Origin of the sequence: Herbaspirillum sp. 1130 (assembly GCF_017833835.1) — a bacterium.
In the GTDB taxonomy this organism is placed as follows: Bacteria; Pseudomonadota; Gammaproteobacteria; order Burkholderiales; family Burkholderiaceae_D; genus Herbaspirillum; species Herbaspirillum huttiense.
On sequence record NZ_JAFICQ010000007.1, the window covers coordinates 227,698 to 272,607 of the forward strand.

Consider the following 44,910-nt stretch of genomic DNA (forward strand, 5'->3'; position numbering starts at 1 on the left):
GGATCCGCGTTTTCCCGGACAAGCCAATTTCCCAGAAGCCCGCAGAAGTGCGTATGGGTAACGGCAAGGGTAATCCGGAGTACTACGTGGCTGAAATCCAGCCGGGTAAGGTACTGTACGAGATGGACGGTGTGGACGAAGCCCTGGCGCGCGAGGCGTTCCGTTTGGCTGCTGCCAAATTGCCGCTGTCGACGACTTTCGTTGTTCGCCAAGTCGGTCAATAATTAGGAGCGGAACATGAAAGCATCTGAACTCCGCGGTAAGGACAAGGCAGGACTGGAAAAGGAACTGGGCGAGCTGTTGAAAGCTCAGTTCAGCCTGCGCATGCAAATTGCGACCCAGCAACTGAACAATACCGCACAGCTGAAGAAGGTACGTCGCGACATCGCACGTGTGAAAACTGTGATCAACTCGAAGGATGGCCAACAATGAACGATCAAGTGAAACAAGCGCTCAAGCGCACGCTGATTGGCAAAGTTGTGTCGGACAAGATGGATAAGACCGTCACTGTCGAAATCGAGCGTCAAATGAAGCACCCGCTGTACGGCAAGATCATCAAGCGCACCAAGAAGTACCACGCGCATGATGAGCAAAACACGGCGAAGGCCGGCGATGTGGTGGAAATCACCGAAAGCCGTCCGATCTCCAAGACGAAGGCGTGGACTGTGACCCGTGTGGTACAGGAAGCACAAATCGTTTAAGTAGCAAAGGTAGTACTTGCGTGCTCGATATTATGGTGCCATAATATCGAGCTCATTCTTTGCAAAGTAAAGTTTGCAAAGAGAGGCTCAAGAGTAGCTCTATTCGTCCCCTAACTAGCGAGTTCGCTTGCTAACAGGACCAAGACTGACCGCCAGCGCATCCTGCGAAGCGGATTAAGTTGGGAAAGAAAATATCATGATTCAAACTGAAAGCCGGCTCGAAGTGGCCGACAACACTGGTGCGCGCGAAGTTCTGTGCATCAAGGTCTTGGGTGGTTCCAAGCGCCGCTATGCGGGCATTGGCGATGTGATCAAGGTTACTGTCAAGAGCGCAGCACCGCGTGGTCGCGTCAAGAAGGGTGAAATTTATAACGCTGTCGTCGTTCGCACCGCCAAGGGCGTGCGTCGTCAGGATGGTTCGCTGGTCAAGTTCGATGGTAATGCTGCCGTCCTGCTGAACGCCAAGCTGGAGCCCATCGGCACCCGTATCTTTGGGCCGGTGACTCGTGAGCTGCGTACAGAGCGCTTCATGAAGATCGTCTCCCTGGCGCCTGAAGTTCTGTAAGGAGTAGTCATGGCAAAGATTCGTAAAAACGATGAAGTCATCGTGTTGACCGGCAAAGACAAGGGCAAGCGCGGTGTCGTGACTGCTCGTGTGGACGCCGATTATGTCATCGTGGAAGGCGTGAACGTCGCAAAGAAGGCGACCCGTCCGAACCCGATGACGGGTGCAACTGGCGGCATCGTCGATAAGCTGATGCCAATTCATGTGTCGAACGTCGCGTTGTTCAACGCTGCGACCGGCAAGGCAGATCGTGTGGCTTACAAGGAAGTGGACGGCAAGAAGGTCCGCGCTTACAAGTCCAACGGCGAAGTCGTTAAGGTTTAAACATCATGGCACGTCTTCAACAGTTTTATAAAGATAAGGTCGTCGCCGATCTGACTACGAAGTATTCGTACAAGTCGGTGATGGAAGTTCCGCGCATCCTGAAGATCACCCTGAACATGGGTCTGTCCGAAGCAGTTGCGGACAAGAAGATCATCGAGCACGCCGTTGGCGATCTGACCAAGATCGCTGGCCAGAAGCCGGTGGTGACCAAGGCTCGCAAGGCTATCGCAGGTTTCAAGATCCGCGAAGGCTACCCGATCGGTTGCATGGTGACCCTGCGTGGCGCCCGCATGTACGAATTCCTGGATCGTCTGATCACCGTGGCCCTGCCGCGCGTGCGTGACTTCCGTGGCGTGTCCGGTCGTGCGTTCGATGGTCGTGGCAACTACAACATCGGTGTGAAAGAGCAGATCATCTTCCCCGAAATTGAGTACGACAAGATCGATGCACTGCGTGGCATGAACATCAGCATCACCACGACTGCAAAGACCGACGACGAAGCGAAGGCGCTTCTCGCCGCATTTAAATTCCCGTTCAGAAACTGAGGATGCCATGGCAAAACTGGCACTGATTAACCGTGAACAGAAGCGCGCAGAAATGGTGAAGAAGTATGCTGCCAAGCGCGCCGAGTTGAAGGCTATTATCGACGACCAATCGAAGTCGGAAGAAGAGCGTTACGAAGCCCGCCTGAAGCTGCAGGCTCTGCCGCGTAACTCTGCTCCGACCCGCCAGCGCAACCGTTGCGCGCTGACTGGCCGTCCCCGTGGTACTTTCCGCAAGTTCGGATTGGGCCGTATCAAGGTCCGTGAAATCGCCATGCGCGGCGAAATCCCGGGTTTGACCAAAGCTAGCTGGTAATAGGAGAAGAAGCAATGAGTATGAGCGATCCTATCGCCGATATGCTGACCCGTATCCGCAATGCGCAAGGCGTGAACAAGACTACCGTCGTCATGCCGTCTTCCAAAGTGAAGGTCGCCATTGCCAACGTCCTCAAGGACGAGGGCTATATCGAAGATTTCGCCGTGGTTGCCGCTGATGGCAAGGCTGAATTGAAAATCGGTTTGAAGTATTACGCTGGCCGTCCGGTCATCGAGCGCCTGGAGCGCGTGTCCCGTCCGGGTCTGCGCATCTACAAGGGCAAGGACGATATACCCAACGTCATGAATGGCCTGGGTGTGGCAATCGTGTCCACGCCGCGCGGCGTGATGACTGATCGCAAAGCACGCGCAACCGGTGTCGGTGGCGAAGTGATTTGCTACGTGGCCTAAGGAGTGCAAGATGTCTCGTGTAGGTAAAATGCCTGTTGCACTGCCGAATGGCGCGGAAGCGACCATCACTGCAGAGCAAATCACCGTCAAGGGCCCGCTGGGCTCCTTGACCCAACCGCTGACCAAGAAGGTCAAGGTGGTCAACAACAATGGCTCGCTGAGCTTCGAAGTGGCTGATGACAGCCGCGAAGCCAACGCGATGTCGGGCACCCTGCGTGCTCTGGTCAACAACATGGTCAACGGCGTCACCAAGGGCTTCGAAAAGAAGCTGAACCTGGTTGGCGTGGGTTTCCGTGCACAAGCACAAGGCGACAAGCTGAACCTGTCGCTGGGCTTCTCGCACCCCATCGTTCACCAGATGCCCGCCGGCATCAAGGTTGAGACCCCGACCCAGACCGAAATCCTGATCAAGGGTATCGATCGCCAGGTGGTTGGCCAGGTCGCCGCTGAAATTCGCGCGTACCGCGAACCCGAGCCCTACAAGGGCAAGGGTGTGCGCTACGCTGACGAAGTGGTGACGCTCAAAGAAACCAAGAAGAAGTAATAGGGGTTGACGATGGACAAGAAACAATCTCGCCTGCGCCGTGCGACTCAGACTCGCGCCAAGATCGCAGAACTGAAGGTGAATCGTCTGGCTGTGCACCGTACCAACACGCACATCTACGCCAGCGTCATCGGCCCCGACGCCAACGTGCTGGCTTCCGCTTCCACCCTGGAAGCAGAAGTCCGCGCCCAGCTGGCAGGTCAGACCGGCAAGGGCGGCAATGCTGCCGCTGCTGCCCTGATCGGCAAGCGCGTGGCGGAGAAGGCTCTGAAGGCCGGTGTGACTGAAGTCGCATTCGACCGCTCCGGTTTCCGTTATCACGGTCGCGTCAAGGCGCTGGCTGAGGCTGCGCGTGAAGCCGGCCTGAAGTTCTAAGGATTATCGATCATGGCAAAAATGCAATCGAAAACGCAAAGCGACAAGCCAGATGACGGCATGCGCGAAAAAATGATCGCGGTCAACCGCGTCACCAAGGTGGTGAAGGGCGGCCGCATCATGGGTTTCGCAGCGCTGGCAGTGGTCGGTGACGGCGATGGCCGTATCGGCATGGGCAAGGGCAAGTCGAAGGAAGTGCCCGTTGCCGTGCAGAAGGCGATGGAAGAAGCTCGTCGCAAGCTGATCAAGGTGACCCTGAAGAACGGTACCGTGCAACACACCGTCATCGGCAAGCACGGCGCTTCGTCGGTGATGATCTCGCCGGCCAAGGACGGTACTGGCGTCATCGCCGGTGGTCCGATGCGCGCGATCTTCGAGGTGATGGGCGTGACCAACGTGGTGGCCAAGTCGACTGGTTCGACCAACCCCTACAACATGGTCCGTGCCACCCTGGACGGTCTGTCGAAGATGAACACTCCGGCTGAAATTGCTGCCAAGCGCGGCAAGTCGGTCGAAGAAATCCTGGGCTAAGGTGATCGAGATGGCTAACACAATCAAAGTCAAACTGGTCAAGGGTCTGATCGGTACTCGTCAGGACCACCGCGCTACCGTGCGCGGTCTGGGTCTGCGTCGTGTCAACTCGGTGTCCGAACTGGAAGACACCCCGTCGGTGCGCGGCATGATCAACAAAGTGTCCTATCTTGTGAAAGTTGTGTCGTAAGCCGCGGCTTGCGAACGGAGCGAATCATGCAATTAAACACTATCCAACCCGCAGACGGCGCCAAGCACGCTAAGCGTCGCGTCGGTCGTGGTATCGGCTCTGGCCTGGGCAAGACCGCTGGTCGTGGCCACAAGGGTCAGAAGTCGCGTTCGGGCGGTTTCCACAAGGTCGGCTTTGAAGGCGGCCAGATGCCCCTGCAACGTCGTCTGCCCAAGCGCGGTTTCAAGTCGCTGGCAACGCCTTACAAGGCTGAAGTACGCCTGTCCGACCTGGAAAAGCTGCCCGTCGCCGAGATCGACGTGCTGGCACTGAAGCAAGCCGGCCTCGTGTCGGAACTGGCTCGTGTCGTGCGTATCATCAAGGCTGGCGAACTGACCAAGAAGGTAACCGTCAAGGGTCTGATCGCAACCGCTGGTGCCAAGGCCGCTATCGAAGCTGCCGGTGGTTCCATCGCTGAGTGATCCGGTCCCGGAGCATTAATTGGCAACTACTCCTCAATTAGCAAAAGGTGCCGCAAAAGGATTCCCCTGGGGTCGTTTGTGGTTCCTGCTGGGGGCGTTGATCGTTTATCGCATCGGTGCACATATCCCGGTTCCGGGTATTGATCCGACGCAGTTGGCGCAGCTGTTCAAGCAGAATCAGGGCGGCATTCTGGGCATGTTCAACATGTTCTCCGGTGGTGCCCTGTCGCGCTTCACGATCTTCGCACTGGGGATCATGCCGTATATCTCGGCATCGATCATCATGCAGCTGCTGTCGGTGGTCTCGCCGCAGCTGGAAGCATTGAAGAAAGAGGGTGAAGCCGGTCGTCGCAAGATCACGCAGTACACCCGTTACGGCACCCTGGTGCTGGCGACCTTCCAGGCGCTGGGCATCGCGGTGGCGCTGGAATCGCAAGCCGGCCTGGTGCTGGATCCGGGTCTGGCCTTCCGTCTGACCACGGTGGTGACCTTGATTACCGGTACGATGTTCCTGATGTGGCTGGGTGAACAGATCACTGAACGTGGTCTGGGCAATGGCATCTCGATCATCATCTTCGCCGGTATTGCGGCAGGTCTGCCGAATGCTCTGGGTGGCTTGTTCGAGCTGGTCCGTACCGGTTCGATGAACGCCCTGTCGGCAATCCTGATCTGCGTGATCGTGGCTCTGGTGACGTTCCTGGTGGTCTTCATCGAACGTGGCCAGCGCAAGATCCTGGTGAACTATGCGAAGCGTCAGGTCGGCAACAAGATCTACGGTGGCCAGAGCAGCCACTTGCCGCTGAAGCTGAACATGGCTGGCGTGATTCCGCCGATCTTTGCATCGTCGATCATTCTGTTCCCGGCCACGATCACCAGCTGGTTCACCTCCGGTGATACGTCGAATCCCTTCATTCGTTTCCTGAAGGATCTGGCGGCATCGATGGCACCAGGCGAACCGATCCATGCCTTGCTGTATGCGGTGGCTATCGTCTTCTTCTGCTTCTTCTACACCGCACTGGTGTTCAACAGCAAGGAAACGGCAGACAACCTGAAGAAGAGTGGTGCTTTTGTTCCGGGTATCCGTCCGGGTGACCAGACAGCGCGTTATATCGACAAGATCCTGATGCGCCTGACCCTGGCCGGCGCCGTGTACATCACCTTGGTGTGCCTGCTGCCAGAGTTCCTGATCGCACGCTGGAAGGTACCGTTCTACTTCGGTGGCACATCGCTGCTGATCATTGTGGTCGTGACGATGGATTTCATGGCCCAAGTGCAGAACTATGTGATGTCTCAGCAGTATGAATCGTTGCTCCGCAAAGCTAATTTCAAGGGTGGCATGACACCGCGATAAGCGGGCTCATGCTCCAGGGAAGAAGACACGGAATGGCAAAAGACGACGTTATTCAGATGCAGGGCGAGATTCTTGAAAATCTGCCCAACGCGACATTCAGGGTTAAGTTGGAAAACGGTCACGTTGTACTCGGCCATATTTCCGGCAAGATGCGCATGAATTACATCCGTATCCTGCCCGGCGATAAGGTAACGGTGGAACTGACGCCTTACGATTTGAGCCGGGCACGTATCGTGTTCCGAACCAAGTAACAGTGAAACATTGAAAGAAAGAGGGCCACAATGAAAGTGCTCGCATCAGTCAAGCGGATCTGCCGCAACTGCAAAATCATCAAGCGCAATGGTATCGTTCGTGTGATCTGCACCGAACCTCGCCATAAGCAGCGCCAGGGTTAACTTAACGTTATTGATCGAGGAATAACGAATGGCACGTATTGCAGGGGTCAACATCCCCAACCATCAGCACACCGTAATCGGCCTGACCGCCATCTATGGTATTGGCCGTCCGCGCGCACAAGACATTTGCGCTGCTACCGGCGTTCCGAGCAACAAGAAGGTCAAGGACCTGGACGATAACGAGCTGGAAAAGCTGCGTGACGAAATCGCCAAGTTCGTCGTGGAAGGCGATCTGCGCCGTGAGTTGTCCATGAACATCAAGCGTTTGATGGACCTGGGTTGCTACCGCGGTCTGCGTCACCGTCGTGGCCTGCCGGTTCGTGGTCAACGCACCCGCACCAACGCCCGTACTCGCAAGGGTCCGCGCAAGGCCGCTCAATCGCTGAAGAAATAATCCCGGCAGGCGCAAGCACTGGTCGGATTCAAGGAAGAAATTATGGCAAAGTCCCCCAACAACGCAGCAGCATCGCGTGTTCGTAAGAAAGTCAAGAAGAACGTTGCTGAAGGCATCGCGCACGTTCACGCTTCGTTCAACAACACCATCATCACGATCACCGACCGTCAGGGCAACGCTCTGTCGTGGGCAACTTCGGGTGGTGCTGGCTTCAAGGGTTCGCGCAAGTCGACTCCGTTCGCAGCCCAGGTCGCCGCTGAAAGCGCCGGCAAGGTTGCCATCGAATGCGGCATCAAGAACCTGGAAGTGCGTATCAAGGGCCCCGGCCCGGGCCGTGAATCCGCAGTGCGCGCTCTGAACAACCTGGGCATCAAGATCACCCAGATCCAGGACGTGACTCCGGTCCCGCACAACGGCTGCCGTCCGCCGAAGCGCCGTCGCATCTAAGTTGTAGTATAATCTTGCGCTTTCGCCTGTTCGTCAGGCAAAAGCGCAGGCAAATCACCCGCCAATCACCTTGGCGGGTTTTGTTCTTAAGACCACTGTCTGGCCGCATGCAGGTCAGACTAGCGTCCGGCAACATGGGACGTCATTGATAAAGGAAATACCGTGGCACGTTATATCGGACCGAAAGCAAAACTCTCCCGCCGCGAAGGCACCGACCTGTTCCTGAAGAGCGCACGCCGCTCGCTGGATTCCAAGTGCAAGCTGGATTCCAAGCCGGGTCAGCACGGCCGCACTTCGGGCGCCCGCACCTCCGACTACGGCAACCAGCTGCGTGAAAAGCAGAAGGTCAAGCGCATGTACGGCGTCCTCGAGCGCCAGTTCCGCCGCTACTTCGCTGAAGCCGACCGCCGCAAGGGCAACACCGGCGAAACCCTGCTGAAGCTGCTGGAATCGCGCCTGGACAACGTCGTCTACCGCATGGGCTTCGGCTCGACCCGCGCTGAAGCGCGTCAGCTGGTGTCCCACAAGGCCCTGACCGTGAACGGTCAAGTCGTGAACATCGCTTCGTACTCCGTCAAGGCTGGCGACGTCATCGCCATCCGTGAAAAGGCCAAGAAGCAAGTGCGTATCGCCGAAGCCCTGTCGCTGGCCGAGTCGAACGGTTTCCCGCAGTGGGTTTCCGTGGATTCGAAGAAGCTGGAAGGCACCTTCAAGTCGTCGCCGGACCGTACCGAAATCGCTGCCGACGTCAACGAATCGCTGATCGTCGAACTGTACTCGCGTTAATTCGTAGTACCGCCGTACCCCTGTGCCCACCTCATGGTGGGCATTTTTCCGAACTGCCATCAGCCTTATCGGTGTAACGAGCCGAGGGTATTGAAAAGGACAATTCATGCAAAACAGTTTGTTGAAGCCCCGCATCATCGAAGTGGAAACCCTGGCCCCCGGTCACGCAAAGGTCGTGATGGAGCCGTTCGAGCGTGGTTACGGTCACACCCTGGGCAACGCGCTGCGTCGCGTCCTGCTGTCGACCATGAGCGGTTACGCTCCCACCGAAGTCACCATCGCTGGCGTCGTGCACGAGTACTCCTCGCTGGACGGTGTGCAGGAAGACGTGGTCGACATTCTGCTGAACCTGAAGGGCGTGGTCTTCAAGCTGCACAACCGTGACGAAGTCACCCTGACCCTGAAGAAGGAAGGCGAAGGCGCTGTCCTGGCTTCCGATATCGATCTGCCGCACGACGTCGAACTGATCAACCCCGATCACGTCATCGCCAACCTGACCGGTGGCGGCAAGCTGGACATGCAGATCAAGGTCGAGAAAGGCCGTGGCTACGTGCCGGGCAACGTGCGTCGCCTGTCCGAAGACACCAACAAGACCATTGGCCGCATCATTCTGGATGCGTCGTTCTCGCCGGTTCGCCGCGTGTCTTATGCCGTCGAATCCGCTCGTGTGGAACAGCGTACCGACCTGGACAAGCTGGTCATGAACATCGAGACCAACGGCGTCATCACCCCGGAAGAAGCGATCCGCCAATCGGCGCGCGTGCTGGTTGATCAACTGAACGTGTTCGCTGCCCTGGAAGGCACCGAAGCGACTGCAGAAGCACCGTCGCGCGCACCGCAGGTCGATCCTATCCTGCTGCGTCCGGTCGACGACCTGGAACTGACCGTCCGTTCGGCAAACTGCCTGAAGGCCGAGAACATCTACTACATCGGCGACCTGATCCAGCGCAGCGAAAACGAACTGCTGAAGACCCCGAACCTGGGTCGCAAGTCGCTGAACGAAATCAAGGAAGTCCTGGCTTCGCGTGGCCTGACCCTGGGCATGAAGCTGGAAAACTGGCCGCCGGCTGGTCTGGAAAAGTAATTCACGTCACCTGGCGGGCTGCGGTGCGAGCCGCGCCGCCAGTCTGACTTGAGGCCGTACCTGAAGTATTCGTCGTATCCGTAGCAAAGAACTTTTATCCGATATTTACCGGTCCGCGGTCAGGACAGCCCAGCTGGCCTGCCGATAGAAGAACTGGATCAAAACTGTAACCTGAAAGGAAATTACCATGCGTCACCGTCACGGTCTCCGCAAACTGAATCGTACTTCGTCCCACCGTCTGGCCATGCTGCGCAACATGACTGTCTCGCTGCTGCGTCATGAAGCCATCAAGACCACCCTGCCGAAGGCCAAGGAACTGCGCCGCGTCGTCGAGCCGATCCTGACCCTGGGCAAGACCGACACCCTGGCCAACAAGCGCCTGGCCTTCAACCGCCTGCGCGATCGCGAAATCGTCGGCAAGCTGTTCTCCGAACTGGGCCCGCGCTACGCTGCCCGTAACGGCGGCTACCTGCGCATCCTGAAGATGGGCTTCCGCCAAGGCGACAACGCACCGATGGCCTTCGTTGAGCTGGTCGATCGTCCGGAAGTCACCGACGCTGCTGACGCACCGACCGCTGAATAATTCACCGGACGTTGCTTCACAAAGAAAAAGCCAGGCTCTGCCTGGCTTTTTTGTTTTGCGCGGCTGCATTTTCTTTCATCCGGCTGATGTGCGCCGTCACGCCTGGCCTCCGGATGTGGTTGAATACGGACTCTGCAAGGAGTCCTTTCATGTCCGCATCCCTGTTGAACCAGCCTTTGCTGGTACTGGCCAACCTGCCCGACCAGGCCTTGGCTGAACGCTTGTCCAATACCCTCGTGGAACAAGGTCTGGCCGCCTGCGTCAACATTCTGTCGCCTGTGCAGTCGGTCTATCGCTGGCAGGGCAAGGTCCAGCGCGATAGCGAGATCCCCTTGCTGATCAAGACCACCCAGGGCCGCTACCAGGAACTGCAGCAGGCCATTGTCCACGCCCATCCCTACGACGTGCCCGAGATCATCGCCTTGCCCATCACGGCGGGTCTGCCGGCTTATCTGGCGTGGATGCAGGATGAGACCGCACGTCCTCTGCGCGTATAAGCTCAGAGCATTCCCATCGAACGAGGAACACCGTTGAACCGCATCAACCGGCGCACGCGCCTGACAAGATATCCCCTGCTGATCGTATTGGCGCTGCTGGCCCTGCTCGGCCTGCTGGTGGCCAAGGCTGCCAAGGCGGCTGAGGATTACCTGCCGCCCGAACAAGCGTTCCAGCTCACCGGCCGCATGGTTGACGCCCAGACGCTGGAGCTGAGCTATCGGATTGCAGATGGCTACTACATGTATCGCGACCGCTTCCACTTCAGCGCCGAAGGCGCGACGCTGGGCGAGCCGCAATTCCCGGCGGGTAAACGCAAGTATGACGAAAACTTCCAGAAGGAAGTTGAAACCTACCATCAGTCGGTGACTGCCCGGATTCCGGTCAGCGGGGCAGTGAAGGATTTTGTCATTTCGGCAGTATCGCAAGGCTGTGCCGACAAGGGATTGTGTTATCCACCGATGACCTTGAAGCTGGCGATGTCGGCCCAGGATATTGGCAAGAACGTCACTCCGGCGGGCGTCAATGCGGATGCGCCCAGCACGGGCGGCAGCGATATCGATGGTATTGCCGCCGTGCTCAAGGGCGGCAAGCTGTGGAGCATCCTCTCGCTGTTCTTCCTGCTGGGCATCGGGCTGTCCTTTACGCCCTGCGTGCTGCCGATGCTGCCCATCCTGTCCTCCATCATCGTCGGACAGCAGCCGAGCGCCGGCGGCGGACGCGGGCGCAGCTTCCTGCTCTCGGTGGATTATTCGCTGGGCATGGCCCTGGTCTACACGGCATTGGGCGTAGCCGCCGGGATGCTGGGAGAGGGCTTGTCTGCTTATCTGCAGAACCCTTGGGTGCTGGGCGCGTTTGCCTTGCTGATGGCCGGCCTCGCATTGTCGATGTTCGACCTCTACACTCTGCAAGTCCCCGCCTCGATGCAATCCAGATTATCCACAGCCTCCGGTGGAGGCAGTGGCAAATGGGTCGGTGTCTTCCTGATGGGCGCGATTTCGGCGCTGATCGTTGGTCCCTGCGTGGCAGCGCCCCTGGCCGGGGCCTTGCTGTACATCAGCCAGACCGGCAACGTGGTACTGGGCGGTAGCGCCCTGTTTTCCATGGCACTGGGCATGAGCGTGCCGCTGCTGCTGGTCGGCGCCTCGGCCGGTGCCCTGCTGCCGCGCGCCGGCGCCTGGATGGATGCGGTCAAGCGCTTCTTTGGCGTATTGATGCTGGGCACGGCCTTGTGGATGGTCTCGCCGGTGATCCCTTCATGGTTGCAGGTGGCTGGCTGGGCGGCGCTGGGGGTCGGCTATGGCGCTTTCCTGCTGTGGACGCGCCCGGCTGGATGGATATCCCGGGCACTCGGCCTGGTGGTGGTCACGCTGGGCTTGCTGCAACTGGTTAGCGTGGCCACCGGCGGCCGAGATCCGCTGGCGCCGCTCTCGCATCTGCGCGGCCAGTCAGCCGCCGCGCAGGCCACCGACTTCGTGCGCGTCCGCTCCAGCGCCGAGCTGGATGCAGCCCTGAAGGAAAACGCCGCCGGCCAGCGTCGCCCGGTCATGCTGGATTTCTATGCCGACTGGTGCGTTTCCTGCAAGGAAATGGAACGTTTCACTTTCACTGATCCGCGTGTGAAGGAACGCTTCGGCCAGATGCTGCTGCTGCAGATCGACGTCACCGCCAACAATGCCGACGACCGCGCCATGCTGAAGCGCTTCAATCTGTTCGGTCCGCCCGGCATCATGTTTTTCGATGCCGATGGCCGGGAACTGGCACAGCGCCGCGTGATCGGTTATCAGGATGCCGACAGGTTCATCTCTACGCTGCAAAATCTGTAGTTCCACATGTCGCAATGTAATTTGAAAAGCACTTTATAGTCGTAGGCCTGAGGCTGGCCTCGCGTTATAGTCAGCCTTCTGTTTTCATTCTGTCCACCAAGGAGACCACCATGACGCTGCGCCTGGGCGATACCGCACCGGATTTCGAGCAAGAATCCTCGATCGGCAAGATCAAATTCCACGACTGGGCGGGTGACTCCTGGGTCGTGCTGTTCTCGCACCCGGCCGACTTCACGCCGGTCTGCACCACCGAGCTGGGCCTGACTGCCAAGCTCAAGCCCGAATTCGACAAGCGCAACGTCAAGGCCATCGCGCTGTCCGTGGATGGTGCCGAGGCCCACAACCAGTGGATCAAGGACATCGAGGAAACCCAGCAGACCGTGGTCGGCTTCCCGATCGTGGCCGACGTCGACAAGAAGGTCGCGGGCCTGTACGACATGATCCATCCGAACCAGTCCGAAACGGCGACCGTGCGTTCGCTCTTCGTGATTGACCCGAAGAAGAAGGTTCGCCTCATCATCACCTACCCGATGAGCACCGGCCGCAACTTCGACGAGGTGCTGCGCGTCATCGATGCGCTGCAACTGACCGACGGTTACACCGTGGCCACCCCGGGCAACTGGAAGGATGGCGACGACGTCATCATCCCGTTGTCGGTCAAGGATGAGGAAGTCATCAAGCAGAAATATCCGAAGGGCTACAAGTCGCCGCGTCCGTACCTGCGCATTACGCCGCAGCCGAACAAGTAATTGCTGCGTTCGCCGCGTCAATAAAGCGAAAGCGCTCCTCCGGGAGCGCTTTTTGTTTGGCCCCTGCTCAGGCGGCCGAGGCCACCCCGCGTGCAAATCCATCCACGAACAGCCGCGCCACCGGCGACAGGAGCGTACCGCGCCGCGTCACCAGCTGATAGGGCTCGCTGCGCGTATGCAGCTTCAGCGGCAGGATGCGCGTCATGCCGAAGCGCGTGCAGAACTGCGCCACATCCACCGACAGCAGCGCCACGAAGTGCGGATTCTTCTGCAGCAGCGACAAGGTGGTGAAGGCCGAGGTGGTTTCCATCAGGTGCAGCGGGAAGCGCAGGTCGGCATCGTGGAATTCGCGCTCCAGCGTCAGCCGCATCGGCATGTTGGCCGAATAGACCACCCAGCGCGAATCGGCCAGGTCCGCCAGTTGCAGGCTGCTCGCTTCAGCCAGCGGATGCTGCACGCTGGCCACCACGGCCAGCTCTTCCTCGTGGATGTTGAACGCGTCATACAGGTCCGGGCGCTGGCTGATGCTGGTGCGGCAGATCGCCAGGTCCAGCCGCCCCTGGTCCAGCAGGCGCAGCAGGCGGGCGCTGGTGTCTTCCACGATCTCCACGGACAGGGTCGGATGCGCCTCCAGCAATTGCGTGAGCGCATCGGTCAAGAGCGGCACCGCGCCCATGATGGTGCCCACCGCCAGCCGTCCACCATGGCCTTGCATGATGGATAACATTTCTTCACGCAGGTGGGTCAGGTCGGTCTGGATCAGCCGCGCATAGCGGATCACGCAATGGCCCAGCTCGGTGGCCTCCAGCCCGCGATTGGTGCGGGTGAACAATTGCGCACCAAGCGTACTCTCGATCTCCTGCAAGGCCTTGCTCGCCCCCGGCTGGGTCAGCGCCACCTGCTCGGCCGCCTTGAGCAGGGAACCATGGTCGGACAGCGCGATGAGCAGCCGCAACTGCCGCAGGTGCAGGCGCGAAGTGATGGAGGCCAGCGAGGGCAAGGTGGTGTGCATGGAAAATCCTCTTCAAAGAAGTCGTTAGTATGAGTGTTGGTTATACCCATATCAACAGGTCTCATTAGCCAAGCGCCCCTTGATGGCTTAGAGTCTGGCTTTCCAAAGCGGGACCCCATTGGGAAGCACCGGCTTTGAAGGTTTCGGAGCAAGCCCGCCGATGGCGGACCCGGTGGAGACATCTATAAATCAAGGCTATGTAATGGCACTCATCAACTACATTACCCAAGTCCAGTTTGACTACGGCGCGCTGGCGCTGCTGCAGCAGGAATGCGACCGCCTGGGCATCAAGAAGCCGCTGGTGGTGACCGACCCGGGCATTCGCAACGCCGGCTTGCTGGACAAGGTCCTGGGCCAGTTGAAGGACGGGGCCGGCACCGTGGTCTATGACCAGACCCCGCCCAACCCCAATGAGGGTGCCGTGCGCGCTGCCGTGGGATTGTTCCGCGAGCATGGCTGCGATGGCATCGTGGCTGTTGGCGGCGGTTCCTCCATCGACCTGGCCAAGGGCGTGGCCGTCTGCGGCACCCACGAAGGCCCGCTGAAATCCTTTGCGCTCATCGAAGGCGGCCTGGCCAACATCACCGCCAAGACCGCACCGGTGATCGCCATCCCGACCACCGCCGGCACCGGCAGCGAAGTCGGCCGGGGCGCCATCCTGATCCTTGACGATGGACGCAAGGTCGGCATCATCTCGCCGCACCTGGTGCCCAAGCTGGCCCTCTGCGACCCCGAACTGACCCTGGGCCTGCCGCCGCTGATGACCGCTGCCACCGGCATGGATGCCATCGCGCACTGTCTGGAAACCTTCATGGCCCCCGCCTTCAACCCGCCCGCCGACGGCATCGCGCTGGATGGCCTGTGGCGCGCCTGGGCGCACATCGAACGCGCCACGCGCGAACCGGGTGACCGCGAAGCGCGGCTGAACATGATGAGCGCCTCCATGCAGGGCGCCATGGCCTTCCAGAAGGGGCTGGGTTGCGTGCACAGCCTGTCGCACTCGCTGGGCGGCATCAATCCCAAGCTGCACCATGGGACCCTGAACGCGATCTTCCTGCCGGCCATCATCGCCTTCAACGAAAGCGCGCCCAGCATGGTCAAGGACAACAAGATGGCGCGCATGGCCCACGCCATGGGCTTGGCCAGCGGTGCCGGGATCGGCCCGGCCATCCGCGACATGAGCCGCCGCCTTGGCTTGCCGGCCGGGCTGCGCGAGCTGGGCGTGAGCGAATCCCTGTTCCCGCAGATCATCAAGGGTGCCCTGGCCGACCACAGCCACAAGACCAATCCGCGCGAAGCCTCGGAACAGGATTACCTGAACATGCTGCAGCAATCCATGTGATGGCCGACAATGAACAGCGCGTGCAGGCCACCAAGGGCCTGCTGCGCATTTCCCCCTCAGCTGCTCCTGCCTCGCGCGGGCGCAGCTTTCTTGCCTGACCCGGCCCCGGGCGGCATCAACGACACCAGCAGGAGCACAACGTGAGCGACAAGATCCTAGGACACAACTACATCGGCGGCCAGCGCAGCGGCCAGGGCGACGTCGCCCTGCACAGCGTGGACGCGGCCACCGGTGCCCTCTTCGAAACCCCTTTCCTGACTGCCACCGAGCACGAAGTCGCCGCCGCCGTGGATGCGGCCGAGAAGGCCTATCCGCTGTACCGCGCCGTTCCGGCTGAACAGCGCGCGCTGTTCCTGGAAGCCATCGCCGACGAGATCGATGCCCTGGGCGACGATTTCCTGGCCGCCGTGGCCCGTGAAACCGCCCTGCCGGCCACCCCGCGCCTGGCCGGCGAGCGCGCCCGCACCAGCGGCCAGATGCGCCTGTTCGCCAAGGTCCTGCGCCGCGGCGACTTCTACGGTGCCCGCATCGATACCGCCCTGCCGCAACGCCAGCCGCTGCCGCGCCCGGACATCCGCCAGTACAAGATCGGCGTGGGTCCGGTGGCCGTGTTCGGTGCCAGCAACTTCCCGCTGGCCTTCTCGGTGGCCGGTGGCGATACCGCTGCCGCCCTGGCTGCCGGCTGCCCGGTAGTGTTCAAGGCCCACAGCGGCCACCTGGTCACTTCCGAACTGGTGGCCAACGCCATCGAGCGCGCCGTCAAGAAGACCGGCATGCCGGCCGGTACCTTCAACATGATCTACGGCGACCGCGTCGGTGCCCAACTGGTCAAGAGCGCCGGCATCCAGGCCGTCGGCTTCACCGGCTCGCTGCGCGGTGGCCGCGCCCTGTGCGACATGGCCGCCGCCCGTCCGCAGCCGATCCCGGTGTTTGCCGAGATGTCCAGCATCAATCCCATCATCCTGATGTCCGAAGCCCTGAAGCTGCGCGGTGACGCCATCGCCAAGGACCTGGCCGGTTCCGTCACGGTCGGCGTGGGCCAGCTGTGCACCAGTCCCGGCCTGCTGCTGGGCGTGCGTTCGCCGGAACTGACCGCCTTCATCGAGAAGCTGTCGGCCGCCTTCGGTGGCACCAACCCGGCTACCATGCTCAACAGCGGCGGCCTGACCCATTACAACGGCGGCGTAGCGCGCCTGACCCAGCTGCCGGGCGTGAAGGTCATCGCCACCGGCGGCACCAGCTATACCCAGGCCGTGCCGCACCTGTTCAAGGCCGACGCTGCCCTGCTGTTCTCCAAGGAAGCGCCGCTGGAAGAAGAAGTCTTCGGCCCCGCCACCGTGATCGTCGAGCTGGAAAGCCGTGAGCAACTGCTGGACTTCGCCGCCAAGATGAATGGCCAGCTGACTGCCACCCTGCAAGCCGAAATCGGTGACCTGCAAGGCAACCAGGACCTCATCGCGATCCTTGAGCAGAAGGCCGGCCGCTTGCTGTTGAATGGCTTCCCGACCGGCGTCGAGGTGTGCGATGCGATGGTCCACGGCGGTCCCTATCCGGCCACCTCGGATGCCCGCGGCACTTCGGTGGGCACGCTGGCCATCGAGCGCTTCCTGCGCCCGGTGTGCTACCAGAACTATCCGGACGCGATGCTGCCGGCCGCGCTGCAGAACGCCAACCCGCTGGGCCTGCTGCGCCTGGTCGATGGCGAACAGACGCGCGCTACCGTCGGCTGATCATCCACACGCAGGATCGGACCGGCGAGGCACTGCCGGTCCCGCAAGACCTTCCCCGCACTCGATTGCGGGGTCGCAACAAGAATCACATTCCAGGACCCCCAAAGGAGGAGACCCCATGACCGCATTCATCCGGCGCGCCGCGCTGTCGGCCGCCTGTGCCCTGCTGGGCGCAGCCACCCTGCCATCCGCCCAGGCGAAGGGCGACACCATCAAGATCGGCTTCATCACTGACATGTCCGGCACCTATGCCGACTTCGACGGCCAGGGCGGCGTCGAAGCCATCCGCATGGCCATTGCCGATGCCGGCGGCACCATCAACGGCAAGAAAGTGGAACTGGTCTTTGCCGACCACCAGAACAAGGCCGACATCGCCGCCAACAAGGCTCGCGAGTGGTTCGACCGCGATGGCGTGGACATGCTGGTCGGCGGCGTGAACTCGGCCGCCAGCCTGGCCATGGGCAAGGTGGCGGGCGAGAAGAAGAAGGTCTTCATCTCGGTCGGTGCCGGCACCACCCGCCAGACCAATGAGGAGTGCAATGCCTACACCGTCCAGTACGCCTACGACACCACGGCCCTGGCGCGCGGCACGGGCGCGGCCATCACGCGCCAGGGCGGCAAGTCCTGGTATTTCCTGACGGCGGACTATGCCTTCGGTACTTCGCTGGAGAAGGACACCAGCGAGGTCGTCAAGAGCAATGGCGGCAATGTCATCGGCGCGACTCGCGTGCCGCTGGCGACTTCGGATTTCTCGTCCTTCCTGTTGCAGGCGCAGTCCTCCAAGGCGCAGATCCTGGGGCTGGCCGTGGCCGGGGGCGATGTCATCAATGCCATCAAGGCCGCCAATGAATTCGGCGTGAACAAGACCATGAAGCTGGCCGGCCTGCTGATCTTCATCAACGATACCCATTCGCTGGGTCTGCAGATGACGCAAGGGATGTACCTCACCGATGGCTGGTACTGGGACTTGAACGATGAGAGCCGTGCCTGGGCCAATCGCTACTTCCTGAAAATGAAGAAGATGCCGTCCATGTTCCAGGCCGGTGACGCGTCGGCCGTGGGCCAGTACCTGAAGGCGGTCAAGGCCGTGGGCAGCACCGATGCCGACCAGGTCATGGACTACCTGCGCAAGAACCGCATCAAGGATTTCTTCACCAGCAATGGTGTGGTGCGCCCGGACGGCCGCATGGTGCATGACATGTACCTGATGGAGGTGAAGAAACCTTCCGAATCCAAGCGCCCATGGGATTACTACAAGCTGGTGCAGACCATCCCCGGCGAGCAAGCCTACATGACCAAGGCGGAATCCAAGTGCGCACTGTGGAAGTGAACGCAGCGGCGCCATGAAGCATCAAGCCGGGTGGCGCTGGTGAAGCCGCCGCCCGCCAGGTTTTGAGCAAGAAGTCTGATGTGGATCGGACCATGTTCAACGCATCCCGGGTGACCGGGGTGCGTTTTTTTTCACCTGCCTGATCTGTCTGATCTGCCGATGGGCCGATCAGCCCTGCTTGAGCTTGCGTGCGATGTCCAGCGCGAAGTAGGTCAGCACGCCATCGGCGCCGGCGCGCTTGAAGGCCATCATGGCTTCCATCATGGTCTTGTCGTGGTCCAGCCAGCCGTTCTGGGCGGCGGCCTTGATCATGGCGTATTCGCCGCTGACCTGGTAGGCGAAGGTGGGCACGCGGAATTCATCCTTCACGCGGCGCACGATGTCCAGGTAGGGCATGCCGGGCTTGACCATGACCATGTCGGCACCTTCCTGCAGGTCCAGCGCCACTTCGCGCAGGGCTTCGTCGCTGTTGGCCGGATCCATCTGGTAGGTGGCCTTGCTGCCCTTGCCCAGGTTGGCGGCCGAGCCGACGGCGTCGCGGAAGGGGCCGTAGAAGGCCGAGGCGTACTTGGCGGAGTAGGCCATGATGCGGGTGTAAATATGGCCTTGGGCTTCCAGCATGGCGCGGATGGCGGCGATGCGGCCGTCCATCATGTCCGAGGGGGCCACCACGTCCACGCCGGCATCGGCCTGGGTTTGCGCCTGCTTGACCAGCAGCGCGATGGTTTCATCGTTGAGGATGTAGCCGGTTTCGTCCAGCACGCCGTCCTGGCCGTGGCTGGTGTAGGGGTCGAGCGCCACGTCGCACAGCACGCCCAGTTCGGGGAAGCGGTCCTTCAGGGCGCGCACCACGCGCGGCACCAGGCCGTCGGGGTTGGTGGCTTCGATGCCGTCGGGCGTCTTCAGGGCCGGATCGATCACCGGGAACAGCGCCAGCACCGGCACGCCCAGCTTCACGCATTCCTCGGCCACCGGCAGCAGCGTGTCCAGCGAGAGGCGCTCCACGCCCGGCAGCGAGGCCACGGGCGTGCGCAGATTCTGGCCCTCCTGCACGAACACGGGGTAGATCAGGTCGGCGCTGGTGATGACGTTTTCGGCCATCAGGGCGCGAGAAAAGGCGTCGCGGCGCATGCGGCGCATGCGCAGGGCAGGGTAGCCGGCGTTGGAACTGAAATCGGTCAAGGACATAGGTCAGCTTTCAAAAATTAGATGTTATTTGAGGCTATCTTGGAATTATTTCGAGGCAAATATCGCTATCTTCGGAGATTTGATTCCTTTGATTACAGATCTGCTCCAATTTCCGAGACTTGCATTATCTTGGCGGCAGGTGATTTTTTCACCTCCCGCTTCCCCTTCCCTCCCTGAGCGGGGCTGATCGCGCAAGCGAAAGGCGTTCTTCCCCGGAGAATTTCCCTGTTCTCCGGGGTTTTTTTATTCATGCGTTGTACTCCGTCTGGAAAGATCTTGCCTTGTCGGCGATCAGGCTTGCCGGGTGTTGCTGTCGGCGCTGCCAGCAGCTTCATTGGCCAGCGCAGCCGGGGCCACCGGTTCGGCCGTCTCAACTGGCTTGTTCAGGCCGGCCAGTTCCAGGATCTTGTCGTTGGCTTCGTCCAGACCGATGCGCTTCAGCGCCGAGAACAGTTGGGCCGTGAACGGGAAGGGCTGGCCATCCGCATCCACATAGCTTTGCAGGAAGGTCTGGGCCTGGCGCAGGGCATTGGTGGATTCGTTGCGGTTGAGCTTGTCGGCCTTGCTCAGGATGCAATGGATGGGTTTGCCGGTGGGGGCGAACCACTCGATCATCTGGATATCCAGGTCGGTGAAGGGACGGCGCGAATCGACGATCATCACCAGCGCCGCCAGTTGCTCGCGCTGGCGCACGTAATCACCCAGCAGGGCTTGCCAGTGATGCTTGGCCGAGCCGGAGACCTCGGCGTAGCCATAGCCGGGCAAGTCCACCAGCATGGCGCGGATCTCGTCGGGGCGCGCCTCGTCATTGCGGTGCTGGCCGACGTGGGCGCCGCCCAGCGAGAAATAGTTGATGTGCTGGGTGCGTCCCGGTGTCTTGGAGGCGAAGGCCAGGCGCTTCTGATTGCACAGCACGTTGATGGCACTGGATTTGCCGGCGTTGGAACGGCCGGCGAAGGCGATTTCCGGCACACTGGTCTTGGGCAGGTCCCGCAGGTGATTGACGGTGGTGAAGAAACGGGCTTGCCAAAGTTGCGACATGGTGGGGGGAAATCCGAAAGAGGAGGGAAAAACGCGGAGAAGCTATTGTACAATGGCCCGAAACCCAGCGCCTCGTTGACGCCAAGCAAGCAAAAAATATGGCGGCCATTGGAGACAGGTCAAACAACAGGCATTTGGGCAGGGGGCAGCCAGCCGCCGAACGGGCAAAATCTCTCAATTCCACAATAAGTATTAGGGTGACGAATGAACCGTGCCTTTTCCCCACTGTTGTATACCGTTCTTGCTGCCGTGCTGGCAGTGTCCTCGGCGGCCCATGCGGCCGATGACAAGAAAGCCCCGATCAAGGCCGATCCGGCCAAGGGGGAAGCCCTCTACACCAATGGCGACAATGCCCGCAACATCGTGGCCTGCATGTCCTGCCACGGCGCAGCCGGCAATTCGACCATCACCCAGAATCCCAAGCTGTCCGGCCAGCATGAGGCCTACATCGCCAAGCAGCTGCTCAACTTTCGTACCCCTGACCGCAACAACCCGGTGATGTCGCCGCTGGCCAAGGCGCTCTCGGATGAAGACATCCACAACGTCGCGGCCTACCTGGCTGCCCAGGCGCCCAAGCCGGGTGCCGCCAAGAACAAGGACACCATCGAGCTGGGCAAGCACATCTGGCGCGGCGGCATCGCCTCCAAGAACGTGCCGGCCTGCGCTGGCTGCCATAGCCCCAATGGGGCCGGCATCCCGGCCCAGTATCCGCGCCTGGCCGGCCAGCACCAGGATTACACGGTGGCCCAGCTGACCAACTTCCGTGGCGGAGCGCGCACCAACAGCGCCCAGATGACCGCCATCGCCGACCGCCTTTCGGACAAGGAAATCAAAGCCGTGGCCGACTACATCGCCGGCCTGAAGTAATCAGCCTGCCGCCACACGGCGCGGGCAGGAAAGAGGCGGCCGGCGTGCCGCCTTTTTTCATGCAGCTTGACGCACGTCGTGGTGAAACATCGTCCAACACGGCATGATCCCTCCCCGCCGGACCAGATAATCGCCCCGGCATACCCGGGCTACGCAGGCGCGTATCACGGACTTTCCCCCGGAGCGGTAAAATCCGGGTTCGCATCGCTTTGCCGACCGGCAAGGAGATCCCCCCAGGTAAGCGGAACCGGCAGGCCCGGTCCGGTAAGGCAGGAATATGACGACGGGCAGCAGTACCCAAGGAATCCAGATCAGGACTCGCCAGCGCTGGCTCGGCGAGGCCGTCGAAGTGGTCTCATCGATGCGCTTTGCGATCAGCCTGCTGACGCTGATTGCCATCGCCTCGGTGATCGGCACGGTGATGAAGCAGAACGAACCGATGCCCAACTACGTGAACCAGTTCGGTCCGTTCTGGTTCGAGATCTTCGGCAAGGCCGGTTTGTATGCGGTGTATTCGGCCTGGTGGTTCCTGCTGATCATGGGCTTCTTGGTGCTGTCGACCTCGCTGTGCATCGCCCGCAATGCGCCGAAGATGTTGCGCGATGTGAAGAGCTGGCGCGACAACGTGCGCGAGCAGTCGCTGCGCAATTTCCATCACAAGCATGAATGGACGACTGCCGAAGCCCCGGCCGAGGCTGCGGCGCGGCTGCAGCGCCAGGTCGGCGCGCGCGGCTACAAGACCAGGCTGGCCGACAAGGAAGGCGGCACGCTGCTGGCGGCCAAGCAGGGGGCGGCCAACAAGTGGGGCTACATTTTCGCGCACGCGGCCATCGTTATCATCTGCCTGGGCGGCCTGCTCGATTCGGATCTGCCGATCCGCTTCCAGCAATGGTTCTATGGCAAGTCGGCCTTTGCCGGCAATGGCATCATTTCCGAGATCCCCGAACGCTATCGCCTGGGCCTGAACAACCCGACCTTCCGCGGCAACACGCTCATTCCTGAAGGCTCCAGCAGCAGCACCGCCATCATCCCGCAGAAGGATGGCGTGATGATCCAGGACTTGCCCTTCACCATCCAGTTGAAGCGTTTCATCATCGACTTCTACTCGACCGGCATGCCCAAGCTCTTCGCCAGCGAAGTGGTGGTGCGCGACCATGAAACCGGCAAGGAAACCGCCGCCACCATCAAGGTCAACGAACCGCTGATCTACAAGGGCGTGGCGATCTATCAGTCCAGCTTCGAGGACGGCGGCAGCAAGCTCAAGCTGGTCGCCTATCCGATGCGCGGCGGCAGCAACAGCCACTTCGACCTGGCCGGCGAGGTCAACGGCACCACGCCGCTGTCCTCCAGCAGCGGTGACTACACCATCGAGTGGAGCGGCTTCCGTCCCTTCAACGTCGAGAACATGCAGGCCGCCGCCTCCGGCCAGGCCTCCGGCTCGACCTCGGGCGATGCGCGCGCGGTCAACGTGGGCAAGAATGTCAATCGCGGCTTCATGGACGGCCTGGACAAGCACCTCGGCTCCAGTGCCAAGAATGCCAACAGCAAGGACTTCAAGAATGTCGGCCCGAGCGTGCAGTACAAGCTGCGCGACAAGACCGGGCAGGCGCGCGAATACTTCAACTACATGCAGTCGCTGCCCATCGATGGTGCCGATGTCTTCCTGGCCGGCATGCGCGAGCAGCCCGACCAGCCCTTCCGTTACCTGCGCATTCCCGCCGATGACAACGACAGCGTCGCCGAGTGGATGCGCCTGCGCGCGGCCTTGGCCAATCCGGCTTTGCGCCAGGAAGCCGCACGCCGCTATGCGCGGCAGGCCATCAGCAGCGGGCGCGAAGCCTCGCCCGTGTTGCGGGAGCAACTGGAACAATCGGCCCTGCGCGGGCTGACCATTTTTGCCGGCGACGGCAAGGTCTCCGGCTACATCGCCGTGACGCGCTTCCTGGAGCAACTGCCCGCGGCCGAACAGGAAAAGGCCGCCGACATCTTCATGAAGATCCTCAACGGCAGCATGTGGGAGCTGTGGCAAGCCGCGCGCGCCCAAGAGGGTCTCGCTCCGGTAGCCAGCGACGAGAAGCATGGCCGCTACCTGCAACTGGCCATCAATGCCCTGGCCGATGCGGCCTTCTATCCGGCACCGGTGTTCCTGCAGCTCACGAGTTTCCAGGAGATCAAGGCCTCGGTGCTGCAGGTGACGCGTTCACCGGGCAAGAAGGTGGTCTACCTGGGTTGCCTGTTCCTGGTACTGGGCGTGTTCGCGATGCTGTACATTCGTGAACGGCGCCTGTGGATCTGGATCAAGCCCGGTCCCGATGGCCAGGGCAGCCAGGCCCTGCTGGCCATGAGCACGCAGCGCCGCACGCTGGACTTCGACAAGGAATTCGAACAGATGAAAGACCGTCTGACCGGCGCGGGCCAGCCCGCCCCCGGTCCCTCGGCCTGAACCCTTCATGCCGCCGGTAATGGCGGCGATCTCCCGGCACATGGGGCAGGCTTGGCTTGCGCATGTGCCGGGACAGCAGCAGTGGAGAACGCAATGCAACTGACCCAAGCAAACCAGGCCTACGAGCAAGAGCAAGGCTTTTTCCGGCGGCTCAGTCTCGTCGACTGGATCTACGCCGCCGCACTGGTGGCCGGATCGCTGTACGCCTTCGGGCGCTTCGGCAGCTATATGGATTACTACGAGAAGGGCGTGCTGCTGCTGGCCGCACCGACTTTCGCCTGGCTGGGCTGGCACTGGAAGCCGGTTCGCCTGCTGATGCTGGTGATCGCCGTGCTCTCTCTGGGGGCCATCGCCATGTATGGCGGCGCGCTGGAACTGGCGGACAAGAAATTCTTCCTCAAGTACATGCTCTCCAGCCAGTCCGCGATCCTGTGGATGAGCGCGCTGTTCTGCCTCTCCACGCTGTTCTACTGGGGCGGCCTGGCCACCACCGCCGGCACCGGCAGCGCGATCGGCTCGCGCCTGTGCTGGGCGGCCGTGGTGCTGGGCTTCACCGGCATGATGGTGCGCTGGTACGAGTCCTACCTGATCGGCCCGGATGTGGGCCACATCCCCATTTCCAATTTATATGAAGTTTTCGTCCTGTTCTGCCTGATTACGGCCCTTTTCTACCTGTACTACGAAGAACGTTACGCCACGCGCCAGCTGGGTGCTTTTGTGCTGACCGTCATCACGGCGGCGGTCGCTTTCCTGATGTGGTATACCGTCTCGCGGGATGCGGCCGAGATCCAGCCGCTGGTGCCGGCGCTGCAGAGCTGGTGGATGAAGATCCACGTGCCGGCCAACTTCATCGGCTACGGCACCTTCGCCCTGGCGGCGATGGTGGCGGTGGCCTACCTGCTGCGCGAGCGCGGCATCCTGGCCGATCGCCTGCCCACGCTGGAAGTGCTGGATGACGTGATGTACAAGGCCATCGCCGTCGGCTTTGCCTTCTTCACCATCGCCACCATCCTGGGCGCGCTGTGGGCCGCTGAAGCCTGGGGCGGTTACTGGTCGTGGGATCCCAAGGAAACCTGGGCCCTGATCGTCTGGCTCAACTATGCCGCCTGGCTGCACATGCGCCTCATGAAGGGCCTGCGTGGCCGCACCGCCGCCTGGTGGGCGCTGGTGGGCCTGCTGGTGACGACGTTTGCCTTCCTGGGAGTGAACATGTTCCTCTCGGGCCTGCATTCCTACGGCGAACTTTGATGGGTTTGGCGGCTCCTTGAAGAGGGCGGCCAACGCCCCCGAACAACAAGGAGCAATGATGAAGCAGCCCCCTGCCGCGCCCGAACTGGTCATCTTCGACTGTGACGGCACCCTGGTCGACAGCGAAGTGGTGGCCGCCCGGGCCTGGTCCGAGTACGTGGCCACTTACGGCGTCACCCTCAGCCCCGACGAGGCGTTGGCGCGTTTTCGCGGCGTGAGCATGAAGTGGTGCATCTCGCACATCGAGCAATTGCATGGCCAGACCCTGCCTGACCACTTCGAGCAAGAGCTGCGCGCCCTCATGGGCGGCATGCTGGAGCAGCACCTGCAACCCATCAACGGTGCCGTCGAGATGGTGGAGCAGCTGCACCTGCCCTTTGCCCTGGCGTCCAACGCCCCGCATCACAAGATCGAGCTGTGCCTGCGCGTGACCGGACTGCTGCCGCATTTTGCCGGCCGCATCTTCAGCGCCTACGACGTGCAACGCTGGAAACCCGATCCCGCGCTGTTCCTGTTCGCCGCAGAACGCCTGGGCGTCCCGCCCCGGCGCTGCGCCGTGGTGGAAGACAGCCTGCCGGGCGTGCAAGCCGGGCTGGCAGCGGGCATGCGTGTGATCGCCTTGCAGGAGCATGGCGTGCATCCGGAGCTGCCCCCGGAAGTGGCGGTCATCACCCATCTGACGCAATTGCGGGCGCAACTGGGCTGACCGCAGGGACAGTTCCGGCACCGTCCAATTTCGGTAAGATCTGCAAGAAACTTCATCCACGGATCCCATGCTCCGCTCCATCGACCGCGAACGGCAAATCATCTACTGCGACCGCGCCATCGAAGTGCGCCCGCTCGGCCTGCGCGAGGCCCCGGCGCTGTATGACGCGGTGCGCCAGTCGCGCGATGCCATCGGCCAGTGGGAAGCCTGGTGTACGCCCGACTACGGCCTGCTGGACGCCAAGCTGTTCCTGCAGCGCTCCATCGAGCAATGGCATGTGCACGCGGCTTACGATTTCAACATCATCGATCGCAGCAACGGCCTGGTGATCGGCTCGGTGGCCATCAATCAGGTCAGCCAGCTGAACCAGATGGCCAACCTGGGCTACTGGGTGCGTGAGGGCTACACCGGCCGCGGCATCGCCGCCCTTGCCGCGCGGGCGGCGGCGGCTTTCGCCTTCTCCAGGACCGGGCTCACCCGCCTGGAAATCGTGGCCCAGGCCGGCAACCTGCGTAGCCAGAGGGTGGCGGAGAAGGCGGGTGCCACGCTGGAATGCCTGGCGCGCAATCGCCTGGTCTTTCATGGTGAGCCGCGCGATGCGAAGGTTTTTTCACTCGTCCCGGCGGATCTCGGTCTGCCCGTGCCGGTGCACGGATGAGTTGTCGCAGCGGGTGATAAATATTCTTCTTGGTAATTTTTCGTCGTATTTTTGATGCGTCTCGTGAAGGAAGATACGTTTCGCAACATTTTTTTTTCTCTTTTTTTTGTTCAGCAAAAGTGCACAATCCTGCGCATTCTGACAGCGCTGTCAGCCTTGATGGTAGCGGGTTTGCGTCATTTTTTGCGCAGCCGCATGAATTTGCCGGCGAGCAGTAATTTCAATTTGGCTGACAAAATACTGACTTTTCGCGTATTCCAAAATGCCGCTCGGGCGTTACATACCTAAAGCACTGTCAAGAAACGCAGTGCTTGTGTATCTGGAGCAGTCTCCCGGAATCAAGGCAGCAGGCAACATCTTCCGGGGCGCTGCGTGTTCTTCCGAACAACAACTCAGGATGGAAGAACGTTGAGCGTCAGCGACGTAAGAGGAAATACGATGCAAGCCATACAACGCAACAAGACCACGAACAATAACCACGCCGGCCGCGCCGCCCAGCAATACGTCATGGGCGGGGAAGCGCGCAGTACCCGTCTGGCCAAGCGCCTGAAGGGCGCAGAAGCCGTCCCTCAGGACGATGACTGCAGCGCGCGCTACGACAAGATCTCCAAGCAGATGGATGACGCGCTCGAAGGCGGTTCGCCGCAACGCTTCAAGCGTCCCAAGATGGAAAGCGACATCATCGCGCGTTGAAGCAGGGCGGATTCAGGCAACAACCCGCCTGAATCCTCTCCGAATTCTCGGGCGATAAAAAACAGCCGGAGGCATTTCTGCTCCGGCTGTCATTTTCTCCGCTTCACTTTCAGGTGAGGTTTGGTGAATCTCCCGTCCCAGTGTGCGAGCGGGAGAGGCTGTCTTACAGGCATTCTTCGCGCGGATCCCGCGCCAGCAGCCGGGCCACCATGTCCTGCACCGACACGCCGTCGAACAAGGCTGCCGCCACCGCATCGGTGATCGGCATCTCGATGCCTTTTTCGCGCGCCAGCGCCCGCACGGCCTGTGCGCAGCGCACGCCTTCGGCCACGTGGCCGAGTTCGGCGACGATATCGTCCAGTTTCTTGTTTTGAGCCAGTCCCAGACCGACGCGCCGGTTGCGCGAGAGGTCGCCGGTGCAGGTCAGGATGAGGTCGCCCACCCCTGAGAGTCCCATGAAGGTTTCTGCACGTCCGCCCAGCGCCACGCCCAAGCGCGTGATTTCAGCCAGGCCGCGGGTGATCAATGCTGCACGGGCGTTCAAGCCCAGTTGCAGGCCATCGGCCACGCCGGTGGCGATGGCCAGGATATTCTTGACCGCGCCGCCGATCTCCACCCCCACCAGATCATCGCTGGAATAGATGCGGATGTTGTTGCCATGCACCGCCGCGACCACACGCTCGCACAGCGCCGCATCGGCACCGGCGATGGTCAGCGCGCAGGGCAGGCCGCGCGCCACTTCCTGGGCAAAGGAGGGGCCGGAGAGCACTCCGGCAGCCACGCCTGAACCGAGCACTTCCTGCACCACCTGGTGCGGCAGCAGGCGCGTGCCCTCTTCCAGACCCTTGCACAGCCACACCAGGTTGGGAATGGCATAGGCGCGCAAATGCCCCGCCAGCTCACGCAGGCCGGACACCGATGAGGCGGCAATGAGCAGCGAATCGGATGGGTCGTCGCAGACGTAGCGCACGGCGGCATCGAAGTCCGAACTCACCGCCAGTTCGGGCGGCAGCGCGAATCCGGGGAGGTAGAGGCCGTTTTCGCGTTGCTCGCTGGCGGCCTTCATGGCCTGGGCATTGCGCCCCCACAGCACGACCTGATGCTTGCGCGCCAGGGGAATGGCCAGCGCGGTACCCCATGCGCCAGCGCCCAGAATGGTGATTTTCATCTCAGGCCGCTCTTCGCTCAATCGCCCCACACATCGCCGGCCTTCACGAAGCCGCTCTGGCCGTCGCGGTGGCGGACCTTGACCCAGCCGTTGTTGGGGCTTTCCAGCATCTCCAGCAGGACCGACTTGTCGGCCGTGAAGACCACCGGGCTGCCTTCATCGGCAGCATTGAAGATGCGCGCATTGGCCACCGACACCACCAGCATGCGCTTGGGCGTCAAGGCCTTGGAGGAGATCCAGGACAGCGTGCCGGCGGCATCCCTGACCTTGCTCCAGTCGCCATAGGTCAGCACCACCTCGACCGGCATGCCGCGCGGCGCGACATAGACACGGCGGCCCTTTTCGGACGGGGCGTCATACATGATGGCGGGCGAGGCGCCGACCGACTTGAAGTCCAGGGCCAGGGCATCCTTGGCCATGAAGGCGCCGAGCAGGGTTGCGCAAAGAATCAGGGGCAGGCGTTTCATCGTGAAGGTCTCCGCAGAAGGGAAAGCGCCGCAGCACAGGCTGCGGCGGCTCGTTGTCGTGCCGGGCTGCCGCAGAGGATGCGGCCGGCCCGGCAGGCGGACAGGGGGTGAAACCCGATCAGTTGACGGCGGTGGAGCCGTTGTTGACCAGGGTCGCGCCTTGTTGCTCGGCCAGTGCCTGCAGGCGCTGCTGGTAGAACACCTCGAAGTTGATCTCGGCCAGGTGCACCGGCGGGAAACCGGCGCGGGTGATGGCGTCGGCGATGTTGGCGCGCAGGTACGGGTAGATGATGTTGGGGCAGCCGATGCCCAGCAGCGGGTCCAGCTGTTCGGCCGGCACGTTGCGGATCTCGAAGATGCCGGCTTGCTTGCCCTCGACGAGGAAAGCGACTTTGTCCTTGACCTTGGCGGTCACGGTGATGGTCACGGTCGATTCGAACACGCCTTCAGCCAGCGCTTCGGCACCGACGTCCACCGACACTTCGATCGAAGGGGCTTCCTGTTCCAGGAAGATGGCCGGGGAATTCGGCTGTTCCAGCGACAGATCCTTCAGGTAGACGCGCTGGATCTGGAAAACGGGTTGCTGTTGGGCTTCTTGGTTCTGTTCCGACATGGATCTCTTTCAGGTTCGGTGAATCGATAGGGGGGAGTGTGCTGCCCTGGCGTCAGGCTTGCAGCAGCGGGTCCAGCTTGCCGGCACGGTCCAGTGCGCTCAGGTCATCGAAGCCACCGACATGGGTGTCGCCGACATAGATCTGGGGCACGGTACGGCGGCCGGTCTTTTGCATCATCAGCTCACGCTGCTGAGGTTCGAGATCCACGCGGATCTTCTCGATCTGCGTGATTCCCTTGCTGGCCAGCAAACGCTCGGCCATCATGCAATACGGGCACACGGCGGTGCAGTACATGGTCACGGGAGCGCTCATTTTGCCTCCTTGGTGGTCAGCGGCAGGCCCTGGCCTTGCCAGGCGGCGATGCCGCCGTTCAAGCCGTAGACTTCGGTGAAGCCGGCCTTCTTCAGCGACGCTTCGGCACGGTTGGCCTGGGTGCCGGTCTGGCACACCACGATGACCGGGCGGCCCTTGAGCTTGTCGAGCTCGCCGATGCGCTGCGGCAACTCTTTCAAGGGAATGTTGCGGGCGTCGCGCAGGTGGCCGGCGGCGAATTGCTCGGCATCACGCACATCCAGCACCAGCACCTTGCCCTGGTTGAGCATCTGCGTGGCCTGCAAGAGGCTCAGCTTGTTGCCGCGCTGCTGCAGGTAGGGAACCAGCAGCGCACCGCCCGAGACCAAGGCCAGGGCGATCAGGAAAATATTGTCGATGATGAATTTCACGGCAGTCCAATGAGTTTACTGAATCCCGGCATTATAAAATAGAAGCATTCGCGGTTTGCATCCGGACCGAACAGTCTAGTTTAAGGCGTGCACCCGGTCTCGCGTAGTCGATCTTTGGGGCAGCCGCAGCGGTTTATCCATCATCAATACAAGTCCTGCTATGTACAAAATCGTATTCATGCGCCACGGCGAATCGACCTGGAACCTGGCCAACCGCTTCACCGGCTGGGTCGACGTCGACCTGACCGAAAAGGGCGTGGCTGAAGCCCGCCAGGCTGGCAAGCTGCTCAAGGAAGCCGGTTTCTCCTTCGACCTGGCCTACACCTCGGTGTTGAAGCGCGCCATCCGCACCCTCTGGACGACGCTGGACGAAATGGACCAGATGTACATCCCGATCAAGAACGACTGGCGCCTCAACGAACGCCACTACGGCGCCCTGCAAGGTCTGAACAAGGCCGAAACCGCCGCCCAGTACGGCGACGAGCAGGTGCTGGTCTGGCGCCGCAGCTACGATACCCCGCCCAACCCGCTGACCCCGGGCGAAGAGCGCGATGCCTTCGGCGACGCCCGCTACGCCGGCCTCTCGCGCGAGCAGGTGCCGCTGACCGAATGCCTGAAGGACACCGTGGCGCGTGTGCTGCCGGCTTGGAATGACTCCATCGCCCCGGCCATTCGCGCTGGCAAGCAGATCATCATTTCGGCCCACGGCAACAGCCTGCGCGCCCTGATCAAGTACCTGGACGGCATCAGCGACAACGACATCGTCGGCCTGAACATCCCCAACGGCCAGCCGCTGGTCTATGAACTGGACGCCGACCTCAAGCCGATCAAGAGCTACTACCTGGGCGACCAGTCCGCCATCGAAGCAGCGCTCAAGGCCGTGGCCAATCAAGGGAAGTCGAAATAAAACTGCGTTGCTCCAGCAAGACGCCCGCCGCACAGGCGGCGTCCCTTTCCGGAAAGTGCATTCCACCGGCGCGCTCCGCCCTCCTGTCGGGCGCGCCGCGGGGAGCCTTTCGCTTGCTGGCGACGATGGCTTGCGGTCTGCTGCTGTGTGCCGCGGTGCAGGCCCAGCCGATCACCGAGCGGACCCGGCAGAAGCAGGCCGCCGAGAAGGAACAGGCCGACCTGCAACAGCGCCTGACTACGCTCAAGCGCGATATCGACCAGACCGAGACTGCCAAGGACAATGCCGCCGACGCCCTGGCCGCTTCCGAACAGGCGATCTCCAAAGCCAATCGTTCGCTGCGCGATCTGGCGCAGGAGCAGCAGGCCACCGAAGCGCGCCTGGCGCAGCTGGTCAAGCAGTTGAACGAACTGACCGCGCTGGTCAACGCCCAGCAGGCGCAGCTGTCCAAGCTGCTGCGCGAGCAATACGTGGCCGGCAACGAGGACCGCATCAAGCTGCTGCTCTCCGGCGACAATCCCAATCGCATCAATCGCGAGCTGCAGTACATGGGCTATGTCTCGCAAGCCCAGGCCAAACTGATTGAAACCCTGCGTGCCAACCAGCAGGCGATCCGCGCCAACAAGGCCGACACCCAGAATGCCAAGTTCGAACTGGATGAAATCGCCCAGGAAGAACAGGAACAGAAGAAGGTACTGGAACGCGAGAAGGGCCGCCGCCAGACCTTGCTTTCGCAGCTTTCCACCAAACTCAATGCCCAGCGCCAGGAAGCCGGCCGCATCGAGCAGGATCAGCAGCGCCTCTCCAGTCTGGTGGACAAGCTGGCGCAGATTATCGAGCAGCAGAAAAAGGCCGAAGCCGAAGCTCGCGAGAAACGTCGCCAGGAACAATTGGCCAAAGCCAAGGCCGAACGCGAGAAGCGTCTGGCTGAACAGCGTGCCCGCGCCGAGAAGCGCGCCGCCGAAGCGGCCAAGGCCGCCAAGGAAGGCAAGCCGGCGCCGAAGATGCCCGATCCGGCCGACGCCATCGATGATGACGAACCGCCGCAACAGGCTTTCTTGGGACGCAACGACACGCTGCCCGAGCCGCAGGCGGACAATTTCGGCAAGCCCTTTGCCAGCCTGCGCGGACAATTGCATCTGCCGGTCAGGGGCGAGCTGGTATCGAAATTCGGTAGCCGCCGCGGCGACGGACCGACCAGCCGGGGCCTGTTCCTGCGCGCCCAGGAAGGCGCGGAAGTGCGGGCAGTGGCAGCAGGACGCGTGGTCTTCGCGGACTGGTTGCGCGGTTTCGGCAACCTGATCATCGTCGATCACGGCAACCAGTACATGACGATTTACGGCAACAACCAGTCGGTATTGAAACGCGCCGGTGACCTGGTCAAGACCGGGGAAACCATTGCCACTGCAGGCAACAGCGGCGGCAATGAGCAATCGGGTTTATACTTTGAAATGCGGTATCAAGGCCGCGCATTCGACCCACAGGGGTGGGTAACTTCTAGGTGACACATGGGCAGCAAACTCAAGAATATCGGTTTGATCGGGTTGGGCATGGTGGCAGGTGCCACTGCGATGATTCAGTTCGACGCCATCGCGCAAAAGAATGCAACGGCGTCGCTGCCCCTGGAGGAGCTGCGCCAGATGGCCGACGTGTTCGGTCTCATCAAGTCAGATTATGTCGAGCAGGTCGATGACAAGAAGCTGCTGACCGAAGCCATTTCCGGCATGGTCGCTTCGCTCGACCCGCACTCCGCCTATCTGGACAAGAAGGCCTACAAGGAGCTGCGCGAAGGGACCATGGGCAAGTTCGTGGGCCTGGGCATCGAGGTCGGCATGGAAGATGGCTACGTCAAGGTCATCTCCCCCATCGAGGATTCACCGGCCTTCCGCGCCGGGATCAAGGCCGGTGACCTGATCACCCGCCTGGACAGCACCCCGGTCAAGGGCCTGACCCTGGATGAAGCCGTCAAGAAGATGCGCGGCGAACCCAACACCAAGATCACCCTGACCATCGCCCGCAAGGAAGAAGACAAGCCCATCATCCTGACCATCACTCGTCAGGAGATCCGCGTGCAGAGCGTCAAGTCCAAGGTGGTCGAACCCGGATACGCCTGGCTGCGCGTGACCCAGTTCCAGGAGCCGACGGTGGACGACATGTCCAAGAAGCTGGCCGCCATCTACGCCCAGGAACCCAACCTGAAGGGCATCGTGCTGGACCTGCGCAATGACCCGGGCGGCGTGCTGCCGGGCGCCATCGGCGTGGCGGCGGCTTTCCTGCCCAAGGATTCGGTGGTGGTCTCCACCAATGGCCAGCTGCCGAGCTCCAAGCAGACCTTTTACGCCAAGCGCGAGTATTACGCCGCCAATCCCCTGTCGGATCCGCTGTCGCGCCTGCCGGATGCCATCAAGAAGGTGCCGATGGTGGTCCTGATCAACAGCGGCTCGGCCTCGGCTTCCGAAATCGTGGCCGGTGCCCTGCAGGATTACAAGCGCGCCACCATCATGGGTACGCAGTCCTTCGGCAAGGGCTCGGTGCAATCGGTGATCGCGCTGCCGCCGGAGAAGAACACCGCCGTCAAGCTGACCACCGCCCGTTACTACACGCCCAAGGGCCGTTCCATCCAGGCGCGCGGCATCGTGCCGGACATCATGGTGGACGAGTACCCCGATGGCGACGGCCTGAACGGCCTGCGCCTGCGTGAAGCCGATCTCTCCAAGCACCTGACCAACGACACCGACAAGTCCGCCGAGGTCAAGGCGAAGGCCATGGATGAGCAGTCCGAAGAGCGCCTGATTGCCGCCGAGAAGAAGCGCAAGCCGCTCGACTTCGGCAGCAAGGACGACTTCCAGCTGACCCAGGCCCTGAACCAGTTGAAGGGCCTGCCGGTGAAGGTTTCCAACGCCAAGCCGGAAGTGCGCAATGAAGAAGGCAAGAACGACACCCCGGTGAAGGACGAGCGCAAGGACAACAAGGCGCCCGCCGAGAAGATCGACACCACCAAGTAATACGCCGCCTGCGGGCAGGCACATCGGGCCGCTAGCACTTGCCAGCGGCCCTTTTTTTCATCTCAACCGTGTCGGATATGACGATGGATGACCAACAGCTGCTGCGCTACTCGCGCCACATCCTGCTCGACGAGATCGACATCGAAGGCCAGACCCGCCTGCTGCAAGGCCATGCGCTGGTCATCGGTGCCGGCGGCCTGGGCTCGCCGGCGGCCATGTACCTGGCGTCGGCCGGGGTGGGCCACATCACCCTGGTGGATCACGACACCGTCGATCTGACCAACCTGCAGCGCCAGATCATGCATACCACCGCGCGCGTGGGCCAGCCCAAGGTGGCGTCCGGGCGCGAAGCCTTGCAGCAGATCAACCCCGGCGTGCAGGTCACGGCGCTGGCCGAGCGGGTGGAAGGCGAGCGCCTGCAGGCGCTGGTAGCGGCGGCCGATGTGGTGCTGGACTGCAGCGACAACTTCGCCACCCGCCATGCGGTCAACCGCGCCTGCGTGGCAGCCGGGGTGCCGCTGGTGTCGGGGGCAGCGATCCGCTTTGATGGCCAGATCAGCGTTTTCGACCCGCGCCAGGAGGCCAGCCCCTGCTATGCCTGCCTGTTCCCGCCCGAGCGCGAGTTCGAGGAGGTGCAATGTTCCACCATGGGCGTGTTTTCGCCTCTGGTCGGCATCATCGGCACCATGCAGGCGGCCGAGGCCATCAAGCTGGTGGCCGGTATCGGCCGCTCGCTGGCGGGACGCCTCCTGATCCTGGATGCGCGCGAGATGGAATGGACCCGCATCGGCATCGGCCGCGACCGCCAGTGCCCGGTGTGTGCCCGGCGGCACGGATAGACGCGGGCGCTGTGGATGGCACGCATCGTCGCTTCCATCGGCCCCCGTTCTTCTGGTATAAACACGGATGGATGTTGCAATGCAAATAGCATGCAGCATGCGCCAGGCTGATGTTCCGAACGACGACAATTCACAAGCGCGATCAGCCCGCCCCGCCTAGCCCGTCACAGGGGAAGTCATGAACCGCTCCATGAACCGGAACGCCGCCCGAGGAGATGGCCAGCGGGCCGCCGCGCCAAAGGCTTGGCATACGGAATCGTTGGTGTACAATCCTTGACCGCGAAAAAGCGTACGCCATTGGCAGCGCGCCCCGGTCCTGACGGCCCGGACCTGCGCACTGATCGCGTCAACGTCAATCGAAGAGGTGCCAACGCGGCAAGGGAAGTGGATTCACAAGCGACCTGTTCCGGCAGCCGTGCATCAGCCGGGAATGGATATAGTTGAAAAACCCGTAGTATTGAAAGTAAGCGAAGTGGCAACCAAGACTCCCAAAACTACCCCTGCAGCGCAGTTGCTGACCGAGGAACAAATCCTCAAGATGGACGAGAAGGACTACATGAACGAAGCGCAGCTTGCTTTCTTCAAGGCCCGTCTCCAGCAGCTGGAAAAGGATCTGCTCAAGAACGCGGATGAAACCACCGAACACCTGCGCGAAACCGTGCTGGTGCCGGACCCGGCTGACCGCGCCACCATCGAGGAAGAACACGCGCTGGAACTGCGCACCCGCGACCGCGAGCGCAAGCTGCTCAAGAAGGTGCAGCAATCCATCGTCTCCATCGACAACGGCGAGTACGGCTGGTGTGAAGAAACGGGCGAACCGATCGGTATCCCGCGCCTGCTGGCGCGTCCGACCGCGACCCTGTCGCTGGAAGCCCAGCAACGCCGCGAACTGAAGCAGAAACTCTACGGCGACTGATACTCGCCTCGCACGATGACGCCTGCGCCATGCGGTGCGCAGGCGCAGTGCCGCTGTCGTTTCCAACCTGGTCCCGCCTCATGCACCGTCTGCGCGCCCTGCGAAGCTCCACCGTCATCGCCCTGCTGGCGATGTCGCTGCTGTTCGCGCAGATGCTGGGTTTCGTGCACGGTATTGCGCACGCCGGCTGGGCACCGGGGACGGTCCATTCGCTGATCAGCGAAGCCCTGTTCGACGAGGGCGAGGAGGCGCACGCCGAACTCGCTGCCGCCGACGGGCATGATGCCCATCACCACCACGCCCATGGCCTGCACCACTCCTGCGTGGCCTATGACGCCGCCGCCTTGTCGGCGGGTGTGCATGTCGATTTTCCTCCCCTTCCGTTGCTGCCGCCGGTGCGCGTGCTGGCCTTGTGGCTGGCCTTCGCATCCTGGGACGCGCCGCTGAACTGCCATTTCTCCTCGCGCGCCCCGCCGCGCTGAATTCCTTCTCCCTGCAAGACCCGCATTACTGGTTACCGGTTGTCGCTCGCGCATCCGTGCGTGGCGCGGCGTCGTCCTGACGCCGCCGCTGCGTGCGATCGCGTGCCGACGGCCGGTGTATCCGCGCCGCCCCATCCACCCTCACGACAAGGCGGGCGGCGCTTCGCGCATAACAAGGAATTCACATGGCTCTTCAACGCCAACGCATCGCCTCGGCCGTCTTCTCGGCTCTGGCGGCCTGGTCCGCTTCGGCTTCGGCCCAGACGGCTGACACCACCGCGACCCCTGCAACCGCTGCCCAACCGGCGCTGCAACCCATCGTCGTCACTGCCACCCCCTTCGCCTCTCAGGAGGATGTACAAGTCCTCACGCCCGCCAAGGTCATCGCCGGGGACGAACTGCGCAACAAGCTCGGCAACTCGCTGGGCGACACCCTTTCGGGTGAACTGGGCGTGTCCGCCAGCGCCTTCGGTGCCGGCGCTTCGCGTCCCATCATCCGCGGTATGGAAGGTCCGCGCGTGATGATCCTGCAGAACGGCATGGGCGTCTCCGACGTCTCCACCGTCTCCAACGACCATGCGGTCGCCACCGAAGCCGCTACCGCCCGCCAGATCGAAATCCTGCGCGGTCCGGCCGCGCTGCTGTATGGCTCGGGTGCCATCGGCGGCCTGGTCAACGTGGTCAATGACCGTATCCCCACCGAGCTGGTCGGCAAGCCCACCGGCACCGTCGAAGGCCGCTATGGTACCGTCGATGGCGAAAAGAACACGTCCTTCTCGCTGGATACCTCGGCCGGCCAGATCGGCCTGCACCTGGACGGCAACTACCGCGATACCGACAATTACAAGATCCCCGGTAACGCCCGTCAGGGCGACAGCAGCAGCGCATCGGGCCGCCTGCCCAATTCCTTCACCCACGAGACCAGCCTGGGTGGCGGCATTTCCTATGTGACCAACTGGGGTTACGTCGGCCTGTCGGTGGCGACCCTGGACGATCACTACGGGATTCCGACCGATGAAAAATCCTTCATCGACCTGCACCAGAACCGCTACGACCTCGATACCGTCGTCAATCATCCCTTCGCCGGCATCGAGAAATTCCGCTTCCGCATGGGATACACCGATTACACCCACATCGAGAAGGCGGAGGATGGCACGCCCAACACGGTCTTCTCCAACCGCGCCCTGCAGACCCGCTGGGAACTGACGCACGCACCGCTGGCCGGCTGGCACGGCACTTTCGGCGTGCAGACCGAGCAAAGCAACTACTCGGCCCTCACGCCCGATACCGGGGTCTCCGAGCTGACTCCGCCCACGCGTTCGACCTCGTTTGCCGGCTTCCTGGTGGAAGAGCGGCAGTTCGGCCAGGTACTGGCCAGTGCCGGCCTGCGCGCCGAGAGCGTGAGCCGCCGACCGGACAGCGGCAGCGGCCTGCCGGGACGCGATTTCAGCCTGATCTCCTGGTCTACCGGCGGTCTGTGGACCTTCCAGCCCGGTTATGGCCTGGGCCTGACCTATTCCTTCGCTCAGCGCGCACCGACGGTGGAAGAGCTGTACTCCAACGGCCCGCATGAATCGACCTCCACCTACGACATCGGCGACAACCAGCTGAAGAAGGAAACTTCACACAACATCGAGTTGAGCCTGCAGAAGACCGAAGGACTGGTGCGCTGGAAGGGCAATGTGTTCCGCAACAAGGTCAACAACTACATCTACGGCCGTACCAACGGCCAGGTGGACGATACTGGCGCGGCCGATCCCAATGGCGAATTCACCCAGCGCTTCTGGTCGCAGGGAGATGCCACCATCCGCGGCGTGGAAGCCGAGGTCACGTACAACTGGAACGGCGAAGGCGTTTCCGGCCGGGTCTTTGCCGATACCTCGCGCGGCACGCTCGACAATCTCGGCAACCTGCCCCTGCAGCCGTCCACCCGCTACGGCATCGAGCTGGGCTACAAGACCGGTCCCTGGGCCAGCGGCGTGAAGGTCTTGCGCGCGCAGAAGCAGGATCGCCTGGCGTCCTTCGAAACCTACGAAACCCCGTCCTACACCCAGCTGGACGCCAACCTGTCCTATACCCAGCGTCTCAACGGCGTGAAGCTGACCTGGTTCGCACTGGCCCGCAACCTGCTGAACCAGGACATCCGTTTGTCCACGTCGGTGTTACGCGAAACGGTACCGCTGGGTGGCCGCAACTTCATCGTGGGGGTACGCACCGCCTTTTGACCGATATGAATGAAACGCCAGCTGCCCCGGGCAGCGGCGTCACCGGGTGCCGGCGGGAGACTGCGCCTCCCGCCAGCGCAGCTTGCCCGGCCGTCTCCGCAAGGAGGCTGCCGGGCTTTTTTTCGCCTGTATGGCGCGTATGAAGCAATGAGTCAATTTTCCGGATTTTTTACTGGCCGATTACGGTGCCGGCGGGAAATCCAGAACAGTATCGTTCACACGATTGAACAGATTGGTGAAGGTAATTGCAGTGACGGCCAGCAGCGTATCGACGATCTGGGCATCGCTGTAGACGGCCCGCACGCGTTCGACCACATCGGCGGGAACGGTGCCACGGGTAGCGACCAGGCGGCGCGCGAAGTCGGCCAGCACATCCAGGCGGTCATCGCCCGAGGGGCGGTCATGGCGCACACCGTCGATGGCCTGGGCGGAGAGGCCGGCCTTCTTGCCCATGAGCGCGTGGGCGGCCAGGCAGTAATCGCAACCGGACTGTTCGCTCACGGCCAGCTTGATGGCTTCGATTTCCTTGGCCGACAGGCTGCTCTTGCGCAGGGCGCCATCCAGGTGCAGGGCCGACTCCAGCGCTACCGGGCTCAGGCTGCCGATGCCGGCGTAGGCATTGGGCACCATGCCGACTGCAGACTTGATGGCGGCAAACAGTTGGGCGGCCTGGCCGCTGGCTTCGCTGATGGGGGCAGTGTTCAAACGGGGCATGATATTTCTCCTTGGTGAAGGTCAGCGCCTTGGCCGGGGCAGGATTGCCGCTGGTCCGTGTTGCGCATGGACGTACTGTAGGCTTACAGATTGGAATTATGAATGCCTGAAAATGACATAAAATTGCTCAAAAAGCTCAATCAAGGAAAATGATGGATGCCCTCAGCCGCCTCCTTTCCCTGCATCCGGTGCGTGCCGCGCTGGATATCCGCTGCCGTTTCGGCCAGCCTTGGAACCTGCCGCATGCGGCCTTGCCAGCGGGCGTGGCGCCGTATCACTTCATCCTGGAGGGCCGGGCGCAGCTGCGCCTGGCGGCGGGCGAGCCTGTGCTGCTGGAGGCTGGCGACCTGGTGGTGCTCACCCGTGGCGCAGCGCATGATCTCTTCATCGCGCCTGTCGGCGAAGCCATTGCGGCGCGCCCGGGCGTGACTGCAGCGCCGGTGCAACTGAATGTGAATGATGAGGATGGCGGCGGCGCGCAGCCCCTGTCGGATTTCCTCTGCGGGCAGTTCCATTTCGATGCCCCGCACTCCAACGCCTTGATGCAGGCGCTGCCGGAAGTCTTGCTGGTACGGGGCCAGCAGCTGCCGCAAGGGGATGGTCTGCACACCTTGGCCACCCTGCTGCGCAACGAGTGCGGGGGCGCCGATGGCCGCGGAGAATTGCGCGCCGGCGCCCAGGCGGTGGTGGCCGGGTTGGCGGCGGCGCTGTTCGGACTGGCCCTGCGCGCCTGGCTGGCTCAGGGCGGACCGCAGCCGGGCTTGCTGGCGCTGCTGGCCCATCCCGGCCTGCAACCTGCGATGCAGGCCATGCTGGAGGCCCCGCAGCAGGACTGGACGCTGCCTCGGCTGGCAGCGTTGTGCCACATGTCGCGCGCGACCTTCGTGCGGCGCTTCCAGGAGGTCGGCGCCACTACGCCAGGCGAACTCCTGCAGCAATTGCGCATGGCGCGTGCCGCGCAGCTATTGAGCTACAGCAAAATGGGCACGGCACAGATCGGCGAAACTGTGGGCTATCAGTCCGAAGCAGCGTTCAACCGGGTATTCAAGAAGTTCAGCGGAATGGGGCCGGGGGCGTACCGGCGCAGGGGCAGGCTGGAGCAGGGACAGGCTGTGGCGGGGAACGATTCCGTGGATGCCGTGGGGATCAGCGGATAGGCAGGCGGATGGTGTTCTTCACTTCTTCCATCACCGCATAGGTATGCGTCTCGCGCACGCCCTTCAACTGCAGCAGCGACTTGCCCAGGAATTCACGATAGGCGTTCATGTCCTTGACCCGCGACTTGACCAGGTAATCGAAGCCACCGGCCACCATGTGGCATTCCATGATCTCGGGGATGCTCTGCACGCTCTTCTTGAATTCGGCAAAGACATCCGGCGTGGTGCGGTCCAGCACCACTTCGATGAAGACCAGCAGGGAGACATCCAGCAATTCCGGATTCAACTGCGCCGCATAACCCAGGATATAGCCGGCTTCCTGCAGTTTGCGAACCCGCTCCAGGCAAGCGGCCGGCGACAGGTTCACGCGAGCGGCGAGGTCGACGTTGCTGATGCGGCCGTCGTTTTGCAGCTCCGCCAGAATTTTCTTGCTGATCTTGTCGAGTCCGGCCATGGTTTCTGAACTTTATTCAGTTAAAAATATATAGAGAAAATTTTATTCCGATTATAAGGGGAATAAGCGCGCCTAATATCAAGGAAGAGTCAATAGAATCCTCCCTCATAAAAAACATAACGTAATGCGGGCATGAAGCGAAGTTCACCTCGTTTCTGCGCGGATCACAGCAGTATCTCGACAACAGATTTGACGAGTTTTGTTTGCCAGGTCCAGCCTGCGCGCGGCGGTGAAAACCGGCCTGACGCGGTCGGCCCGGCATCAACGGAATGCACCGCTCCTGCCCACGAGGCGGGGGATGGCGCAAATCCTGCTTTTCCGGCGTTTTCAATGCAATCACCCACCGCAGTCTGACTTTCTAGAAGAGAGGAAACACCCCATGTTCAAGCGCGTCTCCGGACTCAACATCATCGCCGCCTCGCTGGCGCTGATCCCTGCTTTCGCCATGGCGCAGGAAACCCAGGTCGTCAAGATCGGTTTCTCCAGCCCGTTGACCGGTCCCCAGGCATCGGCCGGCAAGGACAACCAGGGCGGCCTGATGATGGCCGTCGAGCGTCTGAATGCGCAACCCATCACCGTGGGTGGCAAGAAGATCAAGTTCGAAGTCCTGGCCGAAGATGACCAGGCCGACCCCAAGCAAGGCGTGGCGGTGGCACAGAAGCTGGCTGACCAGGGCGTCAAGGCCATCGTCGGTCCCTACAACTCGGGCGTGACCATTCCTGCTTCGCGCGTCTACAACGATGCCGGCATCGTGGTGGCCACCGTGGCCTCCAACCCCAAGATCACCCAGCAAGGTTTTGCCACCCTGTTCCGCGTGGCTGCCAGCGACAGCCAGCTGGGCGGCAAGATGGCCCTGTATGCAGCCAAGGAACTGAAACTCAAGCGCGTGGCCGTCATCGATGACCGCACCGCCTACGGCCAGGGCCTGGCCGAGGAATTCGCCAAGGTCGCCAAGGCCAACGGCATCGAAGTCATCAGCAAGGACTTCACCAACGACAAGGCTACCGACTTCACCGCCATCCTGACCTCCATCAAGGGCAAGAAGCCCGACGCCGTGTTCCTGGGCGGCTACGCTCCCCAAGGCGGCCCGATCAAGCGCCAGATGAAGCAGCTGGGCATTGACGTACCCCTGATGGGCGGCGACGGCATCTGTTCGCCGGAAATGGGTCGCCTGGGTGGCGATGCCATCGGTGAAACCGTCTACTGCACCCAGGGCGGCACCATGCTGGACAAGGCCAAGGATGGCAAGGTCTTCGCTGACGACTACCAGAAGAAGTACAGCCGTCCTGCTGAAACCTATGCAGTTTCCTTCTACGATGGCATGATGCTGATCGCGCAAGCCATGAAGCAGGCCAACTCGGTCGATCCGAAAGCCTTCGGTCCGGCCATGGCCAAGATCAGCTACAAGGGCGTGGCCGGCCAGTACGACTTCGACGCCAACCACGACCTGAAGCAATCGCCCGTGACCGTCTATCGCTTCAAGGATGGTCTGCCGGTTCCCCTGACCAGCTACTGATCGGTCCTTTCCCGGCCTGATCCTGCCGCCCGCAGTCGCGGGTGGCGCGCCAGGCCCTGATCCCAGCTCCACATTGCAGTGTCCCGCTTCCCGCCGGTTCCGACCGGCCGGGAGCGGCTTGCCGTACCCGCTTGCAGGGCCCATGTCCGGTCCGCAGTGTTACCCTCTGCCCAGGCGGACCCGCAGCATACCCGGAAGGAAGACCATGCTCAGCTATACCCGTACCGTCCAGACCATCGATGCCCACACCGGCGGCGAACCGCTGCGCATCGTTGTCTCGGGCCTGCCCAAGATCCCGGCCGGCACCATCCTGGAACAGCGCGCCTGGCTGCGCGAACATCGCGACGACCTGCGCCGCTTCCTGATGAACGAGCCGCGCGGCCATGCCGACATGTATGGTGCCTACCTGCTGCCCCCGGTCACGGCCGGCGCCGACTTCGGCGTCATCTTCATCCACAACGAAGGCTACAGCGACATGTGCGGCCACGGCATCATCGCCCTCGGCAAGGTGTTGGTCGAGATGGGCTACGTTGAACGTACCCAGCCGCGGACGCGCATCTGCTTTGATGCCCCGGCCGGCTTCATCGAAGCCTTCGTCGAGTGGGATGGCGTGCGCGCCGGCAAGGTCAGCTTCAACAACGTGCCCGCCTTCATTTATCGCCGCGACGTCGAAGTCGAGACGTCCGGGTTTGGCAAGATCACCGGTGACATCGTCTTCGGTGGTGCCTTCTACTACTACATCAACGCGGCGCAGGCCGGCCTCACCGTCAAGCCTGAACTGGTGCGCCAGCTGATCCAGCTGGGTGCCGAGACCAAGGCCGCCGTCATGGCCAAGGTCGCCATCGCGCATCCGCTGGAGCCGGGCCTCAATACGCTGTACGGCACCATCATTGACAGCGAACCCAATTTCCCCGGCGCGGACCAGTCCAACGTCTGCATCTTCGCCGACCGCGAAGTGGACCGCTCGCCCACCGGCACCGGTACCTCGGGCCGCGCGGCCCAACTGTTCCTGCGCGGACAATTGGCGCTGAACCAGCACTACGTCAACGGCAGCATCGTCGGCAGCAACTTCGGCGTGCGCGTGACTGCTGCGACCAAGGTGGGTGACTTCGATGGCGCGCTCACCGAAGTGAGCGGCTATGCCCACATCATGAGTACCAACCAGTGGGTGCTGGAAGAGTCCGATCCCTTCCCGACCGGTTTCTTCCTGCGCTGACTTCCCCACAGGATTCCCATGCACATCCTCGATTCCCTCCAGACCGCGCAGGCACTGCCGTATTCCGCGCTGGTCGATGCCCTCGCACGCGCCGCGCAGGAACTGGCCAGCGGTGCGATTCGCGCCCCGGAACGCCAGGTCGTTCCCATTGATGCCAACAGCGTCCTGCTGGGCATGCCGGCCATTGCCGAGGATCTCTCGGTGACCAAGCTCATCACCGTGCATGGCGACAATGCGCGCCATCAGCTGCCGGCGATCCAGGGTGAGGTGATTGCCTTCGAAACCGATACCGGACGACGCCTGGCCTTGATGGATGGCCCGACCGTCACGGCGCGCCGCACCGCAGCCATGAGTCTGCTGGGCATTCGCACGCTGTTGCCGCGCACGCCGCAATCGGCGCTGTTGATCGGTACCGGCGCGCAGGCGGCGGCGCATGCCGATGCGCTGGCGGAAGTGTTTGGTGTCCGTCAGTTCTGGGTGGCCGCGCGTGACCTCGCGCGTACCCAGGCTTTCTGCCAGGCCATCAGCGAACGCCATCCGCAAGTGGTGGCCAGTCCGCTCCCGGCACAGATGTTGCAACAGGATTTGCCGCGCACCGATGTGGTGATTGCCTTGACCACTTCACGCGTGGCCGTGATTCCCGAACAGATCGCGGCCGATACGCTGGCCATCGGCGTCGGTGCCTTCAAGCCGGACATGGTGGAGTTCCCGGCCAGCCTGCTGCATGCACGCCGTATCGTGGTCGATGACCTCGCCGGCGCGCATCACGAAGCAGGCGACCTGATCCAGGCCAAGGTGGACTGGGCGGGGGTGGTCGGCATCGGCGATGTGCTGGCCGGCAAGACGGCGGTGAACACGCTCGACAGCGCGGGGGCGCTGCCGGTGTTCAAGACCGTGGGCCAGGCCGCGTGGGACCTGGCGGCAGCGCGCGTGATGCGCACCACACTGGGGATATGAAAATTGCGCGTGCATGCGCGCTTAATTTGATAAATAATTTACGCTTTTTTAGCGAACGCCCGTGCGTTTGCGGTTTCCTTGCAGTTTCCTGACGTTTCACAACAATCATCCTCCTGAAGGAGACACCGTTTCATGGACATTTTCATCCAGCAGATCATCAACGGATTGGTGCTAGGCAGCATGTACGCACTGATCGCCCTGGGCTACACCATGGTGTACGGGGT

The 44,910-nt window shown here is 62.0% G+C and carries 55 protein-coding genes and 1 pseudogene (1 of these 56 only partly in view); 45 read left to right on the forward strand and 11 right to left on the reverse strand.

Annotation, left to right across the window (positions count from 1 at the left end):
• The 21 genes from rplP to rplQ form a co-directional block, all read left to right on the forward strand.
• Positions 1–224: the 3' portion of a 50S ribosomal protein L16 gene (rplP, locus tag JOD78_RS26580; RefSeq protein ID WP_008334136.1), read on the forward strand. 196 nt of this gene lie to the left of the window's left edge; the window shows 224 of its 420 coding nt (coding positions 197–420); the start codon falls outside the window, past its left edge; the stop codon is at positions 222–224.
• A 13-nt stretch (positions 225–237) separates the two neighbouring features.
• Positions 238–432 carry a 50S ribosomal protein L29 gene (gene rpmC, locus JOD78_RS26585; protein WP_006464926.1) on the forward strand — a complete coding sequence of 65 codons (195 nt, stop codon included), beginning with the start codon at positions 238–240 and terminating at the stop codon, positions 430–432.
• Positions 429–701, forward strand: coding sequence for a 30S ribosomal protein S17 (gene rpsQ / locus JOD78_RS26590; RefSeq protein ID WP_034333526.1), 273 nt, complete (start codon positions 429–431; stop codon positions 699–701). Before rpmC ends, rpsQ begins: the two co-directional genes overlap by 4 nt.
• Positions 702–897: 196 nt before the next feature.
• A complete protein-coding gene (rplN, locus tag JOD78_RS26595) occupies positions 898–1,266 on the forward strand; it encodes a 50S ribosomal protein L14 (RefSeq protein ID WP_006464924.1) in 369 nt (122 codons plus the stop codon).
• A gap of 9 nt (positions 1,267–1,275) precedes the next feature.
• Complete coding sequence (gene rplX, locus JOD78_RS26600; RefSeq protein ID WP_034339785.1) at positions 1,276–1,590, forward strand: 50S ribosomal protein L24; 315 nt, start codon at positions 1,276–1,278, stop codon at positions 1,588–1,590.
• 5 nt (positions 1,591–1,595) lie between these two features.
• Positions 1,596–2,135 carry a 50S ribosomal protein L5 gene (rplE, locus tag JOD78_RS26605; RefSeq protein WP_006464922.1) on the forward strand — a complete coding sequence of 180 codons (540 nt, stop codon included), beginning with the start codon at positions 1,596–1,598 and terminating at the stop codon, positions 2,133–2,135.
• 7 nt (positions 2,136–2,142) lie between these two features.
• Positions 2,143–2,448, forward strand: a complete 306-nt coding sequence (rpsN, locus tag JOD78_RS26610) for a 30S ribosomal protein S14 (RefSeq protein WP_008334139.1) — start codon at positions 2,143–2,145, stop codon at positions 2,446–2,448.
• A 14-nt stretch (positions 2,449–2,462) separates the two neighbouring features.
• Entirely contained in the window at positions 2,463–2,858 is a 396-nt protein-coding gene (gene rpsH, locus JOD78_RS26615) for a 30S ribosomal protein S8 (protein ID WP_006464920.1), read from the forward strand.
• Positions 2,859–2,868: 10 nt separating this feature from the next.
• Positions 2,869–3,402, forward strand: coding sequence for a 50S ribosomal protein L6 (gene rplF, locus JOD78_RS26620; protein ID WP_008334141.1), 534 nt, complete (start codon positions 2,869–2,871; stop codon positions 3,400–3,402).
• Between the two features lie 12 nt (positions 3,403–3,414).
• A complete protein-coding gene (gene rplR / locus JOD78_RS26625; protein WP_008334143.1) occupies positions 3,415–3,777 on the forward strand; it encodes a 50S ribosomal protein L18 in 363 nt (120 codons plus the stop codon).
• Between the two features lie 12 nt (positions 3,778–3,789).
• Positions 3,790–4,308, forward strand: coding sequence for a 30S ribosomal protein S5 (rpsE, locus tag JOD78_RS26630; RefSeq protein ID WP_006464917.1), 519 nt, complete (start codon positions 3,790–3,792; stop codon positions 4,306–4,308).
• 10 nt (positions 4,309–4,318) lie between these two features.
• A complete protein-coding gene (rpmD, locus tag JOD78_RS26635) occupies positions 4,319–4,498 on the forward strand; it encodes a 50S ribosomal protein L30 (RefSeq protein ID WP_006464916.1) in 180 nt (59 codons plus the stop codon).
• A gap of 26 nt (positions 4,499–4,524) precedes the next feature.
• A complete protein-coding gene (gene rplO / locus JOD78_RS26640) occupies positions 4,525–4,959 on the forward strand; it encodes a 50S ribosomal protein L15 (protein ID WP_008334147.1) in 435 nt (144 codons plus the stop codon).
• Positions 4,960–4,978: 19 nt separating this feature from the next.
• Positions 4,979–6,310 carry a preprotein translocase subunit SecY gene (gene secY, locus JOD78_RS26645; RefSeq protein ID WP_013232188.1) on the forward strand — a complete coding sequence of 444 codons (1,332 nt, stop codon included), beginning with the start codon at positions 4,979–4,981 and terminating at the stop codon, positions 6,308–6,310.
• A gap of 32 nt (positions 6,311–6,342) precedes the next feature.
• Complete coding sequence (gene infA / locus JOD78_RS26650) at positions 6,343–6,561, forward strand: translation initiation factor IF-1 (RefSeq protein ID WP_005663428.1); 219 nt, start codon at positions 6,343–6,345, stop codon at positions 6,559–6,561.
• Between the two features lie 30 nt (positions 6,562–6,591).
• Complete coding sequence (gene rpmJ, locus JOD78_RS26655) at positions 6,592–6,705, forward strand: 50S ribosomal protein L36 (protein ID WP_013232189.1); 114 nt, start codon at positions 6,592–6,594, stop codon at positions 6,703–6,705.
• Between the two features lie 28 nt (positions 6,706–6,733).
• The gene (rpsM, locus tag JOD78_RS26660; RefSeq protein ID WP_209569968.1) at positions 6,734–7,099 is read left to right on the forward strand and encodes a 30S ribosomal protein S13; all 366 of its coding nucleotides are present in this window, start codon (positions 6,734–6,736) and stop codon (positions 7,097–7,099) included.
• 42 nt (positions 7,100–7,141) lie between these two features.
• Positions 7,142–7,546 carry a 30S ribosomal protein S11 gene (rpsK, locus tag JOD78_RS26665; RefSeq protein WP_006464911.1) on the forward strand — a complete coding sequence of 135 codons (405 nt, stop codon included), beginning with the start codon at positions 7,142–7,144 and terminating at the stop codon, positions 7,544–7,546.
• 162 nt (positions 7,547–7,708) lie between these two features.
• The gene (gene rpsD, locus JOD78_RS26670; RefSeq protein WP_075256125.1) at positions 7,709–8,332 is read left to right on the forward strand and encodes a 30S ribosomal protein S4; all 624 of its coding nucleotides are present in this window, start codon (positions 7,709–7,711) and stop codon (positions 8,330–8,332) included.
• A gap of 106 nt (positions 8,333–8,438) precedes the next feature.
• Positions 8,439–9,416, forward strand: coding sequence for a DNA-directed RNA polymerase subunit alpha (rpoA, locus tag JOD78_RS26675; RefSeq protein ID WP_006464909.1), 978 nt, complete (start codon positions 8,439–8,441; stop codon positions 9,414–9,416).
• Positions 9,417–9,603: 187 nt separating this feature from the next.
• The gene (gene rplQ, locus JOD78_RS26680) at positions 9,604–9,999 is read left to right on the forward strand and encodes a 50S ribosomal protein L17 (RefSeq protein WP_008334167.1); all 396 of its coding nucleotides are present in this window, start codon (positions 9,604–9,606) and stop codon (positions 9,997–9,999) included.
• A gap of 16 nt (positions 10,000–10,015) precedes the next feature.
• Here the strand turns inward: rplQ and JOD78_RS28280 are convergent, their stop codons facing one another.
• Positions 10,016–10,150: a hypothetical protein gene (locus JOD78_RS28280; RefSeq protein WP_256497793.1), complete on the reverse strand. Its 135-nt coding sequence runs from the start codon at positions 10,148–10,150 to the stop codon at positions 10,016–10,018.
• Between JOD78_RS28280 and cutA the strand changes: the two genes are divergently transcribed.
• The 3 genes from cutA (at position 10,149) to JOD78_RS26695 (ending at position 13,069) form a co-directional block, all read left to right on the forward strand.
• Positions 10,149–10,496, forward strand: coding sequence for a divalent-cation tolerance protein CutA (gene cutA, locus JOD78_RS26685; RefSeq protein WP_121037721.1), 348 nt, complete (start codon positions 10,149–10,151; stop codon positions 10,494–10,496). The two genes, JOD78_RS28280 and cutA, sit on opposite strands and share 2 nt — an antisense overlap.
• 33 nt (positions 10,497–10,529) lie before the next feature.
• Positions 10,530–12,320 (forward strand): protein-disulfide reductase DsbD, encoded by a 1,791-nt coding sequence (dsbD, locus tag JOD78_RS26690; RefSeq protein WP_121037723.1) that lies wholly within the window; start codon positions 10,530–10,532, stop codon positions 12,318–12,320.
• Positions 12,321–12,430: 110 nt separating this feature from the next.
• A complete protein-coding gene (locus JOD78_RS26695; RefSeq protein WP_006464905.1) occupies positions 12,431–13,069 on the forward strand; it encodes a peroxiredoxin in 639 nt (212 codons plus the stop codon).
• 67 nt (positions 13,070–13,136) lie between these two features.
• Here JOD78_RS26695 and JOD78_RS26700 read toward each other — a convergent pair whose 3' ends face one another.
• Positions 13,137–14,081, reverse strand: a complete 945-nt coding sequence (locus JOD78_RS26700; protein ID WP_121037726.1) for a LysR family transcriptional regulator — start codon at positions 14,079–14,081, stop codon at positions 13,137–13,139.
• A gap of 202 nt (positions 14,082–14,283) precedes the next feature.
• Between JOD78_RS26700 and JOD78_RS26705 the strand changes: the two genes are divergently transcribed.
• The 3 genes from JOD78_RS26705 to JOD78_RS26715 all read left to right on the forward strand — a co-directional run bounded on the left by JOD78_RS26705 (position 14,284) and on the right by JOD78_RS26715 (position 18,483).
• The gene (locus JOD78_RS26705; protein ID WP_121037729.1) at positions 14,284–15,423 is read left to right on the forward strand and encodes an iron-containing alcohol dehydrogenase; all 1,140 of its coding nucleotides are present in this window, start codon (positions 14,284–14,286) and stop codon (positions 15,421–15,423) included.
• A gap of 140 nt (positions 15,424–15,563) precedes the next feature.
• Positions 15,564–17,153, forward strand: a complete 1,590-nt coding sequence (locus JOD78_RS26710; protein ID WP_121037732.1) for an aldehyde dehydrogenase (NADP(+)) — start codon at positions 15,564–15,566, stop codon at positions 17,151–17,153.
• A gap of 118 nt (positions 17,154–17,271) precedes the next feature.
• Positions 17,272–18,483 (forward strand): ABC transporter substrate-binding protein, encoded by a 1,212-nt coding sequence (locus tag JOD78_RS26715; RefSeq protein WP_121037735.1) that lies wholly within the window; start codon positions 17,272–17,274, stop codon positions 18,481–18,483.
• Between the two features lie 168 nt (positions 18,484–18,651).
• Here JOD78_RS26715 and hemB read toward each other — a convergent pair whose 3' ends face one another.
• Both hemB and yihA read right to left on the reverse strand, forming a co-directional pair.
• Positions 18,652–19,671: a porphobilinogen synthase gene (hemB, locus tag JOD78_RS26720; protein WP_039789615.1), complete on the reverse strand. Its 1,020-nt coding sequence runs from the start codon at positions 19,669–19,671 to the stop codon at positions 18,652–18,654.
• 291 nt (positions 19,672–19,962) lie between these two features.
• Positions 19,963–20,712, reverse strand: coding sequence for a ribosome biogenesis GTP-binding protein YihA/YsxC (gene yihA, locus JOD78_RS26725; protein ID WP_134134517.1), 750 nt, complete (start codon positions 20,710–20,712; stop codon positions 19,963–19,965).
• Between the two features lie 204 nt (positions 20,713–20,916).
• Here yihA and JOD78_RS26730 point away from each other — a divergent pair, with 204 nt between their 5' ends.
• The 6 genes from JOD78_RS26730 (at position 20,917) to JOD78_RS26755 (ending at position 27,327) form a co-directional block, all read left to right on the forward strand.
• A complete protein-coding gene (locus JOD78_RS26730) occupies positions 20,917–21,579 on the forward strand; it encodes a c-type cytochrome (RefSeq protein WP_121037741.1) in 663 nt (220 codons plus the stop codon).
• A gap of 277 nt (positions 21,580–21,856) precedes the next feature.
• Positions 21,857–24,022 (forward strand): cytochrome c biogenesis protein ResB, encoded by a 2,166-nt coding sequence (locus JOD78_RS26735; protein ID WP_121037744.1) that lies wholly within the window; start codon positions 21,857–21,859, stop codon positions 24,020–24,022.
• A gap of 93 nt (positions 24,023–24,115) precedes the next feature.
• A complete protein-coding gene (gene ccsB / locus JOD78_RS26740; protein WP_121037747.1) occupies positions 24,116–25,270 on the forward strand; it encodes a c-type cytochrome biogenesis protein CcsB in 1,155 nt (384 codons plus the stop codon).
• Between the two features lie 58 nt (positions 25,271–25,328).
• The gene (locus tag JOD78_RS26745; RefSeq protein ID WP_121037750.1) at positions 25,329–25,976 is read left to right on the forward strand and encodes an HAD-IA family hydrolase; all 648 of its coding nucleotides are present in this window, start codon (positions 25,329–25,331) and stop codon (positions 25,974–25,976) included.
• Between the two features lie 67 nt (positions 25,977–26,043).
• Positions 26,044–26,634: a GNAT family N-acetyltransferase gene (locus JOD78_RS26750; RefSeq protein ID WP_121037753.1), complete on the forward strand. Its 591-nt coding sequence runs from the start codon at positions 26,044–26,046 to the stop codon at positions 26,632–26,634.
• 438 nt (positions 26,635–27,072) lie between these two features.
• Positions 27,073–27,327: a hypothetical protein gene (locus JOD78_RS26755; RefSeq protein ID WP_034340521.1), complete on the forward strand. Its 255-nt coding sequence runs from the start codon at positions 27,073–27,075 to the stop codon at positions 27,325–27,327.
• Between the two features lie 163 nt (positions 27,328–27,490).
• Here the strand turns inward: JOD78_RS26755 and JOD78_RS26760 are convergent, their stop codons facing one another.
• From JOD78_RS26760 to JOD78_RS26780, 5 genes are all read right to left on the reverse strand, one after another.
• Entirely contained in the window at positions 27,491–28,495 is a 1,005-nt protein-coding gene (locus JOD78_RS26760; RefSeq protein ID WP_209569969.1) for an NAD(P)H-dependent glycerol-3-phosphate dehydrogenase, read from the reverse strand.
• Positions 28,496–28,512: 17 nt separating this feature from the next.
• On the reverse strand, positions 28,513–28,962 hold the full coding sequence (locus JOD78_RS26765) for an SH3 domain-containing protein (protein ID WP_039789605.1): 450 nt from the start codon (positions 28,960–28,962) through the stop codon (positions 28,513–28,515).
• Between the two features lie 118 nt (positions 28,963–29,080).
• Positions 29,081–29,575, reverse strand: a complete 495-nt coding sequence (gene secB / locus JOD78_RS26770; RefSeq protein WP_013232209.1) for a protein-export chaperone SecB — start codon at positions 29,573–29,575, stop codon at positions 29,081–29,083.
• A 52-nt stretch (positions 29,576–29,627) separates the two neighbouring features.
• The gene (gene grxC, locus JOD78_RS26775) at positions 29,628–29,888 is read right to left on the reverse strand and encodes a glutaredoxin 3 (RefSeq protein ID WP_034340510.1); all 261 of its coding nucleotides are present in this window, start codon (positions 29,886–29,888) and stop codon (positions 29,628–29,630) included.
• On the reverse strand, positions 29,885–30,298 hold the full coding sequence (locus JOD78_RS26780; RefSeq protein ID WP_088757369.1) for a rhodanese-like domain-containing protein: 414 nt from the start codon (positions 30,296–30,298) through the stop codon (positions 29,885–29,887). The genes grxC and JOD78_RS26780 overlap by 4 nt, the downstream gene beginning before the upstream one ends.
• A 160-nt stretch (positions 30,299–30,458) precedes the next feature.
• On the opposite strand from JOD78_RS26780, the gene gpmA reads away from it, so the two are divergent.
• The 7 genes from gpmA to JOD78_RS26815 all read left to right on the forward strand — a co-directional run bounded on the left by gpmA (position 30,459) and on the right by JOD78_RS26815 (position 38,672).
• Positions 30,459–31,205: a 2,3-diphosphoglycerate-dependent phosphoglycerate mutase gene (gene gpmA, locus JOD78_RS26785; RefSeq protein WP_006464885.1), complete on the forward strand. Its 747-nt coding sequence runs from the start codon at positions 30,459–30,461 to the stop codon at positions 31,203–31,205.
• A gap of 125 nt (positions 31,206–31,330) precedes the next feature.
• Entirely contained in the window at positions 31,331–32,710 is a 1,380-nt protein-coding gene (locus JOD78_RS26790; RefSeq protein WP_209569972.1) for a peptidoglycan DD-metalloendopeptidase family protein, read from the forward strand.
• Positions 32,711–32,713: 3 nt separating this feature from the next.
• Positions 32,714–34,210 carry a S41 family peptidase gene (locus tag JOD78_RS26795; protein ID WP_039789587.1) on the forward strand — a complete coding sequence of 499 codons (1,497 nt, stop codon included), beginning with the start codon at positions 32,714–32,716 and terminating at the stop codon, positions 34,208–34,210.
• An 83-nt stretch (positions 34,211–34,293) separates the two neighbouring features.
• The gene (locus JOD78_RS26800; protein WP_204726237.1) at positions 34,294–35,049 is read left to right on the forward strand and encodes a HesA/MoeB/ThiF family protein; all 756 of its coding nucleotides are present in this window, start codon (positions 34,294–34,296) and stop codon (positions 35,047–35,049) included.
• A gap of 430 nt (positions 35,050–35,479) precedes the next feature.
• Complete coding sequence (dksA, locus tag JOD78_RS26805) at positions 35,480–35,965, forward strand: RNA polymerase-binding protein DksA (RefSeq protein WP_182993485.1); 486 nt, start codon at positions 35,480–35,482, stop codon at positions 35,963–35,965.
• A gap of 80 nt (positions 35,966–36,045) precedes the next feature.
• Positions 36,046–36,447: a hypothetical protein gene (locus JOD78_RS26810; RefSeq protein WP_121037766.1), complete on the forward strand. Its 402-nt coding sequence runs from the start codon at positions 36,046–36,048 to the stop codon at positions 36,445–36,447.
• Between the two features lie 185 nt (positions 36,448–36,632).
• Positions 36,633–38,672 (forward strand): TonB-dependent receptor, encoded by a 2,040-nt coding sequence (locus JOD78_RS26815; RefSeq protein ID WP_134134513.1) that lies wholly within the window; start codon positions 36,633–36,635, stop codon positions 38,670–38,672.
• Positions 38,673–38,852: 180 nt separating this feature from the next.
• Here JOD78_RS26815 and JOD78_RS26820 read toward each other — a convergent pair whose 3' ends face one another.
• Positions 38,853–39,386, reverse strand: a complete 534-nt coding sequence (locus JOD78_RS26820) for a carboxymuconolactone decarboxylase family protein (RefSeq protein WP_034340480.1) — start codon at positions 39,384–39,386, stop codon at positions 38,853–38,855.
• A 152-nt stretch (positions 39,387–39,538) separates the two neighbouring features.
• Here JOD78_RS26820 and JOD78_RS26825 point away from each other — a divergent pair, with 152 nt between their 5' ends.
• Positions 39,539–40,543 carry an AraC family transcriptional regulator gene (locus tag JOD78_RS26825; protein ID WP_245202313.1) on the forward strand — a complete coding sequence of 335 codons (1,005 nt, stop codon included), beginning with the start codon at positions 39,539–39,541 and terminating at the stop codon, positions 40,541–40,543.
• On the opposite strand, the gene JOD78_RS26830 is transcribed toward JOD78_RS26825, so the two are convergent.
• Complete coding sequence (locus JOD78_RS26830) at positions 40,533–40,997, reverse strand: Lrp/AsnC ligand binding domain-containing protein (RefSeq protein WP_008334229.1); 465 nt, start codon at positions 40,995–40,997, stop codon at positions 40,533–40,535. The two genes, JOD78_RS26825 and JOD78_RS26830, sit on opposite strands and share 11 nt — an antisense overlap.
• A gap of 379 nt (positions 40,998–41,376) precedes the next feature.
• On the opposite strand from JOD78_RS26830, the gene JOD78_RS26835 reads away from it, so the two are divergent.
• The 4 genes and pseudogenes from JOD78_RS26835 to JOD78_RS26850 form a co-directional block, all read left to right on the forward strand.
• Complete coding sequence (locus tag JOD78_RS26835) at positions 41,377–42,513, forward strand: branched-chain amino acid ABC transporter substrate-binding protein (protein WP_121037777.1); 1,137 nt, start codon at positions 41,377–41,379, stop codon at positions 42,511–42,513.
• Positions 42,514–42,718: 205 nt separating this feature from the next.
• The gene (gene lhpH, locus JOD78_RS26840; protein WP_204726235.1) at positions 42,719–43,729 is read left to right on the forward strand and encodes a trans-3-hydroxy-L-proline dehydratase; all 1,011 of its coding nucleotides are present in this window, start codon (positions 42,719–42,721) and stop codon (positions 43,727–43,729) included.
• 18 nt (positions 43,730–43,747) lie between these two features.
• Positions 43,748–44,686 carry a delta(1)-pyrroline-2-carboxylate reductase family protein gene (locus JOD78_RS26845; RefSeq protein WP_121037782.1) on the forward strand — a complete coding sequence of 313 codons (939 nt, stop codon included), beginning with the start codon at positions 43,748–43,750 and terminating at the stop codon, positions 44,684–44,686.
• A 132-nt stretch (positions 44,687–44,818) separates the two neighbouring features.
• A pseudogene (locus tag JOD78_RS26850) lies at positions 44,819–44,910 on the forward strand (branched-chain amino acid ABC transporter permease); the annotation flags it as partial.

Coding starts and splice junctions, on each gene's coding strand:
- rpmC (WP_006464926.1), top strand. CDS start 238: ATGAAAGCATCTGAACTCCGCGGTAAGGACAAGGCAGGACTGGAAAAG.
- rpsQ (WP_034333526.1), top strand. CDS start 429: ATGAACGATCAAGTGAAACAAGCGCTCAAGCGCACGCTGATTGGCAAA.
- rplN (WP_006464924.1), top strand. CDS start 898: ATGATTCAAACTGAAAGCCGGCTCGAAGTGGCCGACAACACTGGTGCG.
- rplX (WP_034339785.1), top strand. CDS start 1,276: ATGGCAAAGATTCGTAAAAACGATGAAGTCATCGTGTTGACCGGCAAA.
- rplE (WP_006464922.1), top strand. CDS start 1,596: ATGGCACGTCTTCAACAGTTTTATAAAGATAAGGTCGTCGCCGATCTG.
- rpsN (WP_008334139.1), top strand. CDS start 2,143: ATGGCAAAACTGGCACTGATTAACCGTGAACAGAAGCGCGCAGAAATG.
- rpsH (WP_006464920.1), top strand. CDS start 2,463: ATGAGTATGAGCGATCCTATCGCCGATATGCTGACCCGTATCCGCAAT.
- rplF (WP_008334141.1), top strand. CDS start 2,869: ATGTCTCGTGTAGGTAAAATGCCTGTTGCACTGCCGAATGGCGCGGAA.
- rplR (WP_008334143.1), top strand. CDS start 3,415: ATGGACAAGAAACAATCTCGCCTGCGCCGTGCGACTCAGACTCGCGCC.
- rpsE (WP_006464917.1), top strand. CDS start 3,790: ATGGCAAAAATGCAATCGAAAACGCAAAGCGACAAGCCAGATGACGGC.
- rpmD (WP_006464916.1), top strand. CDS start 4,319: ATGGCTAACACAATCAAAGTCAAACTGGTCAAGGGTCTGATCGGTACT.
- rplO (WP_008334147.1), top strand. CDS start 4,525: ATGCAATTAAACACTATCCAACCCGCAGACGGCGCCAAGCACGCTAAG.
- infA (WP_005663428.1), top strand. CDS start 6,343: ATGGCAAAAGACGACGTTATTCAGATGCAGGGCGAGATTCTTGAAAAT.
- rpmJ (WP_013232189.1), top strand. CDS start 6,592: ATGAAAGTGCTCGCATCAGTCAAGCGGATCTGCCGCAACTGCAAAATC.
- rpsM (WP_209569968.1), top strand. CDS start 6,734: ATGGCACGTATTGCAGGGGTCAACATCCCCAACCATCAGCACACCGTA.
- rpsK (WP_006464911.1), top strand. CDS start 7,142: ATGGCAAAGTCCCCCAACAACGCAGCAGCATCGCGTGTTCGTAAGAAA.
- rpoA (WP_006464909.1), top strand. CDS start 8,439: ATGCAAAACAGTTTGTTGAAGCCCCGCATCATCGAAGTGGAAACCCTG.
- rplQ (WP_008334167.1), top strand. CDS start 9,604: ATGCGTCACCGTCACGGTCTCCGCAAACTGAATCGTACTTCGTCCCAC.
- cutA (WP_121037721.1), top strand. CDS start 10,149: ATGTCCGCATCCCTGTTGAACCAGCCTTTGCTGGTACTGGCCAACCTG.
- JOD78_RS28280 (WP_256497793.1), bottom strand. CDS start 10,150: ATGAAAGGACTCCTTGCAGAGTCCGTATTCAACCACATCCGGAGGCCA.
- JOD78_RS26695 (WP_006464905.1), top strand. CDS start 12,431: ATGACGCTGCGCCTGGGCGATACCGCACCGGATTTCGAGCAAGAATCC.
- JOD78_RS26700 (WP_121037726.1), bottom strand. CDS start 14,081: ATGCACACCACCTTGCCCTCGCTGGCCTCCATCACTTCGCGCCTGCAC.
- JOD78_RS26705 (WP_121037729.1), top strand. CDS start 14,284: ATGGCACTCATCAACTACATTACCCAAGTCCAGTTTGACTACGGCGCG.
- JOD78_RS26715 (WP_121037735.1), top strand. CDS start 17,272: ATGACCGCATTCATCCGGCGCGCCGCGCTGTCGGCCGCCTGTGCCCTG.
- hemB (WP_039789615.1), bottom strand. CDS start 19,671: ATGTCCTTGACCGATTTCAGTTCCAACGCCGGCTACCCTGCCCTGCGC.
- yihA (WP_134134517.1), bottom strand. CDS start 20,712: ATGTCGCAACTTTGGCAAGCCCGTTTCTTCACCACCGTCAATCACCTG.
- JOD78_RS26730 (WP_121037741.1), top strand. CDS start 20,917: ATGAACCGTGCCTTTTCCCCACTGTTGTATACCGTTCTTGCTGCCGTG.
- JOD78_RS26735 (WP_121037744.1), top strand. CDS start 21,857: ATGACGACGGGCAGCAGTACCCAAGGAATCCAGATCAGGACTCGCCAG.
- ccsB (WP_121037747.1), top strand. CDS start 24,116: ATGCAACTGACCCAAGCAAACCAGGCCTACGAGCAAGAGCAAGGCTTT.
- JOD78_RS26745 (WP_121037750.1), top strand. CDS start 25,329: ATGAAGCAGCCCCCTGCCGCGCCCGAACTGGTCATCTTCGACTGTGAC.
- JOD78_RS26750 (WP_121037753.1), top strand. CDS start 26,044: ATGCTCCGCTCCATCGACCGCGAACGGCAAATCATCTACTGCGACCGC.
- JOD78_RS26755 (WP_034340521.1), top strand. CDS start 27,073: ATGCAAGCCATACAACGCAACAAGACCACGAACAATAACCACGCCGGC.
- JOD78_RS26760 (WP_209569969.1), bottom strand. CDS start 28,495: ATGAAAATCACCATTCTGGGCGCTGGCGCATGGGGTACCGCGCTGGCC.
- JOD78_RS26765 (WP_039789605.1), bottom strand. CDS start 28,962: ATGAAACGCCTGCCCCTGATTCTTTGCGCAACCCTGCTCGGCGCCTTC.
- secB (WP_013232209.1), bottom strand. CDS start 29,575: ATGTCGGAACAGAACCAAGAAGCCCAACAGCAACCCGTTTTCCAGATC.
- grxC (WP_034340510.1), bottom strand. CDS start 29,888: ATGAGCGCTCCCGTGACCATGTACTGCACCGCCGTGTGCCCGTATTGC.
- gpmA (WP_006464885.1), top strand. CDS start 30,459: ATGTACAAAATCGTATTCATGCGCCACGGCGAATCGACCTGGAACCTG.
- JOD78_RS26790 (WP_209569972.1), top strand. CDS start 31,331: ATGGCTTGCGGTCTGCTGCTGTGTGCCGCGGTGCAGGCCCAGCCGATC.
- JOD78_RS26795 (WP_039789587.1), top strand. CDS start 32,714: ATGGGCAGCAAACTCAAGAATATCGGTTTGATCGGGTTGGGCATGGTG.
- JOD78_RS26800 (WP_204726237.1), top strand. CDS start 34,294: ATGGATGACCAACAGCTGCTGCGCTACTCGCGCCACATCCTGCTCGAC.
- dksA (WP_182993485.1), top strand. CDS start 35,480: ATGGATATAGTTGAAAAACCCGTAGTATTGAAAGTAAGCGAAGTGGCA.
- JOD78_RS26810 (WP_121037766.1), top strand. CDS start 36,046: ATGCACCGTCTGCGCGCCCTGCGAAGCTCCACCGTCATCGCCCTGCTG.
- JOD78_RS26815 (WP_134134513.1), top strand. CDS start 36,633: ATGGCTCTTCAACGCCAACGCATCGCCTCGGCCGTCTTCTCGGCTCTG.
- JOD78_RS26820 (WP_034340480.1), bottom strand. CDS start 39,386: ATGCCCCGTTTGAACACTGCCCCCATCAGCGAAGCCAGCGGCCAGGCC.
- JOD78_RS26825 (WP_245202313.1), top strand. CDS start 39,539: ATGGATGCCCTCAGCCGCCTCCTTTCCCTGCATCCGGTGCGTGCCGCG.
- JOD78_RS26830 (WP_008334229.1), bottom strand. CDS start 40,997: ATGGCCGGACTCGACAAGATCAGCAAGAAAATTCTGGCGGAGCTGCAA.
- JOD78_RS26835 (WP_121037777.1), top strand. CDS start 41,377: ATGTTCAAGCGCGTCTCCGGACTCAACATCATCGCCGCCTCGCTGGCG.
- lhpH (WP_204726235.1), top strand. CDS start 42,719: ATGCTCAGCTATACCCGTACCGTCCAGACCATCGATGCCCACACCGGC.
- JOD78_RS26845 (WP_121037782.1), top strand. CDS start 43,748: ATGCACATCCTCGATTCCCTCCAGACCGCGCAGGCACTGCCGTATTCC.